The organism is Methylobrevis albus (assembly GCF_015904235.1).
Lineage (GTDB): Bacteria > Pseudomonadota > Alphaproteobacteria > Rhizobiales > Pleomorphomonadaceae > Methylobrevis_A > Methylobrevis_A albus.
Genome location: NZ_JADZLT010000043.1, coordinates 56,906 through 113,898, shown reverse-complemented (window position 1 = coordinate 113,898; position 56,993 = coordinate 56,906). Strand labels below are relative to the sequence as shown.

Sequence of the window (56,993 nt, the reverse complement as noted above, 5' to 3'; positions counted from 1 at the left end):
CGGGGTCCGGCTCCATCCGGCGACGTCGAAGCCGATCGCGGCGAGGGTGCGCGCCGCCGCGCGGCCGAGCACGCCGAAGCCCATGATGCCGACGCGCACGTCGGTCGCCGTCGGATAGGGATGCTGCGCCCAGCGCCGCTCGCGCTGCTGGCGGTCGTAGGTGCGCTGGGCGCGCAGGTGCATCAGCGCCTGCAGCACGACCCAGTCGGTCATGCGGCGGGTGAGATCGGGGTCGACGATGCGCACCAGCGGCAGGTCCGGCAAGGTCGGGTCGCCGAGGAGGTGGTCGACGCCGGCGCCCAGCGAGAAGATCACCTCGAGGTTCGGCAGGCCGGCGAGCAGGCCGGCCGGCGGCTTCCAGGCGAGCGCATAGCGGATCGCCGCCGGGTCGCCGAGTTCGGGTGCGACCACGACGGCCCGCTCCGGATCGGCCTCGCGATACGCCGCCACCCAGTGCTCCGGCGACCAGCCGGCGACCGCGAACAGAACCGTCATCGGCGTCGCCCTCCCCATTTTCGCCGCGGCGCGGCAACCTGCCGTCTCTGGTGGACGGCGGGGCGGAAAAGGTCAATCCGCATCCGATTGGTAAGCCCGGAACCGCCACGCCGGCTGCGACCGCGACCTGCATCGGGAACAATGCGGAAGCCCAGAAATCCGCCGTTGACCGGCCGCGGGGCAATGGCTATTTCAGCGCGATGACCATTCGCCCGCTCGTCATCCTGCCCGATCCCCTGCTCCGCCGCGTCTGCGATCCCGTCGCCGTGGTCGACGACGAGGTGCGCGCGCTCGCCGACGACATGCTGGAGACGATGTACGATGCCCCCGGCATCGGCCTCGCCGCCTGCCAGATCGGCGTGATGCGCCGCGTCGTGGTGCTCGACATCGCGCGGGAAGAGGACGAGCCGGCGCCGATGGTGCTGGTCAATCCGGAGATCGTCTGGTCGTCGGACGAACTCAGCACCTATCAGGAAGGCTGCCTGTCGATCCCCGACTTCTACGAGGACGTCGAGCGCCCTGCCGCGGTGCGCGTGCGCTTCCTCGACCGGAACGGCGCGGCGCAGGAGATCGAGGCGGACGGCCTGCTCGCGACCTGCGTGCAGCACGAGGTCGATCACCTCGACGGCGTGCTGTTCATCGATCACATCTCGAAGCTGAAGCGCGACCGCGTGGTGCGCAAGTTCGCGAAAGCCGCCAAGGAAGCGAGCCGCACGCCGGCCTGAGGTATTGGTCCAATTGCGGGGGCCGGCGCACCCGGCCTCGCCGTTCGAGACGACCCTTCGGGTCTCCTCAGGATGAGGCCTCCGATATTTACCCTTTCATTTCAATCGCTTGCCCTTTTCCCTCATCCTGAGGAAGGCGCGAAGCGCCTGTCTCGAAGGGCGAGGGAAAAGCCGGGGCCTCTGCCATTCAGGTCCTTGTGAGCCTGCTTCCAGGATGCTGGCCGTCACTGGCCCGCCCCGACGGACAGATGGTTCGGCAGTGACACGAGGCAGCGCCCCGCTGCATTTGCCGGCCGACGCGGTCTGCGCTAGTGACGGGGACCCTCCCCTGCCGCGGACATTCCCGATGCTGTCGACGCTCACCGGTCCTGCCATCCTGCCGATCCTGCTGCTCTGCGCCTCCAACATCTTCATGACGCTCGCCTGGTACGGGCACCTGAAATTCACCAGCCAGCCGCTGTGGATCGTGATCTTCGCGAGCTGGGGCATCGCCTTCGTCGAATATTGCTTCGCGGTGCCGGCGAACCGCTACGGCTACGGCGTCTATTCCGCGGCCGAACTGAAGACGATCCAGGAAGTCATCACGCTCACGGTGTTCGCCGCCTTCTCGGTGATCTACCTCAAGGAGGCGCTGACCTGGAACCACCTGATCGGCTTCGCCTTCATCGCGATCGGCGCCGGCTTCATCTTCAAGGGCCCGATCGGGGCGGGGCATTGACCCGCTGATCACCCCACCGTCAGCGCCCCCTGCAGCGCAATCGGGTTCGCCCGCTCGGGAAACGCCTCGGCGATGGCGTCGCGGTTAGGGGCGATGACGCCGCGTTCGGTGACGAGGCCGCTGACGAGGCGGGCCGGGGTCACGTCGAAGGCGTAGTTGGCGACCGGCGAGCCTTCGGGCACGATCTTCACCGTGTCGATGAAGCCGGCGGCGTTGAGGCCGGTGATGCGGGCGACCTCGTCGCCGGAACGCTCCTCGATCGGGATTTCGGCGAGGCCGTCGGCGATGGTGAAGTCGATCGTCGGCGAGGGCAGCGCGACGTAGAACGGCACGCCGTTGTCGTGCGCGGCAAGCGCCTTCAGATAGGTGCCGATCTTGTTGCAGACGTCGCCGGTGGCGGTGGTGCGGTCGGTGCCGACGATGACCATGTCGACCATGCCGTGCTGCATCAGGTGGCCGCCGGTGTTGTCGGGGATCACCGTGTGCGGCACGCCGTGGCCGCGCATTTCCCAGGCGGTGAGCGAGGCGCCCTGGTTGCGCGGGCGGGTCTCGTCGACCCAGACGTGGACCGGGATGCCGGCGTCGTGCGCCATGTAGATCGGCGCGGTCGCGGTGCCCCAGTCGACGGTGGCGAGCCAGCCGGCGTTGCAGTGGGTGAGGATGTTGATGCGCTCGCCCTCGGGCTTCAGGTCGGCGATGCGGCGGATCAGTTCGAGGCCGTGCCGGCCGATGGCGCGGTTGATCTCGACGTCCTCGTCGCAGATCTCCGCGGCGCGGGCATAGGCGACCTGCTCGCGGTCGGCCGGGCGGTTGCGGGTCAGCGCGGTGGTCATCTCGTCGAGCGCCCAGCGCAGGTTGACCGCGGTCGGGCGGGTGGCGAGCAGCAACTGGTAGGCGGCGGCGAGGTTGTCCTCGTTGGGATCGGCGCGGGCGGCGAGCGCCATGCCGTAGGCGGCCGTCGCGCCGATCAGCGGGGCGCCGCGCACCTGCATGTCACGGATGGCGCGGGCCGCGTCGTCGACGTCGCCGAGGCGCAGCGTCTCGAAACGGTGCGGGAAGCGGCTCTGGTCGATGATGCGCACCGACCAGCCGTCGTCGTCGAGCCAGATCGTGCGATAGGGTACGCCGTCAACCTTCATGCCCCAGCCTCCGCTCCGCCATGCCGGCGGTCCGAACAGGCGTATCGGACCCCGGCGCGACGGATCAACCGGAAAGCGGCGCAGACGTTCCCGCAGTGCAACGATCAGGCGGCGGGAAAGATGCCCGCCTCGCGGATTGCGACCCCGACCGGCTGCTTCAGGGCGACCTCGACACCGGCACCGTAGTCGGCCTCGATGCGGATGGCGCCGGCGCCGAGCGCCACTTCCGCGCGGCGGCGGGCGCCGGCCCGGCGCAGGATCTCGACCTGCGCCGGCAGCAGGCCGTCGGCCGGCGGGGCGAGGCTGACGTTCTCGGGGCGCACGAACAGCGTGGCGCGGCCGTCGCGCACGCCCTGGGCGGGGAGGTCGAGGCGGTTGCCCTCGAACAGCACCGCGCCGCCCGACACCTCGACCGGCACCCGGAAGGCCTCGCCGATGAAGTCGTAGACGAAGGGCGTCGCCGGGCGGTCGTAGATGTCGTCGGGGGTACCGAGCTGCTCGATGCGGCCCTGGCTCATCACCACGACGCGATCGGCGAGTTCCATCGCCTCGTCCTGGTCGTGGGTGACGAAGACGGTGGTGTGGCCGGTGCGGTCGTGCAGTTCGCGCAGCCAGCGGCGCAGATCCTTGCGCACGCGGGCGTCGAGCGCGCCGAACGGCTCGTCGAGCAGCAGCACCTTCGGCTCGATCGCGAGCGCGCGGGCGAGCGCGATGCGCTGGCGCTGGCCGCCGGAGAGCTGCGCCGGAAAGCGCTTGCCATATTCGGGCAGTTGCACGAGGTCGAGCAGCGTCTCGACCTTCTTGCGGATCTCCGCCTCGCCAGGCCGGGTCGCCGAGGGGCGCACGCGCAGACCGAAGGCGATGTTGTCGTAGACCGTCATGTGCCGGAACAGGGCGTAGTGCTGGAACACGAAGCCGACGTTGCGCTCCTGCACGCTGCGGTGCGAGGCGTCGTCGGGGCCGAAGAACACCTGGCCGCGGGTCGGGAACTCGAGCCCGGCGATGATGCGCAGCAGCGTCGTCTTGCCCGAGCCGGAGGGCCCGAGCAGGGCGATCAGTTCGCCGGAGCGGATGGTGAGGTCGACGCCGTGGAGGGCGGCGGTGGCGCCGAAGTCCTTGGCGATGTCGCGGATGTCGAGTTGCATGATGATGATATCCGTTGGGCGTCCCGAGAGACTTCAGTGGCGGCCGGTGCCGGCGATGTGGTCGGCGTATTTCCACTCGAGGAAGGTCTTCACGACCAGCGTGACGAGGGCGAGGCCGGCGAGGAGGGCCGCGACCGAGAAGGCGGAGACCGAAGCATATTCGTTGTAGGCGAGTTCGATGTGCAGCGGCATGGTCACGGTCTGGCCGCGCAGCTTGCCCGACAGCACGGCGACGGCGCCGAACTCGCCCATCGCGCGGGCGTTGCAGAGCAGCACGCCGTAGAGCAGCGCCCACTTCACGTTCGGCAGCGTGGTGCGCCAGAAGGTCTGCAGGCCGCTCGCCCCGAGCGACAGCGCCGCCTCCTCGTCACCGTTGCCCTGCTGCTCCATGAGCGGGATCAGCTCGCGGGCGACGAAGGGGAAGGTGACGAAGATCGTCGCGAGCACGATGCCGGGCACCGCGAAGATGACGCGCAGGCCGAAGCTCTCCTGAAGCCAGCCGCCGATCAGCGTGTTCGAGCCGAGCAGCAGCACGTAGACGAGGCCGGCGACGACCGGCGAGACCGAGAACGGCAGGTCGATCAGCGAGACGAGCAGCGTCTTGCCGCGGAACTCGAACTTCGCCACGGCCCAGGCCGCGGCGACGCCGAAGACGATGTTGCACGGCACGGCGATGGCGGCGACCAGCAGCGTCAGCCGGATCGCCGACTGCGCCTGCGGATCGGCGAGCGCCGACAGGAAGCCGGCGGTGCCGTTGCGGAACGCCTCGACGAAGACGACGCCGAGCGGGAACAGCAGGAACACCGAGAGGAAGGTCGCGGTGATCGCGATCAGTACGCCGCGCACGAGGCGCGGTTCGGTGGTCGGCGCGACACGGCGCGACGGGGGGACGGCCGCCAGCGACGGCGCCACGGCGGGGGCTGTATCAACCATGACCGAACCTCCGCTGGCTCCAGGCGTGCACGATGTTGACGAAGACGAGGATGACGAAGGACAGCGTCAGCATGATCGCCGCGATCGCGGCGGCGCCGGCGTAGTTGTACTCTTCGAGCCGGATGACGATGAGCAGCGGCAGGATTTCCGTCTTTCCCGGCAGGTTGCCGGCGATGAAGATCACCGAGCCGTATTCGCCGACCGCGCGGGCGAAGGCGAGGGCGAAGCCGGTGATCGTCGCGGGGGCCAGCGTCGGCAGCACGACCTGGAAGATGGTGCGCAGCCGGCTGGCGCCGAGGGTCGCGGAGGCCTCCTCGACCTCGCGGTCGAGTTGCTCCAGCACCGGCTGGACGGTGCGGACGATGAACGGCAGGCCGATGAAGACGAGGGCGATGAAGATGCCGGCCTGGGTATAGGCGATGCGGATGCCGTAGGGCGCGAGCCACTGGCCGATGATGCCGTTCGGGGCGTAGATCGCGGTGAGCGCGATGCCGGCCACCGCGGTGGGCAGCGCGAACGGCAGGTCGATGGCGGCGTCGAGGATGCGCCGGCCGGGGAAGCTGTAGCGGGTCAGCACCCAGGCGACGACGAGGCCGAACACGACGTTGAAGGCGGCTGCCAGCAGCGACAGGCCGAAGCTGAGCTGCAGCGCCGCCAGCAGGCGGCGATCGGTGAGGATGCGCCAGAGTTCGGCCCAGTCGAGCGTGAAGGTCTGGACGTAGAGCCCGGCGATCGGGATCAGCACGATCACCGCCAGATAGGCGATCGTGAAGCCGAAGGCGAGGCGGAAACCCGGTATGACGCTCGGCGTCCTGAACGTTGCGCTCGGCATGCGGCCCCTTGTCGTTCATGTGCGCGTCGGCGGCGGCCGGATCCAGCATCCGGTCGCCGCCGACGGTCTGTCAGTTCATCGCGGTCGAGGCAACAGCTCAGGGCGAGGTATAGATCTGGTCGAAGACGCCGCCGTCGGCAAAGTGGGTCTGCTGCACGTCCTTCCAGGTGCCGAAAACGTCACCGAGCTTGATGAGCTTCAGGTCCGGGAAGCGCTCGAGGTCGGCCGGATCGGCGAGCTCGGGCTTCGACGGGCGGTAGAAGTGCTTGGCGGCGAGCTTCTGGCCGACGTCGGAGTAGAGATAGTCGAGATAGCCCTGCGCCACCTCGCGGGTGCCGTTCGCCTCGACGTTCTTGTCGACCAGCGCCACCGGCGGTTCGGCGAGGATCGACAGCGACGGCACGACGATGTCGAACTGGTCAGGGCCGAGTTCCTCGAGCGCGAGGAAGGCCTCGTTCTCCCAGGCGAGCAGCACGTCGCCGAGGCCGCGCTGGACGAAGGTGGTGGTGGAGCCGCGGGCGCCGGTGTCGAGCACGGGGACGTGCTTGTAGATCTCGGCGACGAAGGCCTTCGCCTTCTCCTGGTCGTTGCCGTTGTGCTCGAGACCGTAGGCCCAGGCCGCGAGGTAGTTCCAGCGGGCGCCACCGGAGGTCTTCGGGTTCGGCGTGATGACCTCGACGCCGTCCTTCACAAGGTCACCCCAGTCGGTGATGCCCTTCGGGTTGCCCTTGCGGACGAGGAACACGATCGTCGAGGTGTAGGGCGAGGAGTTGTTGTCGAGGCGCGACTGCCAGTCGACCGGTAGCTTGCCGGAGCGTTCGGCGATCGCCTCGATGTCGGCGGCGAGCGCCAGCGTCACGACGTCGGCTGGCAGGCCGTCGATCACGGTGCGCGCCTGCGAGCCGGAGCCGCCGTGCGTCGTGTTGATCGTGACGGTGTCGCCGGTCTTTTCCTTCCAGTAGGCCGTGAACGCCTCGTTGTACTCGCGGTAGAGCTCGCGCGTCGGATCGTAGGAGACGTTGAGCAGCGTCACGTCGGCGGCGGCGGCGGTGCCGGCCAGCGCCCCGAGCGCCACAGCGCCGGAGAGAGCGGCAACGGCGAGGCGGCGGACAATACGGTCGATCGGTCGGGTCAGAGTCATCGTCGGGCTCCCCGGTTTCAATACCGTAATCTCTACATGATAGGTGGACTTGGACAACGAAGCCAAGTGCAGTGTTTGGCGCGGAATTAGAAAATTATTGCGCGCGAGCAGCATTGTACACGCCGAATGCCGCAGCATGGTGGCGAGGGTGCGGGTGCGGCGGAACGGAATTGCGAGTTTTGGCGAAGCCTTGCCGCGGGGCTCCCCCTCCCTGTCCCTCCCCCGCTTCGCAGGAGAGGGGACTCAGGAGGACAAGGCGCCTCGATCACTATCGTGTCGGTTCGGCGCAATCTTCGTTGTGCGAAAACCCTCTCGCCCATCGTCCCCTCTCCTGCGCAGCGGGGGAGGGACAGGGAGGGGGGAGCCCCACGGCAAAGCGCCTCGCCTCACACCGGCGCGACGACCTCGCCGGCCGCCAGCAGCGCGATCCGTCCCTCGAGCCGCGAATCCCGCAGCATGTCGGCCAGCGTCACGCCCTCCATCGCCAGCAGGATGCCGGCGTAGATGTCGCCGAAGGTCTTGCGGATGGCGCAGCTGCGTTCGTCGTCGCAGTCGGGGCAGCGGCGGTAGGCGGTCTTCGAGAGGCAGGGCAGCGGCGCGATGGGGCCGTCGAGGATGCGCAGCACGTGGCCGATCGAGATCGTCGCCGGGTCCTTGATCAGCGTGTAGCCGCCGTAGCGGCCGCGGCGGCTGGCGATCAGGCCGTCGTTCTTCAGGCCGAGCAGGATGGTCTCGAGGAATTTGCGCGGGATGCCGGTGGCGTCGGCGACGTCCTCGATGCGGGCGGGGTCGTCCGGCGTCGCGCGCGCGAGATGCAGCAGCGCCTTGAAACCGTATTTGGCCTTCTGGGTGATCACGCGGCGCCTCGGGCTGCCGTTCGCGGGCCGCGGCAACGGCCGGCGGCACGGGCAGCGTTTTTTGCAGTGTTGCGGCGAATGCGCCGTAAAATCAACCTCTCCCGCACGCACGGCGAAACTGCGGCAACGCGCGTCGCCGATGGAGAAACGGCGGCCCGGAGGCCGCCGTCGATCACAATGCCCTGCCCAGCGTGATGCGGGGCCGGCCGATCCGCGGCCAGCGGCCGTCCGTCAGGCGGCGACCTGCATGCCCGGCGGCGGCATCGCGCCGGTCATGATCGCCACCGCGTCGGACATCGAGTACTGGCGCGGGTCGATCACGGCGATGCGCTTGCCGAGGCGGTGGATGTGGATGCGGTCGGCGACCTCGAAGACGTGCGGCATGTTGTGGCTGATCAGCACGATCGGCATGCCGCGCCGCTTCACGTCGAGCATCAGTTCCAGCACACGGCGCGATTCCTTGACGCCGAGGGCAGCGGTCGGTTCGTCGAGAAAGACGATGCGGCTGCCGAAGGCGGCGGCGCGGGCGACCGCGACGCCCTGGCGCTGGCCGCCGGACAGCGTCTCCACCGCCTGGTTGATGTTCTGGATCGTCAGCAGGCCGAGTTCGGAGAGCTTGGCGCGCGCCTCCGCCTGCATCGCCTTGCGGTCGAGCATGCGGAAGACGCTGCCGAGGATGCCCGGCTTCACCTTCTCGCGGCCGAGGAACAGGTTGTCGGCGATCGAGAGGGCCGGCGACAGCGCGAGCTGCTGGTAGACGGTCTCGATGCCGGCTTCGCGCGCTTCCATCGGCGAGCGGAACTGGATCGGCTTGCCGTCGAGCAGGATCTCGCCGGCGTCGGGGATGAGCGCCCCGGTCAGCGCCTTGATCAGCGACGACTTGCCCGCGCCGTTGTCGCCGATCACGGCGAGGATCTCACCGGGATAGAGCTCGAACTCGGCGTGGTCGATGGCGGTGACGCGGCCGTAGCGCTTGACGAGCCCGTGCGCCTCGAGGATCGGCTTGACGGCGGCGGTCATGACGAAACCTTTCTGATCCACTGGTCGATGCCGACGGCCACGATGATGAGCAGGCCGATGGTGAATTCCTGCCAGAGCACGTCGACGCCCGAGAGCGCGAGGCCGTTGCGGAAGATGCCGACGATCAGCGCGCCGATCAGCGTGCCGAAGATCGAGCCGCGGCCGCCGAACAGGCTGGTGCCGCCGATCACCACGGCGGTGATCGAATCGAGGTTGGCGGTCTGGCCGGCCTGCGGGCTGATCGAGCCGATGCGGCCGATCAGGGCCCAGCCGCCGATGGCGCAGATCAGGCCGGCGACGATGTAGACCGAGAGCAGGATGCGGCTCGAATTGATGCCCGACAGCCGCGCCGCGTCGGGATCGTCGCCGACGGCGTAGACGTGGCGGCCCCAGGCGGTGCGGTTGAGCGCGTACCAGATGATGCAGAACAGCAGGATCATCATCACCGTGCCGTAGGTGATGCGCGCTCCCATAACGTCGATCGGCGTGCCGAGGAACTGCAGGAAGCCGGCATTGGCGGCGATCTCCTGCGAGCGGATGGTCTGGCTGCCCGAGTACCAGAGGTTCAGCGCGAAGAAGATGCTCCAGGTGCCGAGCGTGACGATGAACGGCGGCAGCCGCACCAGCGTGACGAGGATGCCGTTGATCAGGCCGCAGAGCATGCCGGTGATGATGCCGGCGCCGAAGGCGAGCGGCACCGGCAGGCCGGCGGTGATCGCGAGCTTGCCCATCACCACCGACGACAGCACCATGATGGCGCCGACCGAGAGGTCGATGCCGGCCGTGAGAATGATCAGTGTCTGGGCGACGCCGATGATGCCGATGATCGTCACCTGCTGCAGCACCAGCGACAGGTTGAACGGGGTCAGGAAGCGGTCGCCGGCGACCAGCGCGAAGCCGATCACCGCGAGGCCGAGCACCAGCGCCGGGGCGGCGGTCGGATAGGCGTGCAGGAAGTGGTGGAACCGCTTCAGCGGCGACAGCCGGTCCTCCTCGAAGTTCGCGACGCTGGTCGCACTCTTCTCGAGCACCTTCTCGAAGTCCTGCATCTCGCGCTTCGGCGGCACGGCGCCAGACGCGGTCTGGGACGGGTCTTCAGTGGAGGTCATCGCCTCGCTCCCCTCGAGCTTGCAGGTCTCCCGCGCGGCGGGGCACCTCCCGCCACTGCCGAAGCCTGCGCTTCGTTGCTTTCATCCTGTCATTCGGTCTGGAACGTGCGCGATGCGGACGGCATCGTCGGTCGCGCAAGGTCCGCCGGCCCGCCGGCCTCAAAGGATGTCCGGCGCCGCGCGGAGGATCATAGCCGATGCGGGTCGATCCGTCGGCAGCCGGGTGGCGGCCGGCGCCCGCGAAAAGCAGGCGCCGGCGGCCGTCATGTCAGACGGGAGACGTGATCCTCAGCCCCAGCACTTCGCCAGCGCCTCTTCCGAGGTGATCGAGGGGATGCCCTCGGCCGGCTTGTCGGTGACGAGCTCGACGCCGGTGTTGAAGAAGTCGAGGCCCGGGGTCGCGGCCGGCTTGGCGCCGGACTTCGCGAATTCGACCACGGCCTCGACGCCCATCGAGGCCATCAGCAGCGGGAACTGCATCGAGGTGGCGCCGATCACGCCGTCGGCGACGTTCTTGACGCCCGGGCAACCGCCGTCGACCGACACCAGGGTGACGTTGGCTTCGGCGCCGACGGCCTTCAGCGCCTCATAGGCGCCGGCGGCGGCCGGCTCGTTGATCGTGTAGACGACGTTGATCGACGGATCCTTCTGCATCAGGTTTTCCATCGCGGTGCGGCCGCCCTCTTCCGAGCCCGCCGTGACGTCGTTGCCGACGATGCGCTCGTCGGTTTCGTCGCCCATGCGCTTCGGGTCGACGAGGTCGATGCCGAAGCCCTGCAGGAAGCCCTGGTCGCGGCCGACGTCGACGGTGACCTGGTCGGTCGAGAGGTCGAGCAGCGCGATGCGGGCGTCGGCGGAGGCGTCGCCGAGCGTCGCCTTGGCCCACTGGCCGATCAGTTCGCCGGCCTTGAAGTTGTCGGTGGCGAAGGTGGCGTCGGCGGAGTCGATCGGCTCCAGCGGGGTGTCGAGGGCGATCACCAGGATGCCGGCGTCACGCGCCTTCTGCACGGTCGGCACGATGCCGGCGGTGTCGGAGGCGGTGATCAGGATGCCCTTGGCACCGGCCGAGATCAGGCTCTCGATCGCCGCGACCTGCGATTCGCTGTCGCCGTCGAACTTGCCGGCGAACGAGCGCAGCTCGACGCCGAGTTCCTTGGCCTTGGCCTCGGCGCCTTCCTTCATCTTCACGAAGAACGGGTTGGTGTTGGTCTTGGTCACGAGGCCGATGATGACGTCTTCGGCGAATGCGGGCGAAGCGCCCAGCACGCCGAGCGCGAACACGGCGGCGACGGTCGACTTCAGGACGCGAACAGATTTCGACATGGAATCCTCCCGGGCATTGTTCGTTACGGCGCGGTCCGAACCTCCTCGGATGCCGCCGCCGGCCGATGACAGGACCGGTGCCACCCTCTCCGTGGCGCCGCTCCCTTCCTCGTCATCGGCGGCCACGATCCCCCGATCATCGGCGGCTGTCAATACTTAAATCGAATGGATTTAGTTATTGACCGGCACTTGGCTCGGGCGCATCCTCACGCTTCGGCAGGACGACGATCCCGGCCCCGCGGCGCCAATTCCAAAGCGCCGCGCGAGGCCCTAGAACAAGGACGCGGTTGAGGATTCGGGCTTCGAACGAGCCTGCGATCCCGCCGCACGACCCGCCGAGGGGGAGGATGGTGACGTCCATGAAGCCGGCAGACATTGCCTCCGCCGCCACGATCGCGCCGGTCGGGGCCGGTGCAGGCGGCGCGAGCGGCCTGCGCGCGGGCGACCTCAGCCGCGGCACCAACCAGAGCGGCGTTCGCCTCTACAACGAGCGGCTGGTGCTGGCGCTGATCCGCCGGCACGGCGCGCTGCCCAAGGCCGAGATCGCCCGGCTCACCGGCCTCTCGGCCCAGACCATCACCCTGATCATGCGCCAGTTGTCCGCCGACGGCCTCGTGCTCGAGGGCGAACCGCAACGCGGCCGGGTCGGGCAGCCGTCGGTGCCGTTCTCGCTCGACCCCGACGGGGCGCTGTCGCTGGGCCTCAAGATCGGCCGGCGCAGCATGGACCTCGTGCTGATCGATTTCCTCGGCCGGGTCCGCCGGCTGCAACGCACCACCTACATCTACCCGACGCCGCGCGCCGTCTGCGACTTCGTCGCCATGGGCGTCGCCGCCATCGTGGCGGAGCTGCCGCCGGCGCTGGCGGCGCGGGTCACCGGGCTCGGCGTCGCCTCGCCGTTCGAGCTCTGGAACTGGGAGACCGAGGCGGCGGCGCCGCGCGACCTGCTGGCGCTCTGGCGCGGCATCGACATCCATGCCGAGATCGCCGCCGTATCGCCCTACCCCGTCGTGCTCTGCAACGACGCGACGGCGGCCTGCGCGGCGGAACTCGTGTTCGGCAACCCGAAACACCGCACCGATTTCCTCTACGTCTTCGTCGGCTATTTCATCGGCGGCGGCGTCGTGCTCGGCGGCAGCCTCTATCCGGGGCGCAGCGGCAACGCCGGCGCGCTCGGCTCGATGCCGGTGCTGCCGGCGGTGGCCGGCGCGGCCCCGGCGCAACTGATCCACGCCGCCTCGCTCGCCGCCCTCGAGCGCCGGCTCGAGGCGGCGGGGCTCGACCCCATGCTGATCTGGCAGACCCCCGACCGCTGGGACGAGATCGAGCCGCACGTCGCCGCCTGGCTCGCCGAGGTCGGCGACCATCTCGCCGTCGCCATCGTCGCCGCCCTCTCGGTGGTCGACTTCGAGGCGGTGGTGATCGACGGCGGCTTCCCCGCCCGCATCCGCGCCCGCCTCGTCGCGGAACTCGGCGCCAAGCTGCCCCGGCTCAACTGGAGCGGCCTGACCCCGGCGGAGGTCGAGGAAGGCACCGTCGGCTCGGAGGCGCGCGCCATCGGCGCCGCCAGCCTGCCGCTGCTCGAAACCTATGCCCGCGACCGGGAAATTCTCTTCAAGGAGACCAAGTGATGCTGAAGGGCATCGATCCCATCCTCGGCCCCGAGTTGCTCGCCGCCCTGCGCGCGATGGGCCACGGCGACGAGATCGCGATCGTCGATGCGAACTACCCGGCCGTCACCGACGCGCGCCGGCTGATCCGCATGGACGGCCACGACGCCGTCACCCTGCTCGATGCCGTGCTGTCGCTGCTGCCGCTCGACGATTTCGTGCCCGCGGCGGCGTTCCGGCCGGCGGCGGGCGGGGATCCGGACCGCGCGGAGCCGATCTTCGCCGAGTTCGCCACGACGATCGCGCGGCGTGAGCCGGGGTTCGCGCCGGTGCCGCTGGTCGGCCTCGCCTTCTACGACCGGGTCCGCGCCGCCTTCGCGGTGGTTGCCTCCGGCGAGCGCCGGCTCTATGGCAACATCATCCTGCGCAAGGGCGTGATCCGGCCCTGACGGACCTCGCCGCATCGGCGGCGGCCTTCGGTGCGCGGGACCCTTCGCCCACCCGCGCCCCCCCGAGGAGCCCTCCGCGATGAACGACGATCCTGTCCTTGGCCCCGCCCACGGCGTCAGCACCCACGACAGCGCCGAGGATCCGCGCAACGCCGGCGTCTTCATCTACGTCGACGGCAAGCTGGTGCCGCGCGACCAGGCCGTGGTCTCGGTCTATGATTCCGGCTTCATGATGGGCGACGGCGTCTGGGAGGGCATCCGGCTGCACGGCGGCGTGTTCGCCTTCCTCGACGACCACCTCGACCGGCTCTTTGAAGCCGCCTACGCCATCGACCTCGACATCGGCCTGACGCGGGAGGCGCTGATCGGCGCGCTCTACGACACCGTCCGCGCCAACGGCATGGAGGACGGCGTCCACATCCGCCTGATGGTGACGCGCGGGCGCAAGAAGGCGCCTTTCCAGGATCCGCGGCTCAGCGTGTTCGGCTCGACCATCGTCATCATCGCCGAGTGGAAGGAGCCGAGCCCGGCGACGATCGCCAAGGGCCTCAACCTCGTCACGGTGCCGATCTATCGCGGCCTGCCGGTGACGCAGGATCCGAAGCTCAACTCGCACTCGAAGCTCAACTGCATCCTGGCGCTGATCCACGCCCTGAAGGCCGGCGGCGACGAGGCGCTGATGCTCGACCCGCACGGCTTCGTCAACACGACGAACTCGACCAACTTCTTCATCGTGCGCAAGGGCGAGGTGTGGACCTCGACCGGCGACTACTGCATGAACGGCATCACGCGGCGCAAGGTGATCGAGGTCTGCAAGACGGCCGGCATCCCGGTGTTCGAGCGCAACTATTCGCTGGTCGACACCTACGGCGCCGACGAGGCGTTCGTCACCGGCACTTTCGGGGCGCAGACGCCGGTGGTGAAGATCGACGGCCGCGCGGTCGGCGCCGGCGTGCCGGGGCCGATGTTTCAGAAGATCCGCGGGCTCTACAAGGCGATGGTCGCGGCGGACTGCGCGGCGCGGCGCGCCTGATCTTTCACCGAGATCCCGGGCGGTCGCGCCCTCGTCAGTCGCGGCGGAAGATCACGCTCGCCAGCCAGCCGGTCAGCGTCGCCATCAGCACGGTGGCGAGGCCGTAGAGCAGGCCGTGCTCGCGCGAGAAGGTGGTCATCGCCTGCTCGAAGCCGACCTTGGCGATGGTGAGCTGCTCGCTCGCCTGCGACAGCTGCACGCCGTCGCGGAACAGGAACACGCGCACGTCGAAGGTGCCGAGCGGCACGTTCGGCGGCAGCACGAGGTTGGCGCGAAACAGCGTCGGGCTCAGGAACTCCACCGCGCCGGGCACCTCCGAATAGCGGCCCTGCGCCTGCATCAGCCGCAGGAATGCCGCCTCGAAGCGCGGCGGGCGGATGCGGTCGTCGGCCTGGCTCTCGTCGACGATCGCCCGGAAGCCGAGGCCGCGGCGCTGCCGGATCGGTTCGCCGACGATGTCGCCGAGCGGCGAGGTGGTGAGCAGGGCGTAGAACGACGGCACCTCCTCGAACGCCTCGGCCTCGCGGTTGATCCACAGACCGAACGTGCGCACCTTGCGCCGGGCGACCACGTTGGTCGGCGGGCCGAACACGGCGACGGCGATCTCGTATTGCGCCGGCCGCGACACCGACTGGCTGTCGCGCTCGATCGAGCCGAAGAACACGATCTGCGAGCCGTTGAAGTTCGACGAGATCGAGACGAGGTCGGTCGAGATCGCGGTGACGAGCTGTTCGGCCGGGGCGGTCCGCGGCAGCGCGACGACGGCGAGCAGCAGGCCGAGGAGGACCGGGACGAGGCGGCGCGCGGTCACAGCCCCGCCCCTCCGAAGGTGGTGAGCGAATAGGGCTCCGAGGGCGTCACGATCAGGTTGACCGCGAAGCGCACGCCGACCGAGAGCACCAGCAGGCCGAGCAGCGCGCGCAGCGTCTCGCCGCGCAGCCGCTGGCCGACGCGCGCGCCGAACTGCGCCCCGATCACCCCTCCGACCATCAGCGCGAGGCCGAGCACGGCGTCGACCGAATAGTTGGTCCCGGCGTGCATGATGGTGGCGAAGGCCATGGTGCCGATGGTCTGCATCAGCGTGGTGCCGACCACCATCGCGGTCGGCACGCGCAGGAGATAGATCAGCGCCGGCACCATCAGGAAGCCGCCGCCGATGCCGAGGATCGCGCCGAGGAAGCCGATCGCCGCCCCGAGTGCCACGATGGGCAGCGCCGAGATGTAGAGCCGCGAGCGGCGGAAGCGCACCTTCAGCGGCAGGCCGTGCACCCAGTTGTGCTGCCCCGGCCGGCGCGGCGCCTCGCGCTTGCCGCGGCGGATGGCGATCATCGAGCGCACCGCCTCCTGCAGCATCAGCGCGCCGACGGTGCCGAGGAAGACGACGTAGGCGAGCGCCAGCATCAGGTCGAGCTGGCCGAGCTGGCGCAGTATCGAGAACAGCCAGACGCCGGCCGCCGAGCCGAACAGGCCGGAAAATGTGAGGAAGCCGGCGAGCTTGAAGTCGATCGCCTGGCGGCGGATGTAGGCGGCGGCGCCGGACGCCGAGGAGGCGACGATCTGGCTCGACACGGTGGCGACCGCTACCGCGGCGGGAATGCCGGAGAAGATCAGCAGCGGCGTCAGCAGGAAGCCGCCGCCGACGCCGAACAGGCCCGAGATGAACCCCACCGCCCCGCCCATCGCGAGCAGCAGGAACAGGTTCATCGGGATTTCCGCGATCGGCAGGTAAACGTCCAATGCCGCCTCCGGCTGGTGTCGGCCAGTAGGATTGCAGGTCCGCCGGTAAGACTTCGTTAAAGACGTCGCCCCGCCGCGGGTCAACCCGGCGGCGGGGCGCAATTCGGATCATGGTTGATCGGCTGCGGTTCAGATGGCGCGTTCGGCCAGCGCCGCGACGAGGGCCGCGTCGGCGACGCCGGTCTCCGGCAGGCCGCGCTGCTTCTGGAACGCGACGATGGCGTCGCGCGTCCGCCGGCCCATCTTGCCGTCGGCCGGCCCGGGGCTGAAGCCCTGGGCGGCGAGCAGCGCCTGGGCTCTTGCGATGAGATCGCCGTCGGACGCCGCGACGCTCGCCGGCGGCAGCATCCAGGCCGGGTTGGCGATCTCGACCTCGTTCGCCGCCGCGCTGAGCGGCTTCGGCTTCCAAGTCTCGACGGCGAGCCGGGCCCGGGCGAGGCTGTCGCTGTCGAGCGCCTGCTCGATGTCCTCGCGCTTCTTGGCGGCATCCGCGTCGCCGGCGGCACCGGCGATGGCGAACCACTTGTAGGAGCTCGCGAGATCGCGGGTCACGCCGAGGCCGCGGGCGTGCAGGATGCCGAGGTTGTACTGGCTGTCGCGCACGCCGAGGTCGGCGGCGGCCGTGAACCATTCCGCAGCCGTGGTGTAGTCCGGATCCCCGAGGCTGCCCTCGGTGTGCATGACGGCGAGGTTGTGCATCGCCTTGGCGTTGCCGGCCTCGGCGGCGCGCTCGTACCAGGCGGCGGCGCGCTTGGCATCGCGCGGCACGCCCTGGCCCTTCTCATAGAGACTGCCGAGCCGGTACTGCGCCGGGGCGAGCCCGGCCTCGGCGGCGCGCTCGTACCAGACGGCGGCACCGGCGACGTCCTGCACGATGCCGCGGCCCTCGACGAGCCGGGCGGCGACCTCGAACTGGGCCGCGGGATCGCCGGCGGCGGCGGCCTCGCGCAGGGCCGGCGCGCCGATGGCGGCCGGCGGCAGGGGGGCGGCGATGCGCGCGGGGTCGGCGTCGGGCGTGCCGGGCTCGGTCGCGGCGGTGCCGAGGCTGACGGTCTCGGGCGCGGCGTCCTGGGCGACGGCCGGTCCGGTCGCCGGCTCGGCGTCGGCGGTCGTCGCTGCGGCGTCCGCCTCGACGTCGGCCGGTGTCGTGGTGGGCGGGGCGGCGGGCGGGGCAAAGCTGCCGGCCGGCAGCGAGGTCGCGTTCGGCCCGAAGCTCGCGGCATTGCCGCCGGTCGCCTCCGGGGCGGCGACGATGTCGAAGCCGGGCTCGTCGTCGGTCTCGGCCGCCGGCGGCGTCACCTCGGCCGTGTTCGCCGGGGCGGGAGCGTCGGCGGCCTCGCTGGTGGTCGCTTCGGTCGCGGCCGTCGCCGGCCCGCCGATGCGGTCGTCGCCGAGGGTCCAGCCGACGACGCGGACGACGCCGAGGGTCAGCACCAGCGCGGCGGCGGCCATCAGGATCTGGCGGCGATGCGCGGCGAGGAAGCCGCGCAGGCCGGCGCGCTCCGCCTTCGGCTCCTCGGCGACCGGCGCCGCCGGCGGGGTGACGACGGCGGCCTGCTCGCTCGCCGCCTGCTGGGCGGCGCGGCGGGCCGCGGCGATGAAGTCGGTCTTGCCGTGCGCCGGGGCGGGGGCCGCGGCGGGCGCCGGCTCGGGCTGCGGCGCGGGCGGCGTCGGCGTCCGGCGTTCGGCGCGCACCTGCGGCGTGCCGCCGGCGGGACGGGCGACGCGCGGCTTGCCGCTGCCCGGCTCGAGCGGCAGGTCGGCGTCGAAGCTGTCGCCGGCCTCGCCGAGGTCGAGCGGCGCCTCCGCCGAAGGCGGCGCCTTGCGGCCGGCGCCCTGGCGCGGCGCGATCAGGTCGTCGAGGATGCTCGGGCCAGGGGCGGCGGCGGCGGGACGGGACGGCTGCGGCGGCGGCTGCGCGCCGGCGAGGCCGGCCGCGAGGCTGCGCTCGATCTCGCGCCAAGTCTCCTCGTCGGCGACGCGGGGCGCCGGCGCCGGGGCGGCCACCGCGCGGGACGGGGCTGCCGCCAGGCTGGAGAGCCCGGACAGGCCCGAGACGCTCTGCAGGATGTCGTTCATGCTGTCGAGCAGCGTGAGATCGCGCTGGCGCGACTCCTGGATCTCGCGCTGCAGGTTCTCGAGGTCCCGGCCGAGGCCACGGATCGCGCCGGCGACGGCCGATCCCTCGCGCTCGTCGAAGGCGGCGACGGCCGCCCGGGCGGCGGCCTGGGCCATGTCGCCCGTATCGAGGGCGGTGGCGATCGTCTGCTCGACGCTGCGCAGTGCCGCCGCGAGGCGGTCGTCGTCGCGCGACTGGCTGTCGATGCGGTCAACGAGGCGCTCGATGCGCGCCTCGATCTCGGCGCCGAGGGTCGCCGGGGCCGGGCCGCCGGCGGCGAGCATGTCGAGGCGGCCGGCGATCTGGCGGATTTCGGCCTCGAGGCCATCCAGCGACGGCGAGGCGAGGTCGGCGAGGTCGCGGCGGAGGCCGTCGATCGCGCGGGCGACTTCGGCCATCTCGTCGGGGCGGGCCGCGCCGGCGTGGTCGGCGAGCGCGGTGATCGCGTCCTCGATGCGGCCGATCGCGTCGGCGAGGTCGGCCGACGGCGCGCCGCCGAGCGGCCCACCGTGGACGGCTTCGATCGAGCCGATGCGGGCGCCGATCTCCTCGAGCCGCACCTCGATGCCGGCGAGCGCGCCGCCGTCGAGGCCGGCGAGCGGCTGGTTGGCGAGGCTGTCGAGCTTGCGCCCGAGTTCGGCGAGCTGCAGCCCGGTGCCCGGATCACCGGCCATGGCGCGGGTGTCGATCTGGCGGCCGAGCGCCTCGAAGGCGGCGCCGGTGCTGCGGTCGATCGCCGAAAGGCGGGTTTCCATGCGCTCGGCGAGCGCCGCGATGCGCAGTTCCAGCGCGGCCAGCATCTCGCTGTCGGCGTCGTCGCCGAGGCCGTCGATCTGGGCGGCGAGTTCGGTGAAGCGGCCGTCGAGGGCGGCGACGACACCGGCGTCGATCGCCGAGACGTCGAGGCCGGCGAGGCGCTCGCCCATGTCGTCGATGCGGGCGAGCACGGCGCCGATGTCCTCGCGGACATCGCGGCGCACCGCGTCGACCTCGCGGGCAACGGCGTGCGGCAGGTTCTCGATCGGCGCGAGGCGCTGCGCCAGCGTGCCGATGTCCTCGCGCACGCCGTCGATGTCGCGGGCGATCGTCGCCGGCAGGGCCTCGACCGGGGCGAAGCGCTGGGCGAGCGCGGCGATGTCGATACGGACGTCCTGCTTCATGGCGTCGAGATCGCGCGAAAGCGTCTCCGGCAGCGCCTCGACCGGGCCGAGGCGATCCGAGAGTTCGGCGAGATCGCCGCGCACGTCGAGCTTCAGCGTCTCGATATCCTGGGCGAGCGCGCCGGGCAGCGCCTCGACCGGGGCGAGGCGGGCGTCGATCTCGCGCAGGAGCTGCGGCAAGGCGTCGAAGCGACGGCCGAGGTCCTCGAGCCGCTCCCCCTGGGTCTCGAGGCGGCGCGCGACCTGCGGCAGCACGTCGAGCCGCGACATCTGGCCTTCGATCTGGTTGAGCCGCGACGCGACGGTGTCGAGGCGGGACTCGACGCTGGTGACAAGGCGCGAGGGATCGAGCCCGGCGACGGCGCGGGCGAGCTGGGCGAGCTGCCCCTCGAGCACGGCGACGCCCTGGTCGCCGGGGGCGGCAGCGATCGCCTCCACACGGGCGGCGAGTTCGTCGAGCCGCGCGGTGAGCAGGCGGTGATGGCTTTCGCCCGGAATCGCGGCGAGCAGGTCGCGCACCTCGGCCATCTGGCCGACGAGCTCGGTGACGAGGCCGGAGTCCGGCTCGCGGCCGCCGACCGCGTCGAGCCGCTCGACCAGCAGGTCGTAGGACCGGGTGAGGCCGGCGAGGGCCGGCTTGGTAGCGTTTGCCGCCACGGCGTCGCGCAGCCTGGAGATCTCCTCGCGCACGATCTCGAAATGCTCGCGCGGCGGGATCGCGGCGGTCAGGCCGTCGATGCGGGCATCGAGCCGCGCGGCGAGGCGGTCGAAGGCGGCGGTGTCGACCGCGGGCGGCGCGGCGACCGGGGCCGGCGCGGCAGCGGCCACGGGACGGGCCTCGGGGGCGGGCTCGGCACGCGGCGCCGGCGCGCGCGGCGCCTCGGCGCGGGGTGCTTCGGCGCGCGGGGCCTCGGGGCGGGCGGACCGGGAGGCCTCGGCGCGGACAGGTTCGGAACGGACCGGCTCGGGCCGCACGGGCTCCGGTCGGGGCGCTTCGGCGCGCAGCGGCGCCGGCGACGGCACCGGCTGCAGATGCGGCGGCGCGGCGCGGCGGCGCTCGGCGGCGGCGCGCTCGATCTGGTCGCGCTGGGCGGTGATTTCCTCGATCGCCTTCTGCAGGTCGCGGCTGCGATTGTCGGCGACGGCGGCGAGGTGCGGCTGGCGCGCGCCGCGATCGTTGGTCGAAAGCGCGCGGATGCGGTCGCCGAGGCGGTCGAGGGAATCGATGATGCGGCCGATCGGCTGGCCGTCCGGTCCCGCAGCGGCGGCCTGGGCCGGGGCTTGGGCCGGCGCGGGGGCGACGGGCGCCTCGGCTTTGGCGGCCGGCCGGGCCGCGGCCTGCGGCGCCGGCTGTGCCCCCGGGGCGTCGCCCGCATTGCTGCGGATCAGGCGGGTCAGCCACTCGTCGACGGTGAGCCCCGCGGCCGCGGCGGCACGCTCGGCTTCCCGGCGGATGTCACCGGCCACGGTATCCTGTCGCGGCGCCGATCGCGAGGTCATGCTGGTCTCTCCCGTATGGCCGGCGGGGCCGTGATCGGTCCGCCATCCCCTCTTCGCGGCGCATCCCGGGGTTCACCCGGCGCTGTCCGCGCCTTTGCAACTCGGTCACGCGTCGCCCGGCGCCCGACTTGCCGCTGCCGCGATCCCGGCCGGTGCGCCGGCGAAGGAGGGGAGCAGGGTCGGATTCGTCCCGTTCACCGGCATTTTCACCAAATACGGTAAACGGGAAGTAAACGACCGCCTGCACAACTCATGCTTCGGTAACCAGAATGAATCTTTCGTTAGGGCCGTGTCGCGATCCGCGCTGCGACATGCTGCCGACTGGACGTTGACGCAAACGTAAGCTAAGCAGGATACTCACCTCACAGATCATTGGCGGAGCGGCGCGTGGCGCAGGACAAACAGTCGATCGCCCAGGCCTCGGCCATCGCCGCGGACGACTTCGCCCCCGACGGCGACGACACCGGGCGCTCCAACCTCTTCACCATCGGCGACCTCGCGCGCGAATTCGGCGTGACGCTGCGCACACTGCGCTTCTACGAGGACAAGGACCTGATCACGCCGCAGCGCGACGGGCTGAACCGGCTCTACACGCGGCGCGACCGGGCGCGGCTGAAGCTGGTGCTGATGGGCAAACGAGTCGGCTTTTCCTTGAACGAAATCAAGGATATGCTCGATCTCTACGATTTGCGCGACGGCCAGGTGATGCAGCTCAAGGTGGCGCTCGGCAAGTTCAACGAGCAGATTGCGCTGCTCGAGCGCCAGAAGAAGGACATCGAGCAGGCACTCACCGAACTCCGGCGCACGGTGTCGGTCGTCGGCGGGCTGCTGAAGGAAAAGGAACAGGCGGCGGGCTGACGCGCCGCCCCTGCCCGCGCCTCGCCCCCCCTCGGCAGCGCTCGACAAACGCCCTGCGCGCGCCATATTCCCTTTACGCAAACGTTAAGCCCCGACGATAGCATCGACGGCGCTGCGTCGTGCGGACCACGGGACCAGCAGGCAGGAAGGGTCGCCATGCCGAGTTACCGGGCGCCGGTCGCCGACAGCCTCTTCATCGTCAACGATGTGCTGCGCCTTGCGGACCATGCCGAGCTGCCGGGCTTTGCCGAGGCGACGCCCGACGTGGTCACGGCCGTTCTCTCCGAAGCGGGGCGGTTCGCGGACGAGGTGCTGCAGCCGCTCAACCAGCGCGGCGACGCCGAGGGCTGCCGGCGCGGGGCCGACGGCAGCGTCGCGACGCCGGCCGGCTTTCGCGAGGCCTATGCCCGCTACCGCGCCACCGGCGTGATCGGCATCGCCGCCGACCCCGCCTATGGCGGCCTCGGCCTGCCCTATGTGCTGGCGAGCCTCATCAACGAATTCGCCTCGGGCGCCAACCTCGCCTTCAGCCTCTATCCCGGCCTGACCCAGAGCGCGATCTCGGCGCTGGCGGAGCACGGCAGCGAGGCCCAGCGCGCGCTCTACCTGCCGCGCCTCGTCGACGGCAGCTGGACGGGCACGATGAACCTCACCGAGCCGCACTGCGGCACCGACCTCGGCCTGCTGCGCACCCGCGCCGCGGCGAACGACGACGGCAGCTATGCGCTCCATGGCGAGAAGTCGTTCATTTCCGCCGGCGAGCACGACCTCGCCGAGAACATCGTCCACCTCGTGCTCGCCCGCATCGACGGCGCCGTCGCCGGCACGCGCGGGCTGTCGCTGTTCGTGGTGCCGAAGTTCATCCCGGGCGCGGACGGTCGGCCGGGGCAGCGCAACGCCGTCACCTGCGGCGGCATCGAAGCCAAGATGGGCATCCACGGCAACGCCACCTGCACGATGCTCTACGAGGGCGCGACGGGCTGGCTGGTCGGAACGCCCGGCGCCGGCCTCAAGGCGATGTTCACCATGATGAACGAAGCCCGGCTCGGCGTCGCCGGCCAGGGCCTCGCGCTCGGCGAGGTCGCGGGCCAGAACGCCGCCGCCTATGCCCGCGAGCGGCGCCAGGGCCGGGCGCTCGGCGGCGCGGCCGAGCCCGCCGCGGGCGCCGACCCGATCGTCGTGCATCCGGACGTGCGCCGCATGCTGATGACGATGCGCGCCTTCACCGAGGGCGGCCGGGCGCTGATGCTGTGGGGCGCGCTGCAGTCCGACATCAGCCGGCGCTCCGCCGATCCGGCCGTGGCGGCCCGCGCCGCCGACCTGCTCGGCCTCTTGACGCCGGTCGCCAAGGCGGTGCTGACCGACCGCGGCTTCGAGGCGGCGGTGATGGCGCAGCAGGTCTACGGCGGGCACGGCTACATCGCCGGCAACGGCGTCGAGCAGTTCGTGCGCGATGCGCGCATCACCATGATCTACGAGGGCACCAACGGCATCCAGGCGCTCGACCTCGTCGGGCGCAAGCTCGGCAAAGACGGCGGGCGGGCCGTTATCGGGTTCTTCAAGGAATTGAAGGACTATGTCGGGGCACGGTCGGGGGACGCCGCGCTCGCCCCGTTCGTCGCGCCGCTCGGGCGTGCCGCCGGGGATCTCGAGCGCGCGACGATGTGGTTCATGGCCAACGCGATGAAGGCGCCCGACAACGCGGGCGCCGGCGCGAGTGACTATATCCATCTCTTCGGCCTGACGGCGATGGGCTGGATGTGGGCGCGGATGGCCGAGACGGCGGCGGAAAAGCTCGCCCGCGGCGAGGGCGATCCGGCCTTCCTGGCTGCGAAGCTCGACACCGGCCGCTTCTTCATGGAGCGGCTGCTGCCCGAGACGGCGCTGCGCCGCACACGGATCGAAGCCGGCGCCGCATCGACGATGGCGCTGCCGGCGGACCTGTTCTGAGCGCCCCGCGGCCGCCGCCGCAAGGGGCGCCGCAAGGAGAATGGCGATGGCCGAGGCTTTCATCTACGACCACGTCCGCACCCCGCGCGGCCGCGGCCGCCGGGACGGGGCGCTGCGCGAGGTGAGTTCGGTGAAGCTCGCCGCCGCGCCGCTCAGCGCGCTCGCGGCGCGCAATCATCTCGACACGGCGCTGGTCGACGACGTCATCCTCGGCTGCGTCGATCCGGTCGGCGAGGCGGGGGGCAACATCGCCCGGGCGGCGGTGTTCGTCGCCGGCTATGGCGAGCAGGTGCCCGGCATGCAGATCAACCGCTTCTGCGCCTCCGGGCTCGACGCGGTCAACGCCGGCGCGGCGCAGGTGATCGCCGGCCAGAGCGACATGGTGGTGGCGGGCGGCGTCGAATCGATGAGCCGCGTCGGCCTCGGCGCCTCGGGCGGCGCCTGGCCGGTCGACCCCGCCGTGGCGCTGCCGTCGTGGTTCATGCCGCAGGGCGTGTCGGCCGACCTGATCGCCACCAAATACGGATTTTCGCGCGACGACGTCGACGCCTATGCCGCCGAGAGCCAGCGCCGCGCCGCGGCGAGCTGGAGCGAGGGGCGCTTTGCCCGCTCGGTGGAGCCGGTGCGCGACGTCAACGGCCTCGTCATCCTCGACCACGACGAACACATGCGCCCCGAGACCAACATGCAGAGCCTCGCGGCGCTGCGGCCGGCGTTCGCGATGTACGGCGAGATGGGCGGCTTCGACGCCGTGGCGATCGACGCCCACCCGGAGGTGGAATACGTCGACCACGTGCACCACGCCGGCAACTCGTCCGGCATCGTCGACGGCGCCGCCGCGGTGCTGCTCGGCTCGCGCGCCGCCGGCGAGGCGGCCGGGCTGAAGCCGCGCGCCCGCATCCGCGGCTTTGCCAGCATCGGCTCCGATCCGGCGCTGATGCTGACCGGGCCGGTCGACGTCACCGAGAAGCTCCTGAAGCGCACCGGCATGACACTCGCCGACATCGACCTCTTCGAGGTCAACGAGGCGTTCGCCGCCGTGGTGCTGCGCTTCATGCAGCATTTCGGCACCGACCCGGCCAAGGTGAACGTCGCCGGTGGCGCGATCGCCCTCGGCCATCCGCTGGGGGCCACCGGGGCGATGATCCTCGGCACGGTGCTCGACGAACTGGAAGCCCGCGACCTCAACGTCGCCCTGGTGACGCTGTGCATCGGCGCCGGCATGGGCACGGCGACGGTGATCGAGCGGGTTTGACGGCCGTCGTCGGGGGGCGGACGGCCGATGCGACAGGAAAGGCGAGACCGATGGACCCGACCCACTTCACCACCGCGACCGACGCCGACGGCGTCGCGCTGGTCACCTGGGATTCGCCCGGCCGCTCGATGAACGTGTTCTCCGTCGCGGTGATGGACGAGTTCGAGGCGCTGATCGAGACGCTCGCCACCGACGCCGCGGTGAAGGGCATCGTGATCGCGTCGGGCAAGGAGAGCTTTTCCGCCGGCGCCGACCTCAAGATGCTGGAGGCGGTGCTCGAGAAGTACGCCGAACTCGCCGGCGGCGATCTCCTCGCGGCGAAGAGCTGGCTGCTGCACGAATCGGCGCGGATGTCGCGGCTGTGGCGCCGGGTCGAAACCTGCGGCAAGCCGGTGGTGGCCGCCATTGGCGGCACCTGCCTCGGCGGCGCCTTCGAGCTCGCGCTCGCCGCGCACGGCCGCATCGCGGCGGAGGGCGACTACAAGGTCGGCCTGCCGGAGGTGAAGATCGGCATCTTCCCCGGCGCCGGCGGCACCCAGCGCGTGATGCGCCTCGCCGATCCGCAGGCGGGGCTGACCTTCCTGCTGCAGGGCCAGACCGTGCCGCCGAAGCAGGCGCTGCGGCTGAAGCTGATCGACGAGGTCGTGCCCGCGGACGGGCTGATCGCCGCGGCAAAGGCGAAGGTGCTGACGCTATCGCCAGTGAAGGCGTGGGACGAGGAGAAGTTCAGGCCGCCCGGACCCGCCGTGTTCTCGGCCGGCGGCTTCCAGTTCTGGCCGGCGGCAAACGCGATCTATCGGCGCGAGACGCATGACAACTACCCCGGCGCCCGCGCCATCCTCGCCGCCTGCTTCGAGGGCGTGCAACTGCCGATCGACCTCGGCCTCCGGATCGAGTCGCGGCTGTTCGCCGACGTGCTGACGACGTGGGAAGCGAAGGCGATGCTGCGCACGCTGTTCGTCTCCACCCAGGAACTCGGCAAGGGCGCGCGGCGTCCGGCCGGCGTGCCGCCGTCGGCACCGCGCAAAGTCGGCATCATCGGCGCCGGCTTCATGGGGGCCGGCATCGCCTATGTGACGGCGGCCGCCGGCATCGACGTGGTGCTGGTCGACCGCGACCTCGCGGCGGCGGAAAAGGGCCGCGCCTATTCCGACGGGCTGATCGCCGGCCGCGTCGCCAAGGGACGGGCGACGGCGGAGGACCGTGCGGCGCTGATGGACCGCATCCAGGCGAGCGCCGACTACGCCGACCTCGCCGGCTGCGACCTCGTCATCGAGGCGGTGTTCGAGGACCGCGGCGCCAAGCTCGCCGCGATGGACCAGGCGGCGGCGGTGCTCGGGCCGGACGCGATCTTCGCCTCCAACACCTCGACGCTGCCGATCACCTCGCTCGCCGCCGGCTGGCGTGCGCCGGCCGATTTCGTCGGCATCCATTTCTTCTCGCCGGTCGAGAAGATGCTGCTGGTCGAGGTGATCCGCGGCCGGGACACCGGCGAGCGGGCGCTCGCCGTGGCGCTCGACTATGTCCGCGCGCTGCGCAAGACGCCGATCGTGGTCGAGGACAGTCGCGGCTTCTACGCCAACCGCTGCGTCACCGCCTATCTGCTCGAAGCCCACCTGATGCTCGCCGAAGGCGTGCCGCCGGCGATGATCGAGAACGTCGCGCGCATGGCCGGCATGCCTGTCGGCCCGCTCGCCCTCAACGACGAGGTCGCCGTCGACCTCGCCTGGAAGATCGTGCAGGCGGCAAAGCAGGACCTCGGTGCCGGCGCCGTCGACCCGCGGCAGGAAAAGCTGCTGCAGGCGATGGTGGTCGAGCGCGGGCGTCTCGGCCGCAAGAACGGCAAGGGCTTCTACGACTATCCCGAGAAGGGCAAGAAGCGGCTCTGGCGCGGGATCGCCGAGATCGTCGGCCCGGCGCAGGCGGCCGAGGCGATCGACGTCGATGAGTTGAAGCTGCGCCTGCTCGTGGTGCAGGCACTGGAGGCGGCGCGCTGCATCGAGGAGGGCGTCGTCACCGATGTGCGCGAGGCCGACGTCGGCTCGGTGCTCGGCTTCGGCTTCGCGCCGTTCACCGGCGGCACGATCTCCTACATCGACCGCATCGGCACCGCCGCCTTCGTGCAGCTTTGCGACGGCCTCGCCGAGCGGCACGGGCCGCGGTTCACGCCCGGGCGGCTCGTCACCGAGATGGCGGCGACCGACCAGCGCTTCTACGATCGCTTCCGCCCCGGCGCTGCCGCGGCCTGACGGGGAGGATGGCCGGGTGAAGCTCGGGCGGCTGCTGATTGTGTGCGGAGGCTTCGTCGCGGCCGGTACCGCGACGGCCGCCGACCTGTCGCCGCCGTTCTCGCGCGGATTGCCGACGCTGCACGCCGGCGCCGCGCCGTTCCCCACGCTGCCGGGGCCGACGCTGCCGAGCCCGGCGCCGCGAGACGCGGGATCGCCGAGCGCGGCCGAGCCACCTGCCACTGACGGCGAGGCGCAGGTGCAGGCGCCCGTGCCGGACGCGCCGGTGCCGGACGCGCCCCCGGAGATCGCTCCCGCGCCGGCGCCCTCCCCTGTGCCGCTGCCCGACGCGCCGACGCCGGAGCCGGAGCCGGAAACCTCGCCGGAAGTCCCGCCAGCGGCCACCGAATTGCCGGAAGCCGCGCCGCAGCCGGAAGACGCCCCGTCGCAGCCTTTGCCCCCGCCGGAGGACGCGCCGTCGGAACTGGCGCCGGCCGAGCCCGCGCCGATGCCGGAAGCGCCGCCGCCGGAGGACGAGCCGCCCGAACCGGCACCCGCCGAGCCCGCGCCGCCGCCGGTCCCCGCGCCGTCCCCGGCACCGGTCGATCCGGGCGGCAACTTCAGCCTGCGGCTCGCCGATGGCCAGTATCTGAAGCTCGACCGGGTCACCGGCGACGTGTCGCTGTGCGAGAAGGGCGACGACGGCTGGCGCTGCCGGCTACTGCCGGACGAGCGCGCGGCGATGGAGGCGGAGATCGTCGCGCTCGGCGAAGACGTCGCCCGGCTCGAGGCGCGCGTCGCCGAGCTCGAGGCCGAACTCGCCGCCGCCCGCGCCGCGCCGCCCGCGCCCGCGCCCACGCCACCGGCTGCCCCGGCACCGCCCGTCCCCCCGCCGCCGGCCGTCGCCCCGCAGCCGCCCCCCGCACCGAGCCCGCCTGCGCCGGAGCCCGCTTCCCCGGCCGAACCGCCTCCCCCCGAGGCGGCCGCGGAGCCGACGGAACCGGCGCCGCCGGTCGATGCGCCGCCGGTCGATGCGCCCGCGGGAACGCCCGAGACGCCCGAGGCGCCCGAGGCGCCCGGCACGCCGGCCGAGGAACCGGCCTTCACCGAGCGGGTGCAGCGCTTTGCCGGCGAGGCGCTGGACGGGGTTTCCCGCCTTGTCGACGACCTCAGGCGCGCCCTGTTCGAGTGACGCCCGGCCCTGCCGCCGCCCGCTGCCTCCGCGTTTCCTTCGCGCCTGCGGAACGAATGTCTCGGCCCATCGGTTTTGCAAGCGGACGACGGCTCGCCGTCGGCACAATCGATTGGAAGGACAGACCATGGCCTGGATTACCACCCGCGACGGGACGAAGCTGCGCGTCAAGGATTGGGGCAGCGGACGTCCGGTGATCCTGATGCACGGCTGGCCGCTCTCCGCCGACAGCTGGGACGACCACGCCCTCGCGCTCGCCGACGCGGGCCTCCGCGCGATCGCCTATGACCGCCGCGGCTTCGGCCACTCCGACCAGCCGTGGACCGGCTACGACTACGACACCCTCGCCGACGACCTCGCCGACGTGATCGCCGAGACGGGCGCTGCGGACGCGGCGATCGTCGGCTTCTCGATGGGCGGCGGCGAAGTCGCGCGCTACATGTCGCGCCATGGCGGCGCCGGGGTCCGGCAGGCCGCGCTGATTTCGTCGGTGGTGCCCTACATGCTGCAGACCGGCGACAATCCGAACGGCGTGCCGCAGTCGGTGTTCGACGAGATGACGGCCGGCATGAAGGCGGACCGGGCGAGCTTCTTCACCGACTTTTTCAAGGATTTCTACGGTGTCGGCTTCTTCGGCCAGCCGGTCAGCAACGAGGTGCTCGAGTGGTCGCGCAGCGTCGCGATGGCGGCCGGCCTGAAGCCGACCCTCGCCTGCGCCGAAGCCTTCGCCACCACCGACTTCCGCCCCGATCTCGGCGCCTTCCGCGTGCCGACGCTGATCGTGCACGGCACCGCCGACAAGACGGTGCCGATCGACGCCACGGCGCGGGTTGCGGCGAAGACGATCGCGGGCGCGTCGCTGATCGAGTACGAGGACGCGCCGCACGGCCTGCTCGTCACCCACAAGGACCGGCTGACCGAAGACCTGCTCGACTTCCTGCTGCGCGGCTGACCGCCGCGCCTCAGGCGAGATCGCGCAGGAACGCCGTCATCCGGGCAAGGCTCGCCGTGGTGGCGGCGCTGTCGAACATCTGGAAGACGTGCGCGCCGCCGGGAACGAGGTCGAGATCGGCCGGGTTGCCGGCGGCGGCCCAGCGCGCCGCCATGAACAGGCTGTCGTCGAGCAGCGCGTCGGCAGTGCCGACCGTGAACAGCGCCGGCGGCAGGCCGGCGAGGTCGGCGTGCAGCGGCGAGACGTCGGGATCGGCCGGGTCGTCGCCCTCGGCGAGATAGAGCCGCGCGAACAGGCGGATGTCGCGGGTGGTCAGCACCAGCGGCGTCTCGCCATAGCGGCGGGCGCTCGGCGTCAGTGTGAGGTCGAAGCAGCCGGCGACGAGATTGGCGCCGGCAAAGCCCGCGCAGGTGAGGCCCTGGCGATCGCGCAGCCGGAGCAAAGTGACGGCGGCGAGGTTCGCGCCGGCGCTTTCGCCGCCGATCGCCAGGCGTTCGGTGCCGAAGCGCGACTTCGCCGCGCCGAGCAGCCACAGCGCGGCGGCCTCGCAGTCGTCCGGTCCCTGAGGATAGGGGTGTTCCGGGGCGAGGCGGTAGTCGACCGACACCACCGCATAGCCCGACCCGTCGACGATCGCCCCGAGCAGCCCGTCCTGCTGGTCGGCCGCGCCGAGCACCCAGCCGCCGCCGTGGATGTGGAGGTAGACGCCCGTTGCCGGCGCCGTCGGCGTGAAGATCCGCAGCGGGATGGCGCCATGCGGGCCCTCGATCACCTCGGTGGTCGCGCGCGGATCCGGCGGCTGCAGCGGAAACGGCCCCTTGCCGGCGGCACGCACCGCGCGAACATAGGCCGGCGGGAACGACCACTTGTCGGCGCCGGCGGCGAGCGCGGCGGTGATCCGCGCGTTGAGGGCGGCCGTCTCCTCCGGCACGGCCTCGGCGGCGAACAGGGCGGGGTCGAGCGTGATCATCGCGTCTCCGGCGTCGAAGGTCCTGACCCGGTTTCTTAAGCCCCATGCCGCCCGCTGGCCAGAGCACCGAGCACCCGAGACCCGCGCGGCTCGACCTGAGGGCGGAACCGATCCCCCTGCCGGCGCGTATCATTCCCGACCCTGACGGCCGGCGCCGCGACGAGCCCGGCCGCGACCCGATCGGAATCCTGTATGACCCTCCTGCGCGTCCTCCTCGTCCTCCTCTCCGCCGGGCTGCTCGTCGCCATCATCCAGGCGTTCGGCGCGGCCGCCTTCTTCGCGAGCTTTGCCGAGGTCGCGGCCAATCCGTGGGGCTTCGTCGGGCTGCTCGACCTCTATCTCGGCTTCGTCGTCTTCGCGGTGCTGCTCGTGCTGTTCGAGCCGAACCGGGGTCTCGCCATCGGCCTGGTCGTGGCGACCTTCGTGCTCGGCAACCTCGTCTCGCTCGTCTGGCTCGCCTGGCGGCTGCCACTGCTGGCGCGGCGGATCCGCGGCTGAGGCTCCCCGCCGACGCCCGCGGGCGAATTGCCGCGGCCAGCATCACCGCGCGACCCGATGCCGCGTCTCGTCTATCGTCCAATCGGCGCATCCGATGGGCGCGCCTGCGCTGCGCGCTTGCGCCGGCGCGGCCGCTTCCGGATAATCGCCGGCAAAGGACAAGGTTGCGGCCACGCAACCGGACGGGGTGGGGGGATACCTTGAGCGACACCGGCTACCGCTTCCTGATTGCGGACGACCATCCACTGTTTCGCGGGGCGCTCCGGCAGGCGCTCGAGGGCATGTTCGCGGGCGTAGCGATCCTGGAGGCGGGAACGATCGACGAACTTTCCGACCTGCTCGGGCGCGAGGACGATGTCGACCTCGTGCTGCTCGACCTCGCCATGCCGGGCGTGCGCGGCTTTTCCGGCCTGCTCTACCTCCGGGCGCAGTTTCCCGCCGTGCCGGTGATGATCGTCTCCGCCAACGAGGACCGCGTCGCGATCCGCCGCGCCATGGAGATCGGCGCCTCGGGCTTCATCCCGAAGTCCCGCGGCAGCGAGGTGATCCGCGAGGCGATCGCGAAAGTGCTCGAAGGCGGCACCTGGACGCCGCCCGACATCGACGTGACGCTGCGCGACGAGAACTCCAAGCTCGCCGAACGCCTCGCGACCCTGACGCCGCAGCAGGTGCGCGTGCTGATGATGCTGTCGGGCGGCCTGCTCAACAAGCAGATCGCCTACGAGCTCAACGTCTCCGAGGCGACCGTCAAGGCGCACGTCTCCGCCATCCTGCAGAAGCTCGACGTCGACAGCCGCACCCAGGCGGTGATCGCCGCGGCGAAGATCGAGAGCGGGCAGTGGCAGGCACTGGGAGAGGTGGAGTAGCGGGGGGAGGCGCCGCAAGGCCCCCTCATCCGCCCTTCGGGCACCTTCTCCCGCGAGGGGAGAAGGGAATTCGGCAAATGCCTCGCCAAAACCGCCGCGCTGATCTGATCAGGATCCGAGGCCTCTCCTCCTTCCCCTTCTCCCCTCGCGGGAGAAGGTGGCCGAAGGCCGGATGAGGGGGCTGTCTCTCCCAACGACGAGGCGCCGCATCCAACAAAAAGGCGGCGCTGATCACCGGCGCCGCCTTTTTCAGTTCCGACAGCCGCCGGTCACTCCGCCGGCTGCGCCACGACGTGCCGGGTCTCGTCGTCTTCCTCCGGCGCATGGCGCGCGTCGTGGGCGAGGAAGCTGTAGAACATCGGCACCACAAACAGCGTGAACACGGTGCCGATCGACATGCCGGTCGCGATGACGAGGCCGATCGAGTAGCGCGCGGCGGCGCCGGCGCCCTCGGCCATGATCAGCGGCACCATGCCCACCACCATCGCCGCGGTGGTCATCAGGATCGGGCGCAGGCGCACCTTGGCCGATTCGATGATCGCGTCGTGCTTGGAGAGATGCCGCTCCTCGCGCAGCTGATTGGCGAACTCCACCATCAGGATGCCGTGCTTGGTGATCAGGCCGACGAGGGTGATCAGGCCGACCTGCGTGTAGATGTTCAGGGTCCCGAGCCCGATGTTCAGGAAGATGATCGCGCCGAAGATCGACAGCGGCACGCTCATCAGGATGATCAGCGGGTCGCGGAAGCTTTCGAACTGTGCCGCGAGCACGAGGTAGATCACCACGATGGCGAGCGCGAAGGCGATCAGCAGCGTGTTGCCGGCCTCGACCTCGAGGCGCGACTGGCCGGCGTACTCGACGAAGTAGCCGGACGGCATCGTCTCCTGGCCGATCCGCTGCAGTTCGGCGAGGCCGTCGCCGGTCGAGACCGTCGGCAGCGGCAGCGCCGAGATGGTGGCGGAGTTGAGCTGGTTGAACTGCTCCACCGCCGGAGCGGAAGCCACCGTCTCGATCCGCACCACCGAGGACAGCGGCACCATCGCGCCCGACTGGCTGCGGACGAAGAAGTCGCCGAGATTCTCGGGGTTCTGGCGATGCTCCTGCGCCACCTGGGTGATGATGTCGTAGGAGCGCGAATCGCGGTCGAACTTCGCGATCGAGTTGCCACCGACGAGCAGGTTCAGCGTCGTGCCGATTTCGCTCACCGCGACGCCGAGCGAGGCGGCGCGGTCACGGTCGATGATGACGCGCACCTTCGGCGCCTCGAACGACAGCGAGTTCTGCACGATGATAAACTTGCCCGACGCCTGGGCCTTGTTCTTGATCTCTTCGCTGATCTCGTAGACGCGCTCGGCGTCGTTGGTCGACTGGATCACATACTGGATCGGCAGGCCGCCGCCGGAGCCCGGCAGCGTCGGCGGAGCGAAGACGAAGGCCTGCAGGCCGGCCGACTGGGTCAGCCGCCCCTGGATCTCCTGCATCACCTCGGCCTGGCTGCGCTCGCGCTCCGACCATTCCTTGAGGCCGAAGCCGGCGAAGCCCTGGTTGCCGGCGTCGGCACCGGTGATCGAGAAGCGCGCCTCGATCTCCTCGATGTCCTCGACCAGCGGTCCCTGGATCTGGTCGACATAGAGCGACGTGTAGTCGGAGGTCGCGTACTGCGGCCCCTGGACGACGCCGAACATGAAGCCCTGGTCCTCCTCGGGGGCGAGTTCCGAGGTGGTGTTGAGGAACAGGAAGCCGGTGGTGGCGAGCAGCGCGACGACGACGAACAGCGTCACCGGGCGATAGTCGAGCGAGCCGGTGAGGCGGCGGCCGTACCAGTTGGCGAGGCCGTCGAAGGTACGGTCGATGCGGGCCTGGATCGGGCTGCTGCCGTGGCGGAGCAACCTTGCGGCCATCATCGGCGACAGCGTCACGGCGACGATGCCCGAGATGATCACCGAGCCGGCGAGGGCGACGGCGAACTCGCGGAACAGCGAGCCGGTGAGGCCGCCGGTGAAGGCGATCGGCACATAGACCGCGGCGAGGGTGATGGTCATCGCCACCACCGGGCTGAAGATCTCGCGCATGCCGATGATCGACGCGGTGAGCGGCGTCTTGCCCTCCTCGATATGGCGGTGGATGTTCTCCACCACCACGATCGCGTCGTCGACGACGAGACCGATCGCCAGCACCATCGCGAGCAGCGTCAACGTGTTGAGCGAATAGCCCAGCGCGTAGAGCATGAAGCAGACGCCGATCAGCGACAGCGGGATCGTGACGATCGGGATGATCACCGAGCGGAACGAGCCGAGGAACAAGAGGATGACCACGATGACGATCACCACCGCCTCGGCGATCGTCTTGAACACTTCCTCGATCGACGCCGTGATGAACTTGGTCGAATCGTAGACGATCTGGATGTTCGTGCCCTGCGGCATGTCGGCCTGGATCAGCGGCACCTCGGCCGTCACCGCGGCGGCGGTGTTGAGCGGGTTGGCCGACGGCGAGGCGAAGATGCCGAGGAAGACGCCCTCCTTGCCGTTGAAGCGGACCTTGACCTCGTCCGACTGCGAGGCGAGCTCGATACTGGCGACGTCGCGCAGGCGCACGACCTCGTCGCCGTTGGAGCGGATCGGCAGCGCGCCGAACGCCTCCGGCGTCTGCAGCGTCGTCTCGGTCTCGATCGCGTAGGAGACGAAGGTGTTCTTGGTCTTGCCGGGCGCGGAGAGGAAGTTCGAGTTGCTGATCGCCGCGAACACCTCGGACGCGGTGGCGCCGCGCGAGGCGAGACGGATCGGATCGATCCACACCCGCATCGCGAAGTCCTGCCCGCCGAGCACCTGCGCGTCGGCGACGCCCGAAACGGTGGCGAAGCGCGGCTGCACCACGCGGGTGATGAACTCGGTCAGCTGCTGCGCGGTCATCACGTCGCTCTGCAGCGACAGGTACATCAGCGCGAACTGCTGGCCGGTGCCCTTCTGGATCACCGGATCCTCGGATTCCGACGGCAGTTCGCCGCGGACCTGCTGCACCTTGGAGATGACCTCGGTCAGCGCGGAATCGGGATCGGTGTTCAGCCGCATGTGCACCGAGATGATCGATGCGCTCTGGCGGCTCTGCGAGGTGATGTAGTCGACGCCTTCGGCCGAGGCGACCGCCTTGGCGATGGGCGTGGTGATGAAGCCCTGGATCAGGTTCGAGCTGGCGCCCGGATAGGTCGTGGTGACGGTGATCACCGTCTCTTCGACTTCCGGATACTGCCGGATCGACATGTTGAAGATGCCCTGCAGACCGAGCAGCAGGATCATCAGGCTGAGGACCGTGGAGAGAACCGGCCGGCGGATGAAGAGTTCGGAGAAGTTCACGGCGTCGTGCCTCCCGCGGCGATCTTGGCCGGATCGATCGTATTGTTGATGCTCACCGTGCTGCCGTTCGACAGCCGGTTCTGGCCGGCGGTGATGACCTTGGCGCCGGCGGCAAGGCCGCCGGTAACCTCGATCTCGGCACCGTTGCGGCGGCCGACCTCGACGAAGACCTGGCGCGCCACGAGCTTGGGCTCCTGCGGTGCGGCATCTGCGGCGACGGCCTCGCCGGCACCGGCGGTCGGCGCGGCGGCCGCATCCGGAGCCTGCTCCTCGACGGTGTAGACGTAGGAGCCGTAGAGGCTGGAGATCAGCGCGGTCTGCGGCAGGGCGATGACGCCCTCCTCCTCGGGCAGGACGACGCGGGCGATGATGAACTGGCCCGGCCGCAGTTCGCCGCGGACATTGGCGAGCTGGGCCTGCACGGAGACGAGGCGGGAGGCGGAATCGATCTTCGGGTCGATGCCGATGATCGCGCCCTGGTAGTCGATCTTGTCGGCGACGAGGCCGAAGCGCACGGCCTGACCGATGCGGATGTCGTTCAGCCGCTGCTCGGGCACGGTGAAGTCGACCTTCATCGTGTCGAGGTCCTGCAGCGTCGCGACGACGGTGCCGGCGGCGACATACTGGCCGAGGTCGATGCGCGCGATGCCGATGGTGCCGTCGAACGGCGCCTCGATCTGCTTCTGGTCGAGCGTCGCCTGCAGGCTCTCGAGCTGCGAGCGCGAGGCGTCGAGGGCGGCCTGGGCGGACTGCAGCGCCGCCTCGGAGCTGACACCGCGCGTGGCGAGCTGGCGCGAACGCTCGAGCGCCTGCTGGTCGCGGGTGACGGCGGCGCGGGCGGCGATCAGGTTCGCCTCCTCGATCGCCGAGTCGAGCTTGACCAGCACCTGGCCGGCCGCGATGCGGTCGTTGGCCTTGAAGTGGATTTCCTTGACGATGCCGCCGGTCTCGACCGCGACGTCGACGCCGTTGTTGGCGACGACGGTGCCGATCGCCTCGATCACCGGTTCCCAGGTGACGGGCGTGATGTCGACGGTCGACACGGTGACGGCGGGGGGCGTCATGCCGGCGAAGAAGTCGCCGATCATCTTCGCGCGGAAGAAGTTGAAGCCGATGAGCCCGCCGCACACGAGGCCGACGAGCAGGACGGCAATGATGAATCTCTTGACCATGAACTGGGGCTCCAGGCCGAACTCCGCGACCCCAGACGAAAACAGCCGGCCGCCGTTCCACGCCACAGGCCATGAAACGGTCCGGCCGGCAGTCGCGCTCCACCGGCCGTCCAAAGGGACAGGGTGAAGAAGGGCGCCGCGCACTTGACAACTGCGGCTATTACTTTACCGTCCGGACGGTTCTGTCAACGCCCGTTCGGGCATTGGTGCTGCCCTGTTGCTGCAGGGCAACATGAGCCGCTATTCCTTCCCCGGTCCGCCGGTGACGTCTGATGTCTCGGATGTTCCGCGGACCTAAATGACATGGCGTGCGTTCTCGTCCAGTGCACGTCGTCGTTACCGCGGAAGATGATGAATGCCGGTCGCAGCGACGGCGACCAAGCCGGGGCAGATGCCCATGCCTGCGCCGTCGGTCCGGGTGGACCGGCGCCCGCAGAAGAATAAGAACAGGATCGCCGATATGATCAAGCCCCGGGGCCGCCCGAGTTCGCGCGACAAGATCGTCGCCGCAGCCGGCGAACTCGTCCGCACCGAAGGTGCGGCGCGGCTTTCGCTGGATGCCGTCGCCGAGCGCGCCGAGATTTCCAAGGGTGGCCTGCTCTACAATTTCCCCACCAAGTCGGCCCTGCTCAAGGCGCTGATCGGCGAGTACGTCGGGCGCATCCGCGAGGAGCGCGCCGCGATCGCCGAGCGGCTCGGCGACAATGCGCCGAACCGGGCGGTGCGCAGCCACATCGCCGCGACCATGTCGATCTGTCGGCAGGAGGGGCCGCCGCCGGCCGGGCTGATCGCCGCGATCGCCGAGGACCCGATGCTGCTGGAGCCGATCCGCGCCTATAACCGCGAGATCCGCGCCCGCCTCGCCGGCGACCACGACCCGGACCTGTCGCTGATCGCCTTCCTCGCCATGGAAGGGATCTGCTCGCTCGAATTGTTCGAGATCAGCCCGCTCGACGAGACCGAGTACAGCCGCGTGGTGGAGGTGCTGGAGCGCCTGCTCGCCGGGCGATGCCTCGCCGACGGCGCCGCGACGTCGCCTGCCGCCGCCGATCCCGCCGGTGCGCCGAAGATCGCCGAAACCACCTAGCTTTGACGCCGGGACAGTCGTCCGGCCGCGCCGCTGCGCTGCGGCGCGCGGTCGGGCGCGAACAAGTCGCCGGTCGCATGCGTGCAAATTGGCGGGCGCCGGCGCGGTACTGTCATCCGATAAGGGAAAATGCGGCCATGGCCGCAGGCGGGGGAACGTGCCGGTGATCAGCGTCTTCGAACTGTTCAAGATCGGCATCGGCCCGTCGTCCTCGCACACCGTCGGGCCGATGAAGGCCGCCAACTCCTTCCTGCGCGCCCTCGCCGACACCGGCGTGATGGCCGCGGTCGCCGGGGTGCGGATCGACCTCTTCGGCTCGCTCGCCTGGACCGGCCGCGGCCATGCCACCGACAAGGCGGTGATCCTCGGCCTCGCCGGCGAGATGCCCGAAACCGTCGACCCCGACCGCGCCGACGCGATCGTCGCCGAGATCGCGTCCAAGGGTCGGCTGCGGCTGGGTGGCGGACCGGGGGTGCCGTTCGATCCGGCGGTGCACCTCGTGTTCGACGGCGTCACCGAGTGCCCGAAACACCCGAACACGCTCGCCTTCACCGCGCTGGACGCGGCCGGCGCGGTGCTCCGCCACGAGCGCTGGTGCTCGGTCGGCGGCGGCTTCGTCGTGCCTGAGGACGAGGTCGGCGCCCCGGCGCCGGCCGACGCGGTGCCGGTGCCCTACGATTTCCGCTCGGGCGAGCAGCTGCTCGGCTTCGGCCGCGACAGCGGGCTGAAGATCGCCGAGATGGTGCTCGCCAACGAGCTGACGCTGCGCGCGGGCGACGTGGTCGAGACGCATCTCGCGCGGGTCGCCGAGACCATGATGTTCTGCATCGACCGGGGCCTTGCCACCGACGGCGAGCTGCCGGGCGGCCTCTTCGTCAAGCGGCGGGCGCGGCGCATCTACGAGAAGGTCGTCGCCGGGCGCGGCATGAACCTGAAGCGCGCGCACGAGCCGATGGACTATGTCTCCACCTTCGCCATCGCCGTCAACGAGGAGAACGCCGCCGGCGGCCGCGTGGTGACGGCGCCGACCAACGGCGCCGCCGGCGTCGTGCCCGCCGTGCTGCGCTACTACCGCGACTTCTGCGAGGGCGCCGACGAGGCCGGCATCCGCACCTTCCTGCTCACCGCCACCGCGATCGGCGGCCTCTTCAAGATGAACGCCTCGATCTCGGGGGCCGAGGTCGGCTGCCAGGGCGAGGTCGGCGTCGCCTGCTCGATGGCGGCGGCGGGGCTCGCCGCGGCGCTCGGCGGCTCCAACGAGCAGATCGAGAACGCCGCCGAGATCGGCATGGAGCATCACCTCGGCATGACCTGCGACCCGATCGGCGGCCTGGTGCAGATCCCCTGCATCGAGCGCAACGCCTTCGGCGCCGTCAAGGCGATCAACGCCGCCTCGCTCGCCCTGCACGGCGACGGCACGCACGTGGTCTCGCTCGACAAGGTGATCGCCACCATGCGGCAGACCGGGCTCGATATGCAGTCGAAATACAAGGAAACCTCCCAGGGCGGCCTCGCGGTCAACCTGGTCGAGTGCTGAACGGCCCCGCGCGCAGCAACGGCGCCCCGGCGACGCAGTTGTTTCTCGCATATTTTGCGGGCCGACTCGCTTTCCGGGCTCAGAGGTCTATGATGAACCATCGTCGACCGGGGGGTCTTGCGATGTTCTTCTCCAGTCAGGCCTTTGTGCTCATCCATGTCGCGATCAGCCTCGCCGCCATCGCGGCCGGTCTCGTCGCGGTTGCCGATCTCGCCGCCGGCCGCCTGCGCGCCGGCTGGACCGCCGCCTTCCTGTGGCTGACGCTTGCGACCAGCCTGACCGGGTTCCTGTTTCCGATCAGCGTTTTCACGCCGGCCCTCGCTTTCGGCGTTCTCTCGACCGTCCTGCTCGCCCTCGCCTTCGCCGCGCTCTACCGGTTCCATCTCGCCGGGGCGTGGCGCGTGGTCTACGTGGTGACGGCGATCGCCGCGCTCTGGCTGAACGTGTTCGTGCTGATCGTGCAGGCGTTCCAGAAGGTCGGGCCGCTCCATGCGCTGGCGCCGACGGGAGCCGAGCCGCCGTTTGCGGCAGCCCAGGTCGCAGCCCTCGCCATCCTCGTCTGGGCGGGCTGGCGCAGCCTCAAGCGGTTCCGGCCGGCGACGACGCGGCCGGTCTAGGCGTTCGAGCCTGTCGGCGGGCCGTTGCCGGACGCCATCGCGGCGTTGAAATAGCGCGGGTCGCCGGTCACCTCGTCGCCGAGCCAGTCGGGCCGGGTGAACGGGGCGTCGGGTGCCGGCAGCTCGATCTCCGCGACGACGAGGCCTGCATAGTCGGCCTCGAACACGTCGACCTCGAAGGCGAGGCCGCCCGCCTCCGGCACGACATGGCGCGATTTCGCCAGCAGCGCCCCGGTCCTGAGTTGCAGCATCGCCTCGGCGTCGGCGAGCGGGATTTCGTACTCGAACTCGGCCCGCGCCGAGCCGGCGACGCCGCCGGCAAGCTCCAGTGTCCGGCCCTTGATGGTGAGATAGCCGCGCTCGTCGTCGACGATGCGCACGCGCACCGTGGTGCCGGCGCCGCCGCAGAGATAGGCCTGCGCCAGCCGCCGCGGCGGCCCGGCCGCCGCGCGCCAGCCGTCGCCCTTCACCAGGAACTTGCGCTCGATCTCGGTCGCCATCGCTCGCCTCATGCAAGGGGGGTGTCGGCCGCAGCCGGGGCGCAGCAGCCGCCACCGGACCCGGCCGCGGTCGCGGCGCCGCCGTCAGCCGCTGCGGCCTGCGCCGCCCGGTGCCGCGCTGCGCCAGAGCTTCCAGTATTTGCCCCAGCGCCTTGCGAGCCGCTTCGGCCGCTCGGCAAAGAGCAGCGCGCCGAGCGCGAAGGCGTCGCGCTCCAGCGCCGCCGCGCGGGTGGCCACGAGCGCCGCCACGGCGGCGGTGTCGATCGCGGCGACGTCCGCGGGCGCCGGATCGGCGGCGAGGTGCTCGGTGAGGACGGCGAGGTCGTGGTGATGGCCGAGCAGTTCGCCGAGCCCCTTCGCCGCCTCGATCTGCGGCGCGATCGTCTCCGGCCAGACCGGCGAGAGCAGGCGGGCGTGGTACCAGTGGTACTTCACGCTCTTGCGCCAGGCGTGGAACGCCTCGATCTCGCGCTCCTTGCGCGCCGTCCGCATCGCCGCCTCGGCCTCGCCGAGGGTGCGGATCAGACCGTGCGCCACCGGTTCGAAGCCGCGGCCGTCGACCTGCCAGCCCTGCACCGTCGCCCGGGCCGCGGCCATGGTGTCGGCGAAGGCGGTGAGCTTCTCGCGCGTTTCGGCGGCCGTGCCGCCCGCGTCGACCCGGTCGGCGAAGGCGCGCGCGAGCAGGGCTGCCGCCCGGCGGCCATCCTCGTCGCCGGGGCCCTCGGCGAGGCGGGTGCAGGTTTCGACCATCGCACCGCGGTCGCGCAGCGCCGACAGGCCGGCCGCGGCGTCGCGCACCGCGGCGTTGGCGGCGGCGTAGCCGTCGAGGTCGTCGCGCACCAGGCGGACGAGGCCGCGCAGCTGCTTGCAGCGGGTGCGGACCTCATGCACGATCGCCGTCGGCTCGCCGCCGCCGAGCGCCGTTGCGATCGCGCGGTCGAACTGTTCGCCGGCGATTCGCCGGACGCCGTGTTCGACCGTCGCGTCGGACCGCTTGAACCGATAGGCCATGCTCTGCCGTGTCTCCCGTTTCGGGCATGGTAGACGGTCCCGGGCCGCGACGAAACGCGGGATGTGCCGGACCCCGCCCCCTCGCCCCTCGGCGCCAACGCTTTCGCCCCGGACACCGGTCAGTTTAGAACGATTCCAACTTTTTCCGTTTCCTTGCCCCGGCGCCTGCGCTAAGGTCGGCGGCATCAGATCATTTCAAGCGCATGGAGTTGCACATGAAGGGCTCGGAGAAAGTCATCGCCCGCCTCAACGAGGCGCTGTTCCTCGAACTCGGCGCGGTCAACCAGTACTGGCTGCATTACCGCCTGCTCGAGGACTGGGGTTTCCAGAAGCTCGCCAAGAAGGAGCGGGCCGAATCGATCGAGGAGATGCAGCACGCCGACAAGCTCGTCGCCCGCATCATCTTCCTCGAAGGCCACCCCAACCTGCAGACGCTGGCGCCGCTGCGCATCGGCCAGAACCTGCGCGAAGTGCTCGAGGCCGATCTCGCCGGCGAGTACGAGGCCCGCACCGCCTATGCGCAGTCGCGCGAGATCTGCGAAGCCGAGCGCGACTACGTCTCGATGGAGCTGTTCGAGGACCTGCTCGAGGACGAGGAAGGCCACATCGACTTCCTCGAGACACAGATCAGCCTGCTCGACAAGCTCGGCGAGGAGCGCTACGGCCTGCTCAACGCCGCCTCGGCCGACGAGGCCGAATAAGGACGCCGGGCCCGGCGGCGCGATCCTCGCGCCCCGGGCTCCGTCAGCCTACTCCGCCGGCACGCTTTCGCGGAGTTTCTCGCGGAACGGGCTCGCCGGGTAGACGCCGAGGATCCTGAGCTCGGCGGAGAAGAACGCCAGTTCCTCCAGCGCGCGGCGCAGGCCCGGCTCATCCGGGTGGCCCTCGACGTCGGCATAGAACTGCGTCGCGAAGAACTGGCCCTCGAGCTGGTAGCTCTCGAGCTTCGTCATGTTGATGCCATTGGTCGCAAAGCCGCCGAGGCCCTTGTAGAGGGCGGCGGGGATGTTGCGCACGCGGAAGACGAAGGTGGTGATCACGGGTCCGTTGCCGGCCGACGCGTTCGCCGGCGTCGGCGAGAGGATCACGAAGCGGGTGGTGTTGTGGGCGGCGTCCTCGACGTCACGGGCCAGGATGTCGAGACCATAGATCGACGCGGCGCGCACCGGCGCCAGCGCCGACCGGGTGAGGTCGTTCGCTTCCGAAACGAGGCGGGCCGCCCCCGCCGTGTCACCGGCGACAACCGGCGTGAGGCCGTATTTGCGGATGATGCGCCGGCACTGGCCGAGCGCGTGGACGTGGCTCTCGACCGACTTCAGCCCACCCAGCGTCGCGCCGCGCGGCGCCATCAGGTGGAAATGGATCGGCAGGAAGTACTCGCCGACGATGTTGAGGCCGGAGTCGGGCAACAGGTGGTGGATGTCGGCGACGCGCCCGGCGAGCGAATTCTCGATCGGGATCATCGCGAGATCGACGGCGCCCGACTGGACCGCGGCAAAGCAGTCCTCGAAGGTCGGGCACGGCACCGGCTCGGCGTCCGGATAGACATCGAGACTGGCGATCTCGGAATTGGCGCCGCGCTCGCCCTGAAACGCGACCCTGAGCCTGTTGTTCATGTCCTCGTCCACCTGATGCGGCCGGGCCGTCCGGCCGCGGGTCCGTCGCGCGGCGGGACCGCCGGCGCGGCCTTTCGTCTAGCCGAGGCGGGGGCGAAGCGAAAGTCCCGGGCGACCGTTCGATTCGTCACGGTTTCGCCGCGGTGGATATGGACAGGCCAGCCCGGCCGTCTATAACGTTTCGAAACTGAGGGCCAATGCTTTAGGCCTATTCGACCTGTTGCTGCATCGCAGTATCTTGGCGCGGGCGCCCCGAGGCGCTATGTCGGGCGGAGGTGCAGCGGCATGTCGATCACCCGCAGCCGCCGCGTCGCTGGTCGATGCGCAGTCGAACGGGTGTTTGTTTCCATGGGCTCTGGGGCCCATGCGCCGATGTCCACGGACCAGCAACGATGGCCGGTCCACGCATGAATCGGGGGCGATCCGGACGCCGCGCCGGCGGTAGCCGCCCCGCTGGGAGCCTCGTTGATGGATTCGTTCGAATTTAACAAGATCGCCGGCGTCGTGCTCGGCACCCTCCTGTTCGCGATGGGCCTCGGCCTCGTCGCCGAGGGCCTGTTCCATGCCCCGAGCCCGGCCCAGCCGGGCTACGAGATCGCCGTGGCCGAGGACACTGGCGGCGCCGCCGAGGCGGATGCCGGTCCCGCCGCGATCGAGCCGGTCTCGCCGCTGCTCGCTTCGGCCGATCTCGCCGCCGGCGAGACCTCCGCCCGCAAGTGCGTCGCCTGCCACGACATCTCGAGCGCCAACACGAACAAGGTGGGTCCGGGCCTCTGGGACATCGTCAACCGCAAGCCGGGCAGCCACGAGGGCTTCCGCTATTCCGGTGCGATGACCGCCTATGGCGAAGAGCACACCTGGGACTACGAGACGCTGAACCACTTCCTCGCCGGTCCGCGGGCGGAAGTCCCCGGCACGATCATGAGCTTCGTCGGCATCCGGACGATCGAGGAGCGCGCGGCGCTGATCGCCTACCTGCACACCCTCTCCGACAGCCCGGCCCCGCTGCCGGAAGCCGGCGCGGCTCCGGCCGACGGCGCAGCCCCGGCCGAAGGCGAGGCGCCGGCCGCCGGTGAGGCGCCGGCCGAGGGTGGCGCGGCTCCCGCGACGCCCTGAGGTCCAACGGACCGACCTCCACTCCTGAAACAGGAAAAGGCGCCGCGAGGCGCCTTTTTCTTTGCGAGCGGGGATCGACCGGCCGGCGGAGCCCCCAGGTTAAGGGGCCACGCCGGTCCAGCTGCCGCGGCCATTACGCCGGGTCGTCGATCAGGGCCGTACCCGGCTTGCCTTCGGTATAGGGCAGCGTGTGGGTGCTCTTCTCCGAACGCTCGATCAGCTTCAGGTCGTTCGCCGAATAGCCGGGGGTGTAGACGTCGGCCGAGTTGACGATCACGGCGACGCCGTGGGTGCCGATGGCGGAGCCGGAGGCGACGGCCTGGGCTTCCTTCTGGGCGAGGCGGACGTCGGAGGTGGAGTAGCCCGGGTTATAGCCACCCGCGGCGAAGGCGCTGGTGGAAAGAGCCGTCAGGGCGGCGGCGGCGATCAGGGTCTTGATGGTCATGACAAGTCTCCTCGGGTTGCAGTCCGGCGACTTCGCCGGGCCGGGAGAAAGCGCCTGGCCCGCTTGGGCCGGTGTGCCGCTCCGATGAACCTGAGATGGGCGAGGCCTTGGCCCCGGAAAAGACCTCATACACTTATATCATTGATATTCATGACTTTCTCGCGATATCGAGAATATTCGTCACATGATTCTCACGGCCCCGCGATGGGGTGGCAAAAGCCCCAGCCCTGCGCCAACAGAGACCCGGCGTGGCGCCGCCATGCACAGAACGCAATAAAGCGCCGGATTGCCGGCGCTTGTCGAAAACCATCCCGATCCTGGATTGCAGGCGCAATGCGCGCCAGCGGGCGGAGCCGCCCCCCCTCGCGTTGGCGCAAAGAAAAAGGCGCCTCGCGGCGCCTTGTTCTTTCAAGCCGGTGACCGGCCGGCCGGGCATCGCCGAAGCGATGCCCGGCCCGACCAGAACCGCGGCAATTACGCCGGGTCGTCGATCAGCGCGGTGCCCGGCTGACCCTGGGTGTAGGACAGCGTGTGGCTGCTGGTGCGCTCGGCCTGCAGCAGGTCGTTCGCCGAGTAGCCCGGGGTGTAGACGTCCGAGGACTGGATCGTGGTGGCGGGGCCATGCGTGCCGATCGCGGTGCCCGAAGCCGAAGCCTGAGCTTCCTTCTGGGCGCGCAGAATGTCCGACGTGGAGTAGCCCGGGGTATAGCCACCGGCCGCGAAGGCGCCGGTGGAGAAAGCCGTCAGGGCTGCGGCGGCGATGAGGGTCTTGACGTTCATGATAAATCTCCTCGGGTTGCAGTCCGGCGAACTCGCCGGGCCGGGAGGAAGCGCCTGGCCAACTGGGCCGGTGTGCCGCTCCGATGACCTTGAGATAGTCCCCTCCGACCGCCAGCGAAAGCCCCCCTACGTTTATATCATTGAAAATCAGGTACTTATCGCGGAGACGCGATCGATCGTCACGAAACTCTCACGCAAATGCGACAGAGGTTAATGGCGGCGGGGCCTTGCGCTCCGCGCCATGCAGCAGCGGGAGCCATGCGTTAAACGCAGAAAAGCGCCGGAAACCCGGCGCTTTTCATGGAACGTAACAGCGTGTGGTTGTACCGCCCGGTTGCGGCGATCAGGCGAACTCGCGCCGGGCCTCTTCGAGAAACCGCCAGACGTAATCGGCGAACGACCGCCAGACGTCGATTTCGAATCGCATCTCGGCGGTGCGCACGAGCACGATCTCGGCCTTGCCGAACACGGTGCGCGTCGCCATGCCGACCGGAAAGGCCTCGAGGCCGAGGTCGAGCGGGCAGCCGTTGTTGATCACCCGCGCCGCCATGGCGCCGCTGACGGCGATGCCGAGGCTGCGGTGCGAGACGTCGACGAGGCTGTGCGGCAGGCCGGCGAGCGCCGCGGCAAGGTCCGCCACGATCGCCGCCCCGGCGCCCTCGGGCGCCGTCAGCAGCCATTCGTCGGGACCGAGCCAGAGTACCCGGCGATCGCCGGCCTCGGCAAAGCGGCAGGCCTCGCGCGGCAGGGCGACGCCGAAGGCGGGCCCGGCCGCAGTGATCGCCGCCTCGCGGCCGCGGAACACGAAGCGGGTGCGCGGCGGCAGCGCGCCGAGGTCGGCAACCGCCACCTTCGGCGCCGCCGCGACATGGGAGGCGACCGCGCTCGCCCGGCTTGCGCTGAGGTCAGCCATCGAGGCGCTCTCCCTTCGGATCGTAGAAGACCGGTTCGGTCACGGTGACGGGAATGGTGCCGCCCGGCATCGGCACGTAGAGCGTCTCGCCGATCCGCGCCCGGCCGCCCTTGACCATGGCGAGCGCGATCGAGCGGCCGACCACGGCACTGGCGTAGGACGAGGTGACGTGGCCGACCATCGGCATCGGCACGGGCGCGGCCGGATCGGCGACGATCTGGGCGCCTTCCTCCAGCACCACCTGCGGATCCTGCGTCAGCAGACCGACGAGCTGCTTGCGGCCCGGCGCCGACATCGAGGCGCGCGCCAGCGAGCGCTTGCCGACGAAATCCTTCTTCGCCTTGCCGACGGCCCAGCCGAGGCCGACGTCGTCCGGCGTCGCGGTGCCGTCGGTTTCCTGGCCGACGATGATGTAGCCCTTTTCGGCGCGCAGCACGTGCATGGTCTCGGTGCCGTAGGGCGTGATGCCGTAGGGCGCGCCGGCGGCAAAAATCGCCTCCCAGACCACTCGGCCAAGGTCGGCCGGCACGTTGACCTCGAAGCCGAGCTCGCCGGTGAAGGAAACGCGGAAGAGCCGGGTCGGCACGCCGCAGATGGTGCCGGTGGCGGCGCTCATGTGCGGCAGGGCGGCGGGCGAAAGATCGATGCCCTCGACCAGCGGCTCCAGCACCTTGCGGGCGTTCGGCCCCTGCACGGCGATCACCGCCCACTGCTCGGTGGTCGAGGTCAGCCAGACGTCGAGGTCAGGCCACTCGGTCTGCAGGTAGTCCTCCATCATCTGGAGGACGCGCGGGGCGCCGCCGGTGGTGGTGGTGACGTGGAAGCGGTCCTCGGCGAGGCGGCCGACGACGCCGTCGTCGGTGACGAAGCCGTCCTCGCGCAGCATGACGCCGTAGCGCAGCCGGCCGACGCCGAGCTTGGCCCAGGCGTTGGTGTACATGCGGTTCATGAACTCGGCCGCATCCGGGCCGACCACCTCGATCTTGCCCAGCGTCGAGGCGTCGAAGATGCCGACCGAGCGGCGCACGGCGAGGCACTCGCGCGCGACGGCGGCGTGCATGTCCTCACCGGCATGCGGGAAATAGTGCGCCCGCTTCCAGAGGCTGACGTCCTCGAAGGCGGCGCCCTGCTCCGCCGCCCAGCCGTGGATCGGCGTGGTGCGCACGGGATCGAACAGCGCCCCGCGCGAGTGGCCGGCGAAGATGCCGAAGGTGGTCGGCGTATAGGGCATGCGGAAGGTGGTGAGGCCGATCGCCGTCACCGGCGTCTTCAGCGCGTCGGAGACGATGCCGAGCGCGTTCATGTTCGACGTCTTGCCCTGGTCCGTCGCCATGCCGGTGGTGGTGTAGCGCTTGATGTGCTCGATCGAGCGGAAGCCCTCGCGGGTCGCGAGCTTGATGTCCTTCGCCGTGACGTCGTTCTGCCAGTCGACGAAGGCTTTTGCGAAGGCCGGGTTGCGGCCGTGCGGCGCGGCGCCGATGAAGCCGTCGCTGCCGGCGTCGAGCGCCTTGGCCGCAAAGCTGCGGCTGGCGGCGGCGGTGGTGGCACCGGCGGCCTTCGCCGCGGCGCTGCCCTTGTCGTAGCCGTCGGCAAGCACGGCGCCGAGCTCGTAGACGCCGCGGCAGGCGCCGGCGGAGCGCTCGCGCTCCACCGAGCTTTCCGGGACATAGGCCTTCAGCGCCTCGTTCCAGCCGAGCTTGCCGCGCGACTGCGAGAAGAGGTGCACCGAGGGCGTCGCACCGCCGGCCATCAGCACGAGGTCGCAGGGGACCGCCTCGGCGGCCCCGACGCTGCCGTCCGGCTTGATCGCTGCGAGATGCGCCTGGCTGACGCGCAGCCGGCCGCGGGTGCCGGTGACGGTGGTGGCCGTGCGCACGTCGATGCCGGCGGCGCGGGCGCGGGCCGGCAGGGCGCCGGTCGCCGCGGGGCGCAGGTCGGCGATCGCCGCGATGGTGACGCCGGCAGCGGCGAGGTCGAGCGCCGCGCGGTAGCCGGCGTCGCCGGCGGTGAACACGACGGCGCGCTCACCGGGCTTTGCCGCATAGCGGTTGGAATAGGTGCGGGCCGCGTCCGCCAGCATGACGCCGGGGCGGTCGTTCTCGGGGAACACGATGGGGCGCTCGATGGCGCCCGCCGCGATCACCACTTCGGCGGCGCGCACCTGCCAGAGCCGCTCGCGCGGCAGGCGCGGATCGCGGACACCGAGGTGGTCGGTGACGCGCTCGGCGAGGCCGATCAGGTTGTGCGGGAAATAGCCGAAGGCGGTGGTGCGGGTGAGCAGGGTGACGTTGTCGCGCGTTTCGAGCTCCGCGACCGCCGCGGCGGCCCAGTCGGCCGCCGGCAGTCCGTCGATCACCGCCTCGCGCTCGGCGAGCAGCGAGCCGCCGAATTCCGGCTGTTCGTCGCAGAGGATGACGCGGACGCCGGTCTCGGCGGCGGCGAGCGCCGCGGCAAGGCCCGCCGGGCCCGAGCCGATCACCAGCACCTCGCAATGAGCGAAATGCTGGGTGTAGCGGTCGGCGTCGGCTGCGCCCGGCGCGCGGCCGAGGCCGGCGGCGGCGCGGATCTTCGGCTCGTAGAACGACGTCCAGGCGCGCTGCGGCCACATGAAGGTCTTGTAGTAGAAGCCGGCCGGGAGCAGCGGCGCGGCGAGGTCGTTGACCGCGCCGACGTCGAACGACAGCGAGGGCCAGCGGTTCTGGCTCTCGGCGACGAGGCCGTCGTGCAGCTCGACCTGGGTGGCGCGGAGGTTCGGCGTGTAGTGCGCCTCGTCCGCGCCGACGCCGACGAGGGCGTTCGGCTCGTCGGCACCCGCCGAGACGATGCCGCGCGGGCGGTGGTACTTGAACGAGCGGCCGACGAGGTGGACGCCCTCGGCGATCAGCGCCGAGGCGAGCGTGTCGCCGGCAAAGCCGCGGAACGAGCGCCCGTCGAAGGTGAAGCGCAGCGGCCGGCTGCGGTCGATGCGGCCGCCGGCGGCCAGTCGGAACCCGCCGCTCATCGTCCGCTCTCCTTGACGCCCGAGGCGTCCGTGTCCGGCCGCGGCGTGCCCGCGGGGTAGGTCGCCGCGAAGAAATCGCTCTGCGTGTCGCGCAGCGCGTTGAAGAAGCGGCCGCAGCCGGCGACGTGCCGCCAGCGCTCGGCGTGCAGCCCGCGGGGGTTGGCGCGCTGGTAGAGGAAGGCGCCCCATTCCTCGTCGGTGAGGGTGGAGGGATCGGCCGGGCGCGCGATGTGCGCCTCGCCGCCGTAGCGGAATTCGAGTTCCGGGCGCGGGCCGCAATGGGGACAGGTGATGATCAGCATGGGACCCTCGCCTCAGTGCGCGACGGCCGCGGCGGCGGCCTCGTCGATGAGGAAGCCGTCGCGGAAGCGCTCGATGGTGAAGGGGGCGTTGATCGGGTGCGGCGCGTCGGTGGCGATCGTGTGCGCGAAGACGTGGCCCGAGCCCGGCGTCGCCTTGAAGCCGCCGGTGCCCCAGCCGCAGTTGACGTAGAGGCCGGGCGCCGCGGTCTTCGCAATGATCGGCGAGCGGTCCGGCGTGACATCGACGATGCCGCCCCAGTTGCGCAGCATGCGCATGCGGCGGAACATCGGGAACAGCTCGCAGATCGCGTCGAGCGTATGGGTGGTGATGTGCAGGCCGCCGCGCTGGCTGTAGGACGTATAGGCGTCGGTGCCGGCGCCGATGACGAGCTCGCCCTTGTCGGACTGCGAGATGTAGGCGTGGATGGTGTTCGACATCACCACGCAGGGGAAGATCGGCTTGATCGGTTCCGACACCAGCGCCTGCAGCGGGTAGCTCTCGAGCGGCATCCGGAGGCCGGCCATCTGCATCACCACCGAGGTGTTGCCGGCCGCGACGACGCCGATCTTCTTTGCGCCGATGAAGCCCTTCGTGGTCTCGACGCCGGTAACGGCGCCGTCCGGGCCGCGGCGGATGCCGGTGACGGCGCAATTCTGGATGATGTCGACGCCGCGGGCGTCGGCGCCGCGAGCATAGCCCCAGGCGACGGCATCGTGACGGGCGGTCCCGCCGCGGCGCTGCAGCGCGCCGCCGAGCACCGGATAGCGCATCGTCGCCGCGTCGATGTTGAGCGGCGGGCAGAAGTCCTTGCACTCTTCCGCCGTGAGCCACTCGTTGTCGACGCCGTTCAGCCGGTTGGCGTGGACGTGGCGCTTGAAGCTCTGCACGTCGTGGATGTTGTGCGCCAGCATCAGCACGCCGCGCTGGGAGAACATGACGTTGTAGTTGAGCTCCTGGGAGAGGCCTTCCCAGAGCTTGACCGCGTGGTCGTAGAGCCCGGCGCTCTCGTCGAACAGGTAGTTGGAGCGGACGATGGTGGTGTTGCGGCCGGTGTTGCCGCCGCCGAGCCAGCCCTTTTCCAGCACCGCGACGTTGGTGATGCCGTGCACCGTCGCGAGGTAATAGGCGGTGGCGAGGCCGTGGCCGCCGGCGCCGATGATGACGACGTCGTAGGCGGCTTTCGGCTCCGGCGAGCGCCACTGCGGCTGCCAGCCCTGGTGTCCGCCGAGCGCCCGCTTCAGGAGCGCGAGGCCTGAGAATTTCTGCATCGCCGTCCCGGTCCCTCGCCGCTTTCTCCGCCCCGAGGGCAGCCTCGAGCGATGGTCGCACCCCCCCGCCCCCGACGCACGCAGCTTTTCGGCGGCAGGGTTGTATGTTTACGACACGGCTGGGCCGGACCGTCGGGCGGCACCGGCGGCATGGACCCGGCGCGAAGGGATCAGGCGCGACGCATGGATCATCGGCCGGCCGACGCTGTTGGGTTGCGGAGCCTCGCCCGACGACGGCGGCGGGCAGCGAGATTGGAGACGATGACATGGATATCTTCACCGGTGGGTGCCGGTGCGGCCAGTTGCGGATCGTGGCGACGGGGCGGCCGTACCGGGTCGGGATCTGCCACTGCCTCGACTGTCGCAAGCAGCACGGCGCCTTGTTCAACGCGGCGGCGATCTTCCCGGAAGACGCGGTGACGGTGGAGGGCCTGACGCGCGGCCATGCCGGCCGGTTCTCCTGTCCGGCGTGCGGCTCTCCGGTGTTTGCGCGCAGTGGTGACGAGACCGAGGTCAGCCTCGGGGCGCTCGACGCGCCGGACCAGTTGCAGCCGACCTACGAACTCTGGACGATCCGCCGCGAAGCCTGGTTGCCGCCGTTTCCGGTGAAGCACCGCTATGAGCGCGACAGGACATCCGAGGGCCGCACCGAGGACTGAGCCGGCGGACGGGCCTCCAGCAGGCGCCCGCGCCCTGCCGGCCGAATCGACCGTCGTCTGATCCGCGGCGAGCGGCTGGCGGAATGGCCCTCGTACATATTATGTTCTCCGCAATGCTGACCCAACTCGCCGACAAAGCGCCCACTGCACCCGCGGACCTGCTGCCGCCCGCCTTCGCTGCCTGGTTCGCCCGGCGCGGCTGGGCGCCGCGGCCGCATCAGCTGGAGCTGCTGGCGAAGGGCAATGCCCGGCGGTCGGCGCTGCTGATCGCGCCGACCGGCGCCGGCAAGACCCTCGCCGGCTTCCTGCCGAGCCTCGTCGCGCTCGCCGCGCGCGGCAAGGTGCCGCCCGGCAGCGCCTCCCGCGGCATCCACACGCTCTACATCTCGCCGCTGAAGGCGCTCGCGGTCGACATCGCGCGCAATCTCGACGCCCCGGTCGCCGAGATGAAACTCCCCGTTACCGTCGAGACGCGCACCGGCGACACGCCGGCGCACAAGCGCCAGCGCCAGAAGCTGAAACCGCCCGACATCCTGCTGACGACGCCCGAGCAACTCGCTCTCCTGATCGCGCAGCCCGACGCCGAGCGCTTCTTTTCCGACCTCGACACGGTGATCCTCGACGAGTTGCACGCCCTCGTCACCTCGAAACGCGGCGACCTGCTCAGCCTCGGCCTCGCCCGGCTGCGGGCGATCGCACCGCAGCACCGCGCCGTCGGCCTGTCGGCGACCGTGTCGGACCCGCTGGCGCTCGCCGAATGGCTGGTGCCGCAGGTGGCGGGCTGCGAGGTGCGCGCCGACCTCGTCACGGTCGCGGGCGGGGCGAAGCCCGAAATCCGCATCCTCGAATCGGAGGAGCGCATTCCCTGGTCGGGCCACTCCGCCCGCTACGCGCTGCCGGAGGTCTATGCGGCGATCGCGGCGAGCCGGATGGCGATCGTGTTCGTCAACACGCGCAGCCAGGCCGAACTCGTCTTCGCCGAGCTCTGGAACCTCAACGAACTCGGTCTGCCGATCGCCCTCCACCACGGCTCGCTCGACGCCGGCCAGCGCCGCAAGGTCGAGGCGGCCATGGGCGCGGGGCGGCTGCGCGCGGTGGTCGCGACCTCCACCCTCGACCTCGGCATCGACTGGGGCGACGTCGACCTCGTCGTCCACGTCGGCGCACCGAAGGGGGCGAGCCGGCTCGCCCAGCGCATCGGCCGCGCCAACCACCGCATGGATGAGCCGAGCCAGGCGATCCTGGTGCCGGCGAACCGTTTCGAGGTGCTGGAATGCCGCTCGGCGCTCGACGCCAACTATCTCGGCGCGCAGGACACACCGCCGCTGCGCCGCGGTGGCCTCGACGTGCTCGCCCAGCATGTGCTCGGGCGCGCCGTCGCCGGGCCGTTCGTGGCGGATGCGTTCTTTGCCGAGGTGCGCAGCGCCTGGCCCTACCGCGAGCTGGAGCGCGAGGCCTTCGAACGCACGGTCGAATTCGTCGCCAATGGCGGTTATGCGCTCCGGAGCTACGAACGTTTCGCCAAGATCCGCCAGACCGTCGACGGCAGCTACCGGCTGACCCATCCGCGCTTTGCCCAGCAATACCGGCTCAACGTCGGCACCATCATCGAGGCGCCGCTGCTCAAAGTTCGGCTCGGCGGCAACCGCGGCCGGCCGGGCGCGCCGCTGCGCGGTGGCCGCGTGCTCGGCGAGGTCGAGGAGTATTTCGCCGAGATGCTGGCGCCCGGCGACACGTTCCTGTTCGGCGGCGAGGTGCTGCGCTACGAGACGATCCGCGAGAACGAGATGCTGGTGACCCGCGCCCGCGACGAGGCGCCGAAGGTGCCCTCCTATGCGGGCGGCAAGTTCCCGCTCTCGACCTATCTCGCCGCCGGCGTGCGGGCGATGCTGGCCGATCCGGCCGAATGGCACCGGCTGCCGGCGCAGGTGCAGGAATGGCTCACCCTGCAGAAGCAGGTCTCCGCCCTGCCCGGCCGCGACAACCTGCTGATCGAGACCTTCCCGCGCGCCGACCGCTTCTACATGGTCGCCTATCCGTTCGAGGGCCGGCTCGCGCACCAGACGCTGGGCATGCTGCTGACGCGGCGGCTGGAGCGGGCGCGGATGCGGCCGCTCGGGTTTCTCGCCACCGACTACTGCGTCGCGGTCTGGGGCCTCGGCGACATGGGCCGGCTGTTTTCCACCGGCGGACTGGACCCGGGTGCGCTGTTCGATCCCGACATGCTCGGCGACGATCTCGAGGCCTGGCTCGACGAGACCTGGCTGATGAAGCGCAGCTTCCGCGCCTGTGCGCTGATCGCCGGGCTGGTCGAGCGCCGCCATCCGGGGCAGGAGAAATCCGGCCGGCAGGTGACGGTGTCGACCGACCTCGTCTACGACGTGCTGCGCAGCCACGAGCCCGACCACATCCTGATGCGCGCCACCCGCGCCGACGCCGCGGAGGGGCTGCTCGACGTCGCCCGGCTCGGCGAGATGCTCGCCCGGGTTTCCGGGCGAATCGTGCATAAGAGGCTGGAGCGGATCTCGCCGCTCGCCGTGCCGATCATGCTGGAACTCGGCCGCGAGCGGGTCGACGGCGAGAGCGCGGACGTACTGCTGTCCGAGGTCGCGGACGAGTTGATGCGGGAGGCGGCCGGTGAATGAGGGCGGGCGATCGGTGCAGCCGGACACGGATGCGGAGCCGGCGGCGGTGAGCGCGCGCTGCCTCGGCCTGCGCCTTGCCGGCGTGCGGGTTGAGCTCGACCCGGCCGGCGGCCTCGTCTGGGCCGAGGAAAAGCTCCTCGTCGTCGCCGACCTGCATTTCGAAAAGGGCTCGGCCGCCGCGGTGCGCGGCCTGTTCCTGCCGCCCTACGACACCGGCATCACCCTCGGCCTGATCGAGGGCCTCGTCGCGCGGCACAAGCCGGAGCGGGTGATCGCGCTCGGCGACAGCTTTCACGACCGCCGCGCCGAGGAACGCCTCGCGCCCGCCGACGCGGTGCGGATCCAGCGGCTGACGGGGGCCTGCGACTGGACCTGGATCGCAGGCAACCACGACCCCGAGCCGCCGCGCGAACTCGGCGGCCGCTCGCTCTCGGAACTTGCGATCGGGCCGCTGGTGTTTCGCCACGCCCCGGCGCGCGGCGGCTGCGCCGGCGAGGTCGCCGGCCACCTGCACCCGGCGGCAAAAGTGGTGGTGCGCGGGCGCTCGGTGCGCCGGCGGGCGTTCGCCAGCGACGGGCGGCAGCTGGTGATGCCGGCGCTCGGCGCCTTCACCGGCGGGCTCAACGTGCTCGACCCCGCCTTCCGCGGCCTGTTTCCGGGCCAGGCGTTCCACGCCTGGATGCTGGGCGAGGACCGGGTGCACCCGGTGCGCGGCGCGGATCTCCGCGGCGACTGAGCGTCGGGCGGCCCCCGGCCGCGTTATCCCTCCGCGAGCCAGTGGCCGAGGATATGGCGGGCGATGGTCGGGCCCGGCGGCATGCGCAGGCCGTCCGGATGGCGGTCCTCGACCATGGCGGCGACCTCGTCGCGCTCGAACCAGCGGCAGGCTTCGAGCTCGCCGAAATCGACGGTGAGCTCCGTGGTCAGCGCCTCGGCGTAGCAGCCGATCATCAGCGACATCGGGAACGGCCACGGCTGGGTGGCGCGGTAGAGCACGGCGCCGGTGCGGATGCCAGCCTCCTCGAACAGCTCGCGCCGCACGGCGTCCTCCATCGTCTCGCCCGGCTCGAGGAAGCCGGCGAGGCAGGAGTACATGCCCGGCGCAAAGCGCGCCTGCCGGCCGAGCAGGCAGCGGTCGCCGTCGATCGCCAGCATGATCACCACCGGGTCGGTGCGGGGGAAATGCTGGGTGCCGCAGGCCGGGCAGTCGCGGCGGTAGCCGCCGATCCGCATCGCCGAGGCGGTGCCGCAGGCGGCGCAGAAGCGGTGGCTGCGATGCCAGGCGAGCAGGCTGGCGGCTTGCGCGCGGATGCCGAGCTGGGGCGGCGGCAGCAGCCCGTCGACGACGAGGGTGCGCAGATCGAGCGCGGCGAACCCCGCCGGCGGCGCGGCCTCGCCGAGGGGGGCGAGTTCGGTCGCGACATGCGGCAGGCCGTCGTCGTCCCAGCCGAGCAGCACCGTGGTCGCCGGCTCGCCCGCGCCGAGCCGGGCGGCCGTCCGCGCGTCGCAGTCGGCGGCGACGCCGCCGTCGGTCTCGGCGAGCAGGGCGAGCGGCCCGGCGAAGAGATGATGGCGCGCCGCCGGATCGGCGAGCGCCGCGGCGACCGTCGCCTCGTTGCCGCGGGCCTCCGACCGGCGGTCGAGCGGATTGACGCCGAAGCCGGTGGCGGCGGAGGCGTCGTCGGTCGGGAAGATCAGCGGCATCGAAAGGCTCCTCAGGCGCCGGCGGCGTGCGGCGGGGGGAAGGTCTTCGCGATCTGTCCGGGCAGCCGCCAGAGCAGGAAGCCGCCGCGGAAGAACAGGAAGGCGTTGATCGAGGCCCAGAGGCCGTGGTTGCCGAGATAGGGCTCGGTGAGCGCCAGCACGGCGAGATAGGCGGCGAGCGACAGCAGCATCATGTTGCGCATCTCGCGCGACCAGGTGGCGCCGATGAAGACGCCGTCCATCTGGAAGGCGAGCACGCCGGCGAGCGGCGTCAGCGCCGCCCAGGCGAGATAGGCGCGCGCCTCGGCGCGCACGTCCGGCGCCTGCGCCATGACGTCGACGATCGCGCCGCCGGCGACGAGGAAGAACAGGCCGGCGGCGGCGGCGAACAGGAACGACCACAGCGTGGTGAGACGGATCGCGGCGATCAGCGACGGCCGGTGCCGCGCGCCGACGGCGCGGCCGACCATCTGCTCGGCGGCCGTCGCCAGCCCGTCGAGGAAATAGCCGCCGATCAGGAAGAAGTTCATCAGGATGGCGTTGGCGGCGAGCACGGTGTCGCCGTTGCCGGCGCCGGCGCGGGTGAACACCACGAAGGCGGCGAGCAGCGCGAAGGTGCGGATCATGATGTCGCGATTGACGCCGAGCATCCGCAGCAGGCTGACGCGCTCGGCGACGCGGGCATAGGCCGGCCACGGCGTGCCACGGCCCTCGCGCCAGCAGACGATCAGGCCGGCGACGGCGCCGACGGTCTCGCCGAGCACGGTGCCGAGGGCGACGCCGAACAGGCCCCAGCCGAGCCAGAGGCCGAAGGCGATCGAGCCGGCGATGTTGACGCCGTTGACGACGAGCTGCAGCCCGAGGCCGATGCCGGCCTTGCCGCGGCCGATGATCCAGCCGAGCACCGCGTAGTTGAGCAGCGTCACCGGGGCGGCGAGGATGCGGACGTCGAAGTACTCCTGCGTCGCCGCGGCGACCGCGGCGCTGGGGGCCACCACCCACAGCGAGCCGGCGATGATCAGCGCGCTCGCCGCGATCATCGCAAGGCCGGCGACCACGGCGATCAGGATCGCGCGCAGCAGCACCGCCTTCTGCTCGACCTCGTCACGCGCGCCGAGCGCCTGTGCCGTGAGGCCGGTGGTGCCGGAGCGCAGGAAGTTGAAGGTCGAGAACAGCACGTCGAACACCAGCGCGCCGACGGCGATGCCGCCGATCATCGCCGCATCGCCGACCTGGCCGATCACCGCGATGTCGACCGCGCCGAGCAGCGGCGTGGTGATGAAGGCGAGCGTCATCGGCAGGGCGATGCGGAACACGGCGCGGCTGTCGACGACGAAGCCGGGATCCTGTGGGGCTGTGGTCGGCACGGTCATGCGCGGGCGTCGTCCTCGATGGGGTCGGCGCCCCGCTGCAGCACTATTACGTGGCCGATCACCGGCGATCCACGGTCCTGCC

49 protein-coding genes (2 of these 49 running past the window's edge) are annotated in these 56,993 nt (G+C 70.8%); 21 read left to right on the top strand and 28 right to left on the bottom strand.

What is annotated here, in order from left to right; genetic code table 11:
- A protein-coding gene (locus I5731_RS06470) for a 2-hydroxyacid dehydrogenase (protein WP_197310553.1) crosses the window boundary here: on the bottom strand, positions 1-495 show its 5' portion. 450 nt of this gene lie to the left of the window's left edge; the window shows 495 of its 945 coding nt (coding positions 1-495); the start codon lies at positions 493-495; its stop codon lies beyond the left edge, outside the window.
- A gap of 200 nt (positions 496-695) precedes the next feature.
- Between I5731_RS06470 and I5731_RS06465 the strand changes: the two genes are divergently transcribed.
- Complete coding sequence (locus tag I5731_RS06465) at positions 696-1,220, top strand: peptide deformylase (RefSeq protein WP_197310552.1); 525 nt, start codon at positions 696-698, stop codon at positions 1,218-1,220.
- Between the two features lie 346 nt (positions 1,221-1,566).
- The gene (locus I5731_RS06460) at positions 1,567-1,938 is read left to right on the top strand and encodes a DMT family protein (protein WP_407941825.1); all 372 of its coding nucleotides are present in this window, start codon (positions 1,567-1,569) and stop codon (positions 1,936-1,938) included.
- A gap of 8 nt (positions 1,939-1,946) precedes the next feature.
- Here I5731_RS06460 and mtnA read toward each other — a convergent pair whose 3' ends face one another.
- The 9 genes from mtnA to I5731_RS06415 all read right to left on the bottom strand — a co-directional run bounded on the left by mtnA (position 1,947) and on the right by I5731_RS06415 (position 11,437).
- Positions 1,947-3,077 carry an S-methyl-5-thioribose-1-phosphate isomerase gene (mtnA, locus tag I5731_RS06455; RefSeq protein WP_197310551.1) on the bottom strand — a complete coding sequence of 377 codons (1,131 nt, stop codon included), beginning with the start codon at positions 3,075-3,077 and terminating at the stop codon, positions 1,947-1,949.
- Between the two features lie 104 nt (positions 3,078-3,181).
- On the bottom strand, positions 3,182-4,222 hold the full coding sequence (locus I5731_RS06450) for a sulfate/molybdate ABC transporter ATP-binding protein (RefSeq protein WP_197310550.1): 1,041 nt from the start codon (positions 4,220-4,222) through the stop codon (positions 3,182-3,184).
- Positions 4,223-4,255: 33 nt separating this feature from the next.
- Positions 4,256-5,155 (bottom strand): sulfate ABC transporter permease subunit CysW, encoded by a 900-nt coding sequence (cysW, locus tag I5731_RS06445; protein WP_197310549.1) that lies wholly within the window; start codon positions 5,153-5,155, stop codon positions 4,256-4,258.
- A complete protein-coding gene (gene cysT, locus I5731_RS06440; protein ID WP_197310548.1) occupies positions 5,148-5,987 on the bottom strand; it encodes a sulfate ABC transporter permease subunit CysT in 840 nt (279 codons plus the stop codon). Before cysT ends, cysW begins: the two co-directional genes overlap by 8 nt.
- A gap of 97 nt (positions 5,988-6,084) precedes the next feature.
- The gene (locus I5731_RS06435) at positions 6,085-7,128 is read right to left on the bottom strand and encodes a sulfate ABC transporter substrate-binding protein (protein ID WP_197310547.1); all 1,044 of its coding nucleotides are present in this window, start codon (positions 7,126-7,128) and stop codon (positions 6,085-6,087) included.
- Between the two features lie 386 nt (positions 7,129-7,514).
- Entirely contained in the window at positions 7,515-7,985 is a 471-nt protein-coding gene (locus I5731_RS06430; RefSeq protein WP_197310546.1) for an RrF2 family transcriptional regulator, read from the bottom strand.
- Between the two features lie 231 nt (positions 7,986-8,216).
- Positions 8,217-9,005 (bottom strand): ATP-binding cassette domain-containing protein, encoded by a 789-nt coding sequence (locus I5731_RS06425; protein ID WP_197310545.1) that lies wholly within the window; start codon positions 9,003-9,005, stop codon positions 8,217-8,219.
- Complete coding sequence (locus I5731_RS06420; protein ID WP_197310593.1) at positions 9,002-10,054, bottom strand: ABC transporter permease; 1,053 nt, start codon at positions 10,052-10,054, stop codon at positions 9,002-9,004. The genes I5731_RS06425 and I5731_RS06420 overlap by 4 nt, the downstream gene beginning before the upstream one ends.
- Before the next feature lie 348 nt (positions 10,055-10,402).
- A complete protein-coding gene (locus tag I5731_RS06415) occupies positions 10,403-11,437 on the bottom strand; it encodes a sugar ABC transporter substrate-binding protein (RefSeq protein ID WP_197310544.1) in 1,035 nt (344 codons plus the stop codon).
- A 359-nt stretch (positions 11,438-11,796) separates the two neighbouring features.
- On the opposite strand from I5731_RS06415, the gene I5731_RS06410 reads away from it, so the two are divergent.
- From I5731_RS06410 to I5731_RS06400, 3 genes are all read left to right on the top strand, one after another.
- Positions 11,797-13,068, top strand: coding sequence for an ROK family transcriptional regulator (locus I5731_RS06410; protein WP_197310543.1), 1,272 nt, complete (start codon positions 11,797-11,799; stop codon positions 13,066-13,068).
- Positions 13,068-13,496: an RbsD/FucU family protein gene (locus I5731_RS06405; RefSeq protein WP_197310542.1), complete on the top strand. Its 429-nt coding sequence runs from the start codon at positions 13,068-13,070 to the stop codon at positions 13,494-13,496. Before I5731_RS06410 ends, I5731_RS06405 begins: the two co-directional genes overlap by 1 nt.
- Before the next feature lie 79 nt (positions 13,497-13,575).
- Positions 13,576-14,529 (top strand): aminotransferase class IV, encoded by a 954-nt coding sequence (locus tag I5731_RS06400; protein ID WP_197310541.1) that lies wholly within the window; start codon positions 13,576-13,578, stop codon positions 14,527-14,529.
- A gap of 34 nt (positions 14,530-14,563) precedes the next feature.
- Here I5731_RS06400 and I5731_RS06395 read toward each other — a convergent pair whose 3' ends face one another.
- The 3 genes from I5731_RS06395 to I5731_RS06385 form a co-directional block, all read right to left on the bottom strand.
- Entirely contained in the window at positions 14,564-15,340 is a 777-nt protein-coding gene (locus I5731_RS06395; protein ID WP_197310540.1) for a TIGR02186 family protein, read from the bottom strand.
- The gene (locus I5731_RS06390) at positions 15,337-16,266 is read right to left on the bottom strand and encodes a sulfite exporter TauE/SafE family protein (RefSeq protein ID WP_197310539.1); all 930 of its coding nucleotides are present in this window, start codon (positions 16,264-16,266) and stop codon (positions 15,337-15,339) included. The genes I5731_RS06395 and I5731_RS06390 overlap by 4 nt, the downstream gene beginning before the upstream one ends.
- 129 nt (positions 16,267-16,395) lie before the next feature.
- The gene (locus I5731_RS06385) at positions 16,396-21,045 is read right to left on the bottom strand and encodes a peptidoglycan-binding protein (protein WP_197310538.1); all 4,650 of its coding nucleotides are present in this window, start codon (positions 21,043-21,045) and stop codon (positions 16,396-16,398) included.
- Positions 21,046-21,471: 426 nt separating this feature from the next.
- Between I5731_RS06385 and I5731_RS06380 the strand changes: the two genes are divergently transcribed.
- From I5731_RS06380 to I5731_RS06355, 6 genes are all read left to right on the top strand, one after another.
- The gene (locus I5731_RS06380) at positions 21,472-21,903 is read left to right on the top strand and encodes a MerR family transcriptional regulator (RefSeq protein WP_328838309.1); all 432 of its coding nucleotides are present in this window, start codon (positions 21,472-21,474) and stop codon (positions 21,901-21,903) included.
- 156 nt (positions 21,904-22,059) lie between these two features.
- Positions 22,060-23,853: an acyl-CoA dehydrogenase C-terminal domain-containing protein gene (locus I5731_RS06375; RefSeq protein ID WP_197310537.1), complete on the top strand. Its 1,794-nt coding sequence runs from the start codon at positions 22,060-22,062 to the stop codon at positions 23,851-23,853.
- 46 nt (positions 23,854-23,899) lie between these two features.
- A complete protein-coding gene (locus tag I5731_RS06370) occupies positions 23,900-25,108 on the top strand; it encodes an acetyl-CoA C-acetyltransferase (RefSeq protein WP_197310536.1) in 1,209 nt (402 codons plus the stop codon).
- A 50-nt stretch (positions 25,109-25,158) separates the two neighbouring features.
- On the top strand, positions 25,159-27,357 hold the full coding sequence (locus I5731_RS06365) for an FAD-dependent oxidoreductase (RefSeq protein ID WP_197310535.1): 2,199 nt from the start codon (positions 25,159-25,161) through the stop codon (positions 27,355-27,357).
- A gap of 16 nt (positions 27,358-27,373) precedes the next feature.
- Positions 27,374-28,528 (top strand): hypothetical protein, encoded by a 1,155-nt coding sequence (locus tag I5731_RS06360; RefSeq protein ID WP_197310599.1) that lies wholly within the window; start codon positions 27,374-27,376, stop codon positions 28,526-28,528.
- A gap of 127 nt (positions 28,529-28,655) precedes the next feature.
- Positions 28,656-29,480 (top strand): alpha/beta fold hydrolase, encoded by an 825-nt coding sequence (locus tag I5731_RS06355; protein ID WP_197310534.1) that lies wholly within the window; start codon positions 28,656-28,658, stop codon positions 29,478-29,480.
- Positions 29,481-29,490: 10 nt separating this feature from the next.
- On the opposite strand, the gene I5731_RS06350 is transcribed toward I5731_RS06355, so the two are convergent.
- A complete protein-coding gene (locus I5731_RS06350) occupies positions 29,491-30,450 on the bottom strand; it encodes an alpha/beta hydrolase (protein WP_197310533.1) in 960 nt (319 codons plus the stop codon).
- Between the two features lie 192 nt (positions 30,451-30,642).
- Between I5731_RS06350 and I5731_RS19725 the strand changes: the two genes are divergently transcribed.
- The gene (locus I5731_RS19725) at positions 30,643-30,948 is read left to right on the top strand and encodes a hypothetical protein (protein ID WP_235981586.1); all 306 of its coding nucleotides are present in this window, start codon (positions 30,643-30,645) and stop codon (positions 30,946-30,948) included.
- Positions 30,949-31,148: 200 nt separating this feature from the next.
- A complete protein-coding gene (locus I5731_RS19720) occupies positions 31,149-31,814 on the top strand; it encodes a response regulator transcription factor (protein ID WP_235981585.1) in 666 nt (221 codons plus the stop codon).
- A gap of 269 nt (positions 31,815-32,083) precedes the next feature.
- On the opposite strand, the gene I5731_RS06340 is transcribed toward I5731_RS19720, so the two are convergent.
- Together I5731_RS06340 and I5731_RS06335 are read right to left on the bottom strand one after the other, a co-directional pair.
- Positions 32,084-35,164, bottom strand: coding sequence for an efflux RND transporter permease subunit (locus I5731_RS06340; protein WP_197310531.1), 3,081 nt, complete (start codon positions 35,162-35,164; stop codon positions 32,084-32,086).
- Entirely contained in the window at positions 35,161-36,336 is a 1,176-nt protein-coding gene (locus I5731_RS06335) for an efflux RND transporter periplasmic adaptor subunit (RefSeq protein WP_197310530.1), read from the bottom strand. Before I5731_RS06335 ends, I5731_RS06340 begins: the two co-directional genes overlap by 4 nt.
- Before the next feature lie 460 nt (positions 36,337-36,796).
- Between I5731_RS06335 and I5731_RS06330 the strand changes: the two genes are divergently transcribed.
- The 3 genes from I5731_RS06330 (at position 36,797) to I5731_RS06320 (ending at position 39,577) form a co-directional block, all read left to right on the top strand.
- Positions 36,797-37,423 (top strand): TetR/AcrR family transcriptional regulator, encoded by a 627-nt coding sequence (locus I5731_RS06330; protein ID WP_197310529.1) that lies wholly within the window; start codon positions 36,797-36,799, stop codon positions 37,421-37,423.
- Between the two features lie 163 nt (positions 37,424-37,586).
- Complete coding sequence (locus I5731_RS06325; protein ID WP_197310528.1) at positions 37,587-38,960, top strand: L-serine ammonia-lyase; 1,374 nt, start codon at positions 37,587-37,589, stop codon at positions 38,958-38,960.
- 122 nt (positions 38,961-39,082) lie between these two features.
- Positions 39,083-39,577 carry a hypothetical protein gene (locus tag I5731_RS06320; RefSeq protein ID WP_197310527.1) on the top strand — a complete coding sequence of 165 codons (495 nt, stop codon included), beginning with the start codon at positions 39,083-39,085 and terminating at the stop codon, positions 39,575-39,577.
- Here I5731_RS06320 and I5731_RS06315 read toward each other — a convergent pair.
- Positions 39,574-40,077 carry a CYTH domain-containing protein gene (locus I5731_RS06315; protein WP_197310526.1) on the bottom strand — a complete coding sequence of 168 codons (504 nt, stop codon included), beginning with the start codon at positions 40,075-40,077 and terminating at the stop codon, positions 39,574-39,576. The genes I5731_RS06320 and I5731_RS06315 overlap by 4 nt on opposite strands.
- Positions 40,078-40,161: 84 nt before the next feature.
- Positions 40,162-41,088, bottom strand: a complete 927-nt coding sequence (locus I5731_RS06310; RefSeq protein ID WP_197310525.1) for a CHAD domain-containing protein — start codon at positions 41,086-41,088, stop codon at positions 40,162-40,164.
- A 215-nt stretch (positions 41,089-41,303) separates the two neighbouring features.
- On the opposite strand from I5731_RS06310, the gene bfr reads away from it, so the two are divergent.
- Positions 41,304-41,789 carry a bacterioferritin gene (bfr, locus tag I5731_RS06305; RefSeq protein WP_197310524.1) on the top strand — a complete coding sequence of 162 codons (486 nt, stop codon included), beginning with the start codon at positions 41,304-41,306 and terminating at the stop codon, positions 41,787-41,789.
- 48 nt (positions 41,790-41,837) lie between these two features.
- Here the strand turns inward: bfr and I5731_RS06300 are convergent, their stop codons facing one another.
- Positions 41,838-42,704, bottom strand: a complete 867-nt coding sequence (locus I5731_RS06300; RefSeq protein ID WP_197310523.1) for a prephenate dehydratase — start codon at positions 42,702-42,704, stop codon at positions 41,838-41,840.
- A gap of 468 nt (positions 42,705-43,172) precedes the next feature.
- Between I5731_RS06300 and I5731_RS06295 the strand changes: the two genes are divergently transcribed.
- Entirely contained in the window at positions 43,173-43,820 is a 648-nt protein-coding gene (locus I5731_RS06295) for a c-type cytochrome (RefSeq protein ID WP_197310522.1), read from the top strand.
- A gap of 133 nt (positions 43,821-43,953) precedes the next feature.
- Here the strand turns inward: I5731_RS06295 and I5731_RS06290 are convergent, their stop codons facing one another.
- The 6 genes from I5731_RS06290 to I5731_RS06265 form a co-directional block, all read right to left on the bottom strand.
- Entirely contained in the window at positions 43,954-44,265 is a 312-nt protein-coding gene (locus tag I5731_RS06290) for a hypothetical protein (RefSeq protein ID WP_197310521.1), read from the bottom strand.
- Positions 44,266-44,739: 474 nt separating this feature from the next.
- On the bottom strand, positions 44,740-45,045 hold the full coding sequence (locus I5731_RS06285) for a hypothetical protein (RefSeq protein ID WP_197310520.1): 306 nt from the start codon (positions 45,043-45,045) through the stop codon (positions 44,740-44,742).
- Positions 45,046-45,388: 343 nt separating this feature from the next.
- Positions 45,389-45,958: a sarcosine oxidase subunit gamma gene (locus tag I5731_RS06280; protein WP_197310519.1), complete on the bottom strand. Its 570-nt coding sequence runs from the start codon at positions 45,956-45,958 to the stop codon at positions 45,389-45,391.
- Positions 45,951-48,959: a sarcosine oxidase subunit alpha family protein gene (locus tag I5731_RS06275; RefSeq protein WP_197310518.1), complete on the bottom strand. Its 3,009-nt coding sequence runs from the start codon at positions 48,957-48,959 to the stop codon at positions 45,951-45,953. The genes I5731_RS06280 and I5731_RS06275 overlap by 8 nt, the downstream gene beginning before the upstream one ends.
- A complete protein-coding gene (locus I5731_RS06270) occupies positions 48,956-49,261 on the bottom strand; it encodes a sarcosine oxidase subunit delta (protein WP_197310517.1) in 306 nt (101 codons plus the stop codon). Before I5731_RS06270 ends, I5731_RS06275 begins: the two co-directional genes overlap by 4 nt.
- 12 nt (positions 49,262-49,273) lie before the next feature.
- Positions 49,274-50,530, bottom strand: a complete 1,257-nt coding sequence (locus I5731_RS06265) for a sarcosine oxidase subunit beta family protein (protein WP_197310516.1) — start codon at positions 50,528-50,530, stop codon at positions 49,274-49,276.
- 266 nt (positions 50,531-50,796) lie between these two features.
- Between I5731_RS06265 and I5731_RS06260 the strand changes: the two genes are divergently transcribed.
- The 3 genes from I5731_RS06260 (at position 50,797) to pdeM (ending at position 54,570) form a co-directional block, all read left to right on the top strand.
- Positions 50,797-51,189 (top strand): GFA family protein, encoded by a 393-nt coding sequence (locus tag I5731_RS06260; protein ID WP_197310515.1) that lies wholly within the window; start codon positions 50,797-50,799, stop codon positions 51,187-51,189.
- A 101-nt stretch (positions 51,190-51,290) separates the two neighbouring features.
- Positions 51,291-53,834 (top strand): ligase-associated DNA damage response DEXH box helicase, encoded by a 2,544-nt coding sequence (locus I5731_RS06255; protein ID WP_197310591.1) that lies wholly within the window; start codon positions 51,291-51,293, stop codon positions 53,832-53,834.
- Positions 53,835-53,880: 46 nt separating this feature from the next.
- Entirely contained in the window at positions 53,881-54,570 is a 690-nt protein-coding gene (gene pdeM, locus I5731_RS06250; protein WP_197310514.1) for a ligase-associated DNA damage response endonuclease PdeM, read from the top strand.
- A gap of 23 nt (positions 54,571-54,593) precedes the next feature.
- Here the strand turns inward: pdeM and nudC are convergent, their stop codons facing one another.
- The 3 genes in view from nudC to I5731_RS06235 are tightly spaced (at most 11 nt apart) and all read right to left on the bottom strand, a layout consistent with a single transcriptional unit that may run on beyond the window.
- Positions 54,594-55,538 (bottom strand): NAD(+) diphosphatase, encoded by a 945-nt coding sequence (nudC, locus tag I5731_RS06245; RefSeq protein ID WP_197310513.1) that lies wholly within the window; start codon positions 55,536-55,538, stop codon positions 54,594-54,596.
- 11 nt (positions 55,539-55,549) lie between these two features.
- Positions 55,550-56,911 carry an MATE family efflux transporter gene (locus tag I5731_RS06240; RefSeq protein ID WP_197310512.1) on the bottom strand — a complete coding sequence of 454 codons (1,362 nt, stop codon included), beginning with the start codon at positions 56,909-56,911 and terminating at the stop codon, positions 55,550-55,552.
- Positions 56,908-56,993, bottom strand: the final stretch of a protein-coding gene (locus tag I5731_RS06235; RefSeq protein WP_197310511.1) for a class I SAM-dependent DNA methyltransferase. 904 nt of this gene lie beyond the right edge of the window; the window shows 86 of its 990 coding nt (coding positions 905-990); its start codon lies beyond the right edge, outside the window — the gene reads right to left on this strand; it ends in the stop codon at positions 56,908-56,910. The genes I5731_RS06240 and I5731_RS06235 overlap by 4 nt, the downstream gene beginning before the upstream one ends.

Bases quoted from the DNA above. Each gene is read 5' to 3' on its own strand.
- I5731_RS06465 (WP_197310552.1), top strand. From the start codon at position 696: ATGACCATTCGCCCGCTCGTCATCCTGCCCGATCCCCTGCTCCGCCGC.
- I5731_RS06460 (WP_407941825.1), top strand. From the start codon at position 1,567: ATGCTGTCGACGCTCACCGGTCCTGCCATCCTGCCGATCCTGCTGCTC.
- mtnA (WP_197310551.1), bottom strand. From the start codon at position 3,077: ATGAAGGTTGACGGCGTACCCTATCGCACGATCTGGCTCGACGACGAC.
- I5731_RS06450 (WP_197310550.1), bottom strand. From the start codon at position 4,222: ATGCAACTCGACATCCGCGACATCGCCAAGGACTTCGGCGCCACCGCC.
- cysW (WP_197310549.1), bottom strand. From the start codon at position 5,155: ATGGTTGATACAGCCCCCGCCGTGGCGCCGTCGCTGGCGGCCGTCCCC.
- cysT (WP_197310548.1), bottom strand. From the start codon at position 5,987: ATGCCGAGCGCAACGTTCAGGACGCCGAGCGTCATACCGGGTTTCCGC.
- I5731_RS06435 (WP_197310547.1), bottom strand. From the start codon at position 7,128: ATGACTCTGACCCGACCGATCGACCGTATTGTCCGCCGCCTCGCCGTT.
- I5731_RS06425 (WP_197310545.1), bottom strand. From the start codon at position 9,005: ATGACCGCCGCCGTCAAGCCGATCCTCGAGGCGCACGGGCTCGTCAAG.
- I5731_RS06420 (WP_197310593.1), bottom strand. From the start codon at position 10,054: ATGCAGGACTTCGAGAAGGTGCTCGAGAAGAGTGCGACCAGCGTCGCG.
- I5731_RS06415 (WP_197310544.1), bottom strand. From the start codon at position 11,437: ATGTCGAAATCTGTTCGCGTCCTGAAGTCGACCGTCGCCGCCGTGTTC.
- I5731_RS06410 (WP_197310543.1), top strand. From the start codon at position 11,797: ATGAAGCCGGCAGACATTGCCTCCGCCGCCACGATCGCGCCGGTCGGG.
- I5731_RS06405 (WP_197310542.1), top strand. From the start codon at position 13,068: ATGCTGAAGGGCATCGATCCCATCCTCGGCCCCGAGTTGCTCGCCGCC.
- I5731_RS06400 (WP_197310541.1), top strand. From the start codon at position 13,576: ATGAACGACGATCCTGTCCTTGGCCCCGCCCACGGCGTCAGCACCCAC.
- I5731_RS06385 (WP_197310538.1), bottom strand. From the start codon at position 21,045: ATGACCTCGCGATCGGCGCCGCGACAGGATACCGTGGCCGGTGACATC.
- I5731_RS06375 (WP_197310537.1), top strand. From the start codon at position 22,060: ATGCCGAGTTACCGGGCGCCGGTCGCCGACAGCCTCTTCATCGTCAAC.
- I5731_RS06370 (WP_197310536.1), top strand. From the start codon at position 23,900: ATGGCCGAGGCTTTCATCTACGACCACGTCCGCACCCCGCGCGGCCGC.
- I5731_RS06365 (WP_197310535.1), top strand. From the start codon at position 25,159: ATGGACCCGACCCACTTCACCACCGCGACCGACGCCGACGGCGTCGCG.
- I5731_RS06355 (WP_197310534.1), top strand. From the start codon at position 28,656: ATGGCCTGGATTACCACCCGCGACGGGACGAAGCTGCGCGTCAAGGAT.
- I5731_RS06350 (WP_197310533.1), bottom strand. From the start codon at position 30,450: ATGATCACGCTCGACCCCGCCCTGTTCGCCGCCGAGGCCGTGCCGGAG.
- I5731_RS19725 (WP_235981586.1), top strand. From the start codon at position 30,643: ATGACCCTCCTGCGCGTCCTCCTCGTCCTCCTCTCCGCCGGGCTGCTC.
- I5731_RS06335 (WP_197310530.1), bottom strand. From the start codon at position 36,336: ATGGTCAAGAGATTCATCATTGCCGTCCTGCTCGTCGGCCTCGTGTGC.
- I5731_RS06330 (WP_197310529.1), top strand. From the start codon at position 36,797: ATGATCAAGCCCCGGGGCCGCCCGAGTTCGCGCGACAAGATCGTCGCC.
- I5731_RS06320 (WP_197310527.1), top strand. From the start codon at position 39,083: ATGTTCTTCTCCAGTCAGGCCTTTGTGCTCATCCATGTCGCGATCAGC.
- I5731_RS06315 (WP_197310526.1), bottom strand. From the start codon at position 40,077: ATGGCGACCGAGATCGAGCGCAAGTTCCTGGTGAAGGGCGACGGCTGG.
- I5731_RS06310 (WP_197310525.1), bottom strand. From the start codon at position 41,088: ATGGCCTATCGGTTCAAGCGGTCCGACGCGACGGTCGAACACGGCGTC.
- bfr (WP_197310524.1), top strand. From the start codon at position 41,304: ATGAAGGGCTCGGAGAAAGTCATCGCCCGCCTCAACGAGGCGCTGTTC.
- I5731_RS06300 (WP_197310523.1), bottom strand. From the start codon at position 42,704: ATGAACAACAGGCTCAGGGTCGCGTTTCAGGGCGAGCGCGGCGCCAAT.
- I5731_RS06295 (WP_197310522.1), top strand. From the start codon at position 43,173: ATGGATTCGTTCGAATTTAACAAGATCGCCGGCGTCGTGCTCGGCACC.
- I5731_RS06290 (WP_197310521.1), bottom strand. From the start codon at position 44,265: ATGACCATCAAGACCCTGATCGCCGCCGCCGCCCTGACGGCTCTTTCC.
- I5731_RS06285 (WP_197310520.1), bottom strand. From the start codon at position 45,045: ATGAACGTCAAGACCCTCATCGCCGCCGCAGCCCTGACGGCTTTCTCC.
- I5731_RS06280 (WP_197310519.1), bottom strand. From the start codon at position 45,958: ATGGCTGACCTCAGCGCAAGCCGGGCGAGCGCGGTCGCCTCCCATGTC.
- I5731_RS06275 (WP_197310518.1), bottom strand. From the start codon at position 48,959: ATGAGCGGCGGGTTCCGACTGGCCGCCGGCGGCCGCATCGACCGCAGC.
- I5731_RS06270 (WP_197310517.1), bottom strand. From the start codon at position 49,261: ATGCTGATCATCACCTGTCCCCATTGCGGCCCGCGCCCGGAACTCGAA.
- I5731_RS06265 (WP_197310516.1), bottom strand. From the start codon at position 50,530: ATGCAGAAATTCTCAGGCCTCGCGCTCCTGAAGCGGGCGCTCGGCGGA.
- I5731_RS06260 (WP_197310515.1), top strand. From the start codon at position 50,797: ATGGATATCTTCACCGGTGGGTGCCGGTGCGGCCAGTTGCGGATCGTG.
- I5731_RS06255 (WP_197310591.1), top strand. From the start codon at position 51,291: ATGTTCTCCGCAATGCTGACCCAACTCGCCGACAAAGCGCCCACTGCA.
- nudC (WP_197310513.1), bottom strand. From the start codon at position 55,538: ATGCCGCTGATCTTCCCGACCGACGACGCCTCCGCCGCCACCGGCTTC.
- I5731_RS06240 (WP_197310512.1), bottom strand. From the start codon at position 56,911: ATGACCGTGCCGACCACAGCCCCACAGGATCCCGGCTTCGTCGTCGAC.